The following is a 57,671-nucleotide window of genomic DNA, read 5'->3' on the forward strand; positions in this document are numbered from 1 at the left end:
TAGGTTTTGGATTTTGCTTTTAGTTCTGATTAAGGGAACAGGGAACAGGGAACCCACCCCTAACCCATCCTAGGAGGGGAATAATTGACAATTTATGGAGAATAATTGATTTTCTTTTTAATTTCCACCAGGTGTCTAATTATTCATTTGTAAAAATAGTATTGATATGATAAAGTTGGTCTGGTAATTTCACTTTTACTATGATTGATTTATGACTAAGAAACTGGTAGCAGTATTGGCTGTATTGATTGCCATCCTGGCAATTACAGTGGCCCCGGCTGCTCAGGCTTGCACCCGGGCTGTCTACAAAGCCGGTGACGCCCGGATAGTTACCGGGCGCACCATGGACTGGTTTGAAGACCTTGAGAGCGATTTATGGGCATTTCCCAAGGGGATGAAACGTAATGGTGAGGTTGGACCAGACTCGATCGACTGGGTCTCGAAATATGGCAGTATCACTACTTCGGGCTACGATATCGCTACCACCGACGGCATGAACGAAGAAGGTCTGGTTGCCAATGTCCTTTATTTGGCAGAAGCGGATTACGGCAATCTCGACGGTAAGCCAGCCTTGTCAGTTGGAGCCTGGGGCCAATACGCCTTGGATAATTATGCCAACGTCGCCGAGGCAGTCGAAGGACTGAGTGCCGAACCATTCCGGATTATTGCAGCAGATTTGCCCAATGGCGGCAGCACCAGCGTGCATCTGTCCCTGTCTGACGCGACTGGGGACTCAGCAATCTTTGAATACATTGATGGCAAGCTAGTTATCCATCATGGGGCGGAATACGACGTGATGACCAACTCGCCTATATATGACGATCAGATTCCGCTCAATGCTTATTGGAAGCAGATCGGAGGTCTGACTTTCCTGCCTGGCACCAACCGCGCTTCGGATCGGTTTGCCCGCGCTAGCTATTACTTAGGTGCCGTGCCGGAATTTAACGATCCGCGCGAGGCTGTTGCCGCAGCGTTCAGCGTCATCCGCAACGCTTCTGTGCCACTGGGTATTACCGACGAGTCTCAGCCAAACATATCCAGTACCATTTGGCGGACGGTCTCGGATCAGAAGAGCCTCACTTACTATTTTGAATCCAGTATCAGCCCAAATGTTTTCTGGGTAGAGATGGATAAGCTAAACCTTCAGGAGGACGCAGAAACGATGAAGTTGGAATTGAAAGGTCATCCGATCCTCGTCGGGGAAGTTTCGGCGATGTTTGAGCCAGCCGATCCCTTCCCCTGGCTTGCACCATAGACCTCTTCATTAATGGATAATTGATAATTACCTCGGGTTTTAACCGTTACGGAATTGAATATCAGGAGATATTATTTCTTTTTTTTCCCCTTACAGCGTTTTTCATCTGGGTAGACCACAGTAGGGACGTTCCATGGAACGTCCCTACAAGGTTTAATGTGTGAAGATGTGGTTCATCAATTTGAAAAGCGCTGTAATATCAAATCCGTTGGCTTCGGAGTAATATAATTCTGTTGATCGTCATACAATGTGTAAGGGCGAATGGCCATTCGCCCCTACAGTTCTTTCAATACTGAATAACACCGATGCTACCGGATTTGATATAAAAGGGGAGGCTTTAAACCAGCATTATTTAATTATTAATTATTAATTATTAATAATTCGGTAATAGTGAGACTTTAGTGCAAAATTAAGATTTTGATACTCCCTGCCGTAAAGTGCGGGGATTATTAAGCAGTTCAAAACTGAACTCTTAAAAGCACTATTTTTGTTGTAACGATGTGGTTCAGAAATCGGCAAAAGCGCTATAATAAATTTTATTCACATATTTGCTTCAGTAAATCATAAAATGGCTGCCAATTATCCTCTACTGTAATGGATTCCCATACTGATTCAATAATAGGTCTAATTAAACTTTGTTGAGGATTATATTGTTTCAACCTTTCCGCCATTGCTTTTAACTCATCATTAGAATAAGTCTGTAATAAATGATAATAATATTGTCGCCATGGCTCAATTAATTCTGATTGTTCAAAATCAGCAAAAATTTGATTAACATCATCACGCCAATGTAGAGAAAATTCTTTTCTCAATCCTAAAAAGAAATCGTGATAGCCAACCTGAGAATCTTCCAACAGTTTAATAGTTAGTTGAAGTAACTTTTCTGCATCTGTTTCTGGCAACTCCTCAAACCCTAACCTATTAATCATTAATTTCCGATATTCAAGCAGATAAACATCATCAAACTCATCTAAGCTTGCCCTCATATTTTCTCGGTCAATAACTGCAGCTAATGCGTCTTGAAGTAAGTGTAAATTTGACTTACAAACTAATGGTTGATGACTGTAACGGTAAAGACCAGAATAATCAAAATAAGCTGCTGTAAATTTGGGGTCATAAGTGGGAATAAAAGCATAAGGACCATAATCAAAACTTTCCCCAGTAATTGACATATTATCAGTGTTTAATACACCATGACAAAATCCCGCAGCCATCCATTGAGCTACTAATTTCGCAACTCTTTTTACTAATTCTGAGTAGAATAAAGAATAGTGATCACTCTGTTCTTTAAATTCAGAATAATAATAATCAATTACATGATCTAATAGCTTTTTAGTTAAGTCGGGACGTTTGAAAAAATACAACCTTTCAAAAGTACCAAACCGGATATGAGAACTACTAAAACGTACCATCACCGACGAGCGAGTAGGAGAAGGTTCATCTCCACGCCATAACCCTTCCCCAGTTTCAATCAAACTAAAACATCGAGAAGTACGAACCCCATGACGATGTAACATTTCGGCAGCTAATACCTCTCTGACCCCCCCCTTGAGAGTCAGTCTACCATCAGCACTGCGAGAATAAGGTGTTCTACCAGAACCCTTTGTGCCAAAATCATATAATTCACCATTTACCCCACGCACTTGACCATAAAGAAAACCCCTACCATCTCCTAAATAAGGATTATATTCACCAAATTGATAACCGTGATAACGTAGAGCTAAAAAAGGTCCGACACAATGAAATTTACCAAAAGCTTCAATAAAATGCTCATCCTTAACATCTTCAGAAGTTAGTCCTATTTTAGGCAGCAATTTATCATTACGAAACCGCAAAATATGTTGGGGAAATTCAGCAGCAAGTACTTCATCATAATAGTCACCACCTAAAGCTTGGATGGCAGGTTCATAGTTGAGCGAAAGGAGAGGATTAGACATTAGTTTTCCAAGTTATAAATCAAAAGTCGTAGGGGCGAATGGCATTCGCCCTCTTTTTTTCGAGTCGTAGGGGCGAATGGCATTCGCCCTCTTTTTTTCGAGTCGTAGGGGCGAATGGCATTCGCCCTCTTTTTTTCGAGTCGTAGGGGCGAATGGCATTCGCCCTCTTTTTTTCGTCCGAAGCAACCGACATGGTTTGCACAGCATTACGGAACAGAAAGCAATCTCAAATTCTAGTTTTTCGTACCTCATTTGTAAGTCCTGTATTTTGTTTATTGCTTTTCAATACATTAACTTCTGCTCAAATTTATAATCTACTTCTTATAGTTAAAGTTTTACAAATTATGATTATATTATTGTGAAAGAAATGACAAAATTGGAAGAAGGCTATCTTCTCAGGAATTTTAATCTCTATATTTTTGAAGATACTGCAATAGTTGATAATTTGCTAGAAATTATTACCTAATTATGTTAGCTGTTATTACCTCAGCTCCAATTAAAAGAAAGAGGATGTATTTCGTTTTCTTTCCTATTCACAGCTCTCCCCATCTCCCTATCTCCCCATCTCCCTTCTTCCTAATTCCCTTCTTCCTAATTCCCTGTTCAGAATTTCTTAGCTGTTTGTGCAACTGGGTCAAACTCAAACCTTTCAGAAGATTTTGTTTCACCATAAATATTAAAAGTAAATGTAGGTTCATCTCCGATTACTTCTATATTATGAATAGCATTAGAAGTGAAACTAATTAAGTCTCCTGGTTGTAATATTTTTTCTCCTACTCTTTCAATTTTATATTTATTTTCTGGGTCAGGATTACGTTTCCAAAAAGTATTTTTTTCCTGGCCTTTTAATACTGCTACTATTCCCCAGGTACCATGATTATGAATTGTTGAAATTGTGCCTGGCATGAATTTTACTGTTTGTACTGTTAAGGGAAATCCTAACTCATCATATAATAAAATAACGGAAGTTCCTGTTTTTTCGCAAGGTTCTGGCTCCTGGCTTTGCAGCCAATATGAATTAGTAATAAATTGTCGAACTAAAAGTCGAATTTTCTGTAGAGAACTCGCTTCATCTGTGGCATCTTTTAAGGTATCTTCTAGTTCTGTTAAGAATCTATACAACCGATAATTTTCTCTTAATAATTTCCATTCATTTACAGTTTCACAAGGTTGACATTGACCGTCTTCAGTCAAAAACCAATCTCGATTTTTCATCTTGTTTCTCCTCTGGTATTACTGATGCTTTAGTTAACTATAAGCTGTAAGAATTTACTAAAAATACTTATATATTATATAGCTACAGTTAATACTAGAATTGTAAGAAAATATGAAATTTTCTCTAGTGGGTTGAATTGTAGGTTTTTACAAGAAAAATTGATATTTTACTGTGATATATTTTACAAACTTTCTGAATAAATTGTTTAAATTTATAACTGGCGATCGCTAACCATTACGGAATAATGAATAATGAATAATGAATAATTAATAATTAAGAGTTGATAGTTAATAATTATTCATTCAACGCTAAAAATTTTTGAGTGAGGAGAATTTTAATGCAATTTTAATTCACCTATATCTTGTTTATCTTCATAAATATATTGGCGAGCCCATACTATTAGATTCGCATTGCAATGGGGGCAAATAAGTGTTTGACTACTGTCTACCCACTCATAATCTTTATCTGTTGGTGGCAACATGAAAGGAAAAGATAGAGGTGGTAGTTGAAATTTATTTTTGCAGTTTGGGCATTTTCTCGTAGTCACCTTATTTCTTTTAGCTATTTTATTTTTTTTAGCCATTTTATTTTTTTTCGTGTTTCTACTTGACAAAAAAAAGTAGGGATATTGTATGCAACATCCCTACTTTAAACTAACTAAAAGTAATTGTTTGAAACCAAGCTAAAAGCTAATTGGCGATCGCTATATTATTTGAAGACACCGGAAATTGACAATACTTCAGACTCAGGCATCTTGGGGAATAATGGTCCTTTTGCAAAGAGTTGAGGATTAGCTTTAGCAAAAGTGTATGATTGACGAACCTGACTATTTACTGCCACTGTTTTCGCATCGTACATCCGAGTTGCCATTTTAGGATATAAACCAATACCAATAATCAAAACCAAGAAACAAGCAGCGATCGCTACTTCTCGTGGTCTGGCATCAGTATAGACAGCATTGGCAGGTAACACACAATTAGTACCGTAGCAAACTGCTTCATCTAAAATTTCATTTTCATAAGGAGTATCTTTGAGGATACAAGTAGGTGCTTGACCAGTACTGTAGAACATTTGACGCAACATGGAAAGCAGATAAATAGGTGTCAAAATCAAACCAACTGCTGCGAGGAAAACTGTTACAGTCCGGAAAGTCGAACTATAAACATCACTGCTAGTTACTCCGACAAATACCATTAGCTCGCTAGCAAACCCACTCATTCCAGGAAGTGCTAAAGATGCCATGGCACTAATAGTAAATAGAGCAAATACTTTTGGCATAACTTGTCCAAGACCACCCATTTCTTCCAACTTCAGAGTGTGGAGGCGATCGTAAGTTATACCCGCGAGGAAGAATAACACCGCAGCAATTAAACCGTGGGAAATCATCTGTAGTAAAGCGCCACTCACACCCAAGTCAGTGAAGGAAGCAATACCTAACAAAACAAACCCCATGTGAGCAACAGATGAATAAGCCAAACGGCGCTTCATATTAGACTGACCGAAAGAGTTCAACCCGCCATAGACAATATTAACGACACCAAGTATTGCTAGTACCGGAGCAAAGTAAACATGAGCATCAGAGAGCATTTCTAAGTTGAGGCGAATTAATCCATATCCACCCATTTTGAGCAATACACCTGCCAGAACCATTGATACAGGTGAAGAAGCTTCGCCGTGAGCATCAGGTAGCCATGTATGTAGAGGGAAAATGGCCAATTTGACTCCAAAAGCGATTAATAATCCTGCGTAAAGTAGAAGCTCTAGGGTCAGTGGATAATCTCTCAGACCTAGTTCCACCATGTCGAAGGTAATATTGCCGCCACCGTATAGGGCCATTCCCAAGGCTGCCACTAGAATAAATATAGAAGCGGCTGCTGTATAGAGCAAGAATTTTGTTGCAGCGTAGCGACGCTTTTGGCCACCCCAGATGGAAATTAGCAGGTAGACAGGAACTAGCTCTAGTTCCCACATAATAAACAGTAGCATCATGTCTTGGGCTACAAATACTCCTATCTGGGCGGAGTATAGCAGCAGCATTAGAAAATAAAAAAGACGTGGCTTGTAGTCTACTTGCCACGCTGAGAATATTGAAAGTGTTGTTACCAGGCCAGCTAAAAGTACCAGTGGCATGGATAAACCGTCTACTGATACTGCCCAACTTAGACCTATCTGAGGGAGCCAGGCATATTTTTCTACGAGTTGAAAAGCTGAGTCGCTGGCATTGTAGTTATTCCAGAAGGCGTAGCACATCAGTGCAAAATCTATAATTCCTACACCGAGGGCGTACCATCTCATGGTTTTTCCGTTTTTATCGGGGATGACGGGGATGAGTAGGGCAGCCAGAAGTGGCAGTAGGACTATGGTGGTCAGCCAGGGAAATTGAGTTGCCATAACAGTGAGAACAAATACTTACCTTTGGTCAATTCTATATTACTAAACTTTGTAAACCTTTGTAAATAAATATTGAAAAAAATATTAATATTTATATCTAATCATAACATAAGTTTAAATTATCAGTCAGGAGTCAGGAGTCAGGAGTCAGGAGTCAGAATTTTAGGAGTAGTTAGAAGCAGAAATAAATAGGACTTACGCAGATACGCTATATATAGCGCTCAAAACTATTGTCCAATAGTAGTTGGACTCTATAAATAGTGCCTTTGCGTAAGTCCTGATAAATTAAGGTATAAGAAGGGGAAGGAAGAGAAAGTTTTTTGTTTGCCTCAGCACGGGCGGAGTTTGCTCGTGTTATTGAACGGATATAATATAAATAGGACTTACGCAGATACGCTATATATAGTACTCATAACTATTGTCCAATAGTTACTGGACTCTATACACAGTGTCTTTGCGTAAGTCCTGATAAAGTTTTGCTAGTGATATAGAACACTTACTCAGGTAATACAATCTGAATAATAGACATCTCCAAAAATCCAAAATAAAATCAATTACCGTACAGAAATTATCAGTTATTTCCCCCTATCCCCTGTTCCCTGTTCCCTCCTATTAATAATTTTAATGTCAGGATTTTCTACTAAAAAAATATTATCGATCGCATTATTTGTGAATTTTGTGGCGATCGCTGCTGTTATCTTCCGGGCAATACTATTGGATAAAGGACCATATCGATATTTTGATGAGGGGTCTTTGATTAATTGGTTATCGGGTATTCAGTTATTAATTATTGCTGGAATTAACTGGAAAATTTATCGTTTAAGAATTGGTAGAAAAGAGGTATCTCAGTCTGAACATAATTATCAAAGACTTTGGCAGTTTTTGACTTTTGGTTTTGTGTTTTTCACTTTGGATGAACTAATTCAAATCCATGAAAGGTTAGATAAATTTATTCATTGGATATTTCAAATTCAGGAAACCGCTTTGACTGATAGTATTGACGATGTAATTATTGTGATTTATGGGATTATTGGTTTGTTGGTAATTTATTATTTTCGTCAGGAGTTTTATCAGTATCGAGAGGCTTTTAGTTATTTTAAAATTGCTTTGATTTTAGCTTGTTTTTCTATTGCTCTAGATTTTTTCACCCAAGGTCAAGAAACGTCTAATTTTTTGAATGAAACTCAAGAAATGCAAAGGGAATGGCTCAGGAGTATTGAGGAAATATTTAAAATTTTTGCTGAAGTATTCTTAATTGCTACTTTTTATAAATGTTTGAGAATTGCTAAAAGAATAAATCTTAATTTTTAATAGTAGATAAAGTCGGGTATGTAACAGCTAGATTTATTATCCCACATTCCCCACGTCAAGAGCGTAACATTAAAAGTATAGCGCTGTGCGCAGGCAACAGCTCCGGAAAGCAACAGCTCATCTAGAGGAATAAAAAACCGATATTGTAAGACTTTTAGCTATTGGACAGTTCTTGTAATTTGTAAATATGCCAGTGCACATTGCTATAGTATAAAAATCTGTAGCTTAGTAAGTATTTATACTTTGCATTTCATCTCAATTACTTTTTTCGTTCATTAAATTCCGAGTAAATAATTAAGCATCAATACTTACTTAATTGTTGGCTTGATCGCGATAGCTATGATTTTCTTCTAAAATTCTGTCTCCTGTTTCCTGTCTCCTGTCTCCTTCTTTAAGGCTACATTTTGAAGTGCGGAATGTAGGTTATTATGTCTTTGGAAAATTTATCAAGATGGGCAAATATCACGGTTATTTTTTATTGATTATGAATAATTGTATTTGCCCACCCTATTACTACTAGAAAGGCTATAACCTAAAGACAAAATTATCAGCACTAAGTTCAGGTTGACCTTCAAGATTAACGAATAAACCTCCACTGCCTAAACCTGGCTCACTACCATTCTGGTTATAGAATAAATTGCCATTATTTGTATTGTAAACAATCACAGCGTCGGCAGTCTCAGCAGCACCATCATCCGTGACAGTAGCAAATACATTATCAAAACTCGCTCCACTCTCAATAGCATCGAAAGTCCCCACATCTAAGAGTATAATATCTCGCTCTGAATCAAAATCAGCGATCGCATCTACTCCTAAATCATTTGAATCAAATGCCTGATTTGTATTAAAAATATAGCGGTCAATACTCGCGCCACCTATGAGAGTATCGTTTCCCGGACCACCATTCAGGCGATCGCGACCTTGACCACCATTCAATACATCATCACCACTACCGCCAAGTAAAATATCGAAGCCACGACGACCTTCTAAAGTGTCATTACCGTCATTACCCCAAATTTTATCTTCGCCCCGTTCTCCTATCAATAAATCGTTACCAGCATTACCACTAATACGGTCGTTGCCAGCTCCACCATAGACAATATCGTTACCACCAGCAGCACTCTGGTGTTGGTCGCCACGAAGAATATCATTTCCTTCGTTGCCAAAAATAACATCATCACCCATTTCCCCGATAACTATATCATTACCTTCTAGAGCGGTAATTAAGTCGTTATTATCTGTACCAACCAATGTTTCACCTTGGTTAGTTCCATTGATGACACTATCAATATCTGGCAATTGTATTGCACCAATATTTTGCCTTTCGACGAGAGCAGAGGAAAGTTCAACTTCTCCATCTTCGTCAACTTCCTCCTCCAGCACTTGACCTACACCAGGAGCATAGTAACTGAATTCAAATTCATCAGGATCTAATTCTGAAAACTCCCGAATTTGCACAACATTATTATAGTTACCAAAATTAGTTGAGACAGAAGCATCAGCACTAACAACCTCCGCTTGCTCTTCTTCCTCACCAATTTGAAACTGCTCGTAATAAGCATCACCGACTTGAGGACTAGCCACCATTACATAGCCTGGTAGATTTTCTTCTTGTCCTGCTTGCCAAGAATCTTCCTCCGTTGAAATTAGTTGACCTTGTTCGTCATATTCATACTCAATTTCATCTTCACCCATTAGCCATACATTACCATCTGTATCTTGGGCGTAGTAAGCTAATTCCTCCTCACTCAGCAAACCATTCTCAAATACCTTTTCCTCAACTACCCGAGTAGTGACACCAAGAATTTCTTTTGTTTGATTTGTGACAAAGAAAATCTCTTGCTCAACCTCCAACTCACCAGTATCTGAGTCAGTTTCTTCGCCCTCATAAATATAAATACTTCCAGGTTTCAAGGGAAAGTAGGGGTTGTTAATTTCGGCACTAGACTCAAAATTGGCTGTTGGTAAAGCTGGAAGTGTGGCTTGTGCCAGAGTTGAAATTCCTACCAATTCTGGAGAAAGTTCTGGCTCTCCTCCCTCTTCTGTAATTCCTTCTTCCGCCAGAATTTGCCCAACACCAGGAGCATAATATTTGAACTCAAAAGCATCAGGTTCGAGTTCGGTGAATTCGAGAGTTTTCAAAACGTTTTCGTAGTCGTCTAAATCTATTTCAATTGATTCATTCAGACTGACCACTTCAGCTTGGTCTATAGCAATATCGGGGGCAAATTCTTGATAGTAGTTGTCGCCAATTTCAGGATTAGCTTCCATCAGGAAACCAGCTAATGCTCCATCAACTCCTGCTTCCCAAGACCCATCATTATTGGTTCCAATTAGATTGCCATTATCATCATATTCATAGTTAGTGGCAATTTCACCCATATACCAAACGTTACCTTCAGTGTCTTGAGCATACCAGTCAAAGGTATCTTCGACTAAGACTCCTTCATCCCAAGCAACGTCACGAACAACTACAGTTTCTACTCCCTCAATTTCCTTCGTATCATAGGTAACAATGACTTGATTACTCTCTAAGAAATCATCATCATCCTCGTCATCATCGTCCTCATCATCATCGTCCTCATCATCATCGTCCTCATCATCATCCTCATCATCATCCATTTCATCATCATCCATTTCATCATCCTCAACCTCTGCTCCATAGGCCAAAATTGTTCCTGGAGTTAAGGGAAAGTAAGAATTATCAATAGCAGCACCAGGCTGAAATTCTGCTTGGTCGAAATCTGGAAGAAAAAGTTCTGACATTTTTTTATCTCCAATATTTATATAAGAATGTGGCTTTGTTGCCCGGCCAATGGTAAAAGCTATGGCACTTGTGTGTTTTTAAAGCTGAACTTTTAGCCTGACAAGATATTTATAGTTGGAGAATGTCAAGAACTGGAAAAGATTTACTAGCCTTTACTTTTAATCATCTCAACAATATTAGATCGGCAAAAATTCCTATTGCGACATACGCAATAAAAGCAATGACTGTTTCGACTGAGCAAAAATTCCTATTGCGACATACGCAATAAAAGCAATGACTGTTTCGACTGAGCAAAAATTCCTATTGCGACATACGCAATAAAAGCAATGACTGTTTTGAATGAGCAAAAATTCCTATTGCGACATACGCAATAAAAGCAATGACTGTTTTGAATGAGCAAAAATTCCTATTGCGACATACGCAATAAAAGCAATGACTGTTTTGAATGAGCAAAAATTCCTATTGCGACATACGCAATAAAAGCAATGACTGTTTTGAATGAGCAAAAATTCCTATTGCTGAAATTCTTCAATCAATAAGACGATAGCCTCCAGTACCATAAACAGTTTCCAACCATTTTTTTGACATTCCGGCTGCTTTAAGTTTATGTCGTAAATTATTAACATGAGTTTTGACAGTTCTCTCTTCCACTTCAATCATTTTGTCAAATTCCCACAGTTTTTCTAGTATTGCAGAACGAGTTAAAATTTGATGGGGCTTTCTTAAAAATAGTTCTAATATCATATATTCTTTATGGGTTAAAGAAATAATTTTTCCCTCATAAGTAACTTCACAAATACTAGGATCGAGTTGTAATTTACCATAACTAAGAATTGATGGTTTAGTTTCTCTAGTCCGGCGAGATAAAGCTCTAATTCGTGCGGCTAATTCTTCAATTTCAAAAGGTTTAACTAAATAATCATCAGCTCCTGCATCAAGTCCGATTATTTTATCAGTGGTTGTATCTTTTGCGGTTAGCATCAAAATTAGAGCGTTACAACTAGCAGAGCGTACACGTTTACAGAGAGTAATTCCATCTAATTTAGGTAGCATTAAATCCAATAAAACAATGTCATAATTAGTAGATTGAATGTAATTCCAACCTTCTATACCATCAAAGGCTATATCTACAGCATGACACTGATGTCTTAAATCTTCTGCTAAAGGTTTAGCAATTCGGTCATCATCTTCAACCAGCAAAATTTTCATTTTTTTCTTATATTATTGGTAATTTTAATAAGCTGTACGATCAGCTTTGTTTAACACTATTATCCGTAATTTTCAAAGTTTAATGATTGTCTTAATACAAAATTTAACTATAATAAAAAGGTGTTGCTGAGTTAATGTATGATATTAGTCTTATTAAGTAAGTCACAAATAGTTTCGCTCCTTTAAATATTAAATAACTTCCGTAAATTACTGTAGCATCAAAGTTTTGAGCTGATAAAATCTTAATACATGACTTTTGATTTTTGTAGGGGCGAATGGCCATTCGCCCCTACGACTTATAACTTCTGTGAAATGATCTAACCAATTATGTTTCAGAAAATTCGCTATCAATTATTACTTTCTAATTTAATCGTACTAACAATTATTTTAACTGCCTTTGCCATTACTGTTCGTATCACTTTTGCCTACAGTATAAATCAACAACTTATTGATAGACTCAATACTCTAGCAAGAGCAGCAGCAACTGGAATTGATATTGAGGATGGAGAGGTAGAAACTGATGATGACGAAGTTATAGCGGGACAAAATCAAGGAGTACAATGGTTTGATGTAGAAGGCGAACTGCTAGCTCAACAAGGAGAATATCCCTTAACTTTACCCCTAGATATCAACCAGTCTCTTCAGAAACAAACTTCTCCCTACCCTGCTCAAGGGTTGACTACACCTGTGAATGATGATGCAAGTGGCAAATTTGTCGGTTACGTTCGAGTTAGTGAATCATTAACGGAGGTGCAAAGCATTACTCGCAGGTTAGATTTGGGGTTAGGTGGCGGGGTTTTAGTAGCTCTGGTTTTAAGTGGTTTTGGTGGTATCTGGTTAACTCGTCAGGCGATGCAACCTATTGAAGAAAATTTTCAAAGACTACAACAATTTACTTCTGATGCTTCCCACGAACTTCGTAGTCCTCTAATGGCAATTAAAACTAATGCTGCAGTTGCACTGAAATATTCAGAAGGGATACGTTCTAAAGATGTGGAAAAGTTTCAAATGATTGGCAGTGCTGCTAATCAAATGACTTGGCTTACAGAAAGATTACTAATTTTAGCCCGTACTGATAAAGTAACTCAACCTGATTGGGAACCGATCAATTTAAGTTCTATTTTGTCAAAATTAGTTCTATTCTACAAGCCTTACGCTCTCCAAAAAAAAATTGATTTTACATCTCAAATTGCTGGAAACTTGTACTTACGAGGGGACAAAGTCCTCTTAATACAGCTTTTTACTAATCTAATTAAGAATGCTATTTACTATACACCTTCACGGGGCATGGTTGAAATTACAGCTAAAATTGCGGGTTCTAATTTAATTATTAAAGTACAAGATAATGGTATCGGTATTGCTCCAGAATATCTCGAAAAGATTTTTGAGCGATTTTGGCGGGCTGAAAAATCTCGTTCTTATAAAGCGAAGAAATTTGGATTAGGGTTAGCGATCGCCCAAACAATTGCTCAAAAGCATGACGGTTTAATTACTGTAAATAGTCAGTTAGGAAAAGGTAGTTGTTTTACTACACGTTTACCAGGATTGGAAAAGCTAAAAAATCAGTCTATAGCAGGGAATAGGGAACAAACAGGAAACAGGGAATATAGGAATAAATAGTCTTATAACTGTACCTTACAGAAAAAATGTGGTCAAAAGCTTCCCCTTTTAAGAGGATAAAAAAAAGAATATTCCTGATGTCAAGCTTCCTTATTGTAAAGGTACTGATAACTGAAATAACCATCTTAAAAAGTGCTGTAATCTCATGTCTGGATAAGAGCGATCTGGAAAAAACTTATCCTGTTGCTTAAACAGTAAATCTTTCTATTTTCCCTACTCCCCTACTCCGCCGCTCACCTACTATCTTAATAATAAGTATTCAACCAGACATGATATAAGTAGTAAGTCAAGGTTAGTCAAAAGGAATCAATAATAAACTTCCCTTTATGGGAAAATTCTGGGAATTTTTGTTACTAAACCGCCAATATTGCTGATAATTGTTCAAAAAGTTTTGCCCTAAAATTCCATCAACTTCTAATAATTTCAATACAGGGGAAGACAAAATTACTGTTTCTAAATTTGTGAGTTGATAATTTCCCATTTTTACTTTAGTTAAAGAGGCATATTCTGCCATTTCTATACCACAAAAACCTTGCACTCGAATTTCCTGTCTCTCAGCAGCAGAAATATTTAACTGATTAGCTAATTTTTGAGAAATAAAAATACTTTCTGCCCCCGTATCTAACATAAAAATAAACGGACCTTTGCCATTAATTTCTACCTCAGCTAACATCACTCCTAATTTAGTTTTAAGTGGAATAGCATCATCAATATTTTCAGTAGGTATTGGAGTCGGAGGCAATAATTTTAATTCTTGAGTTTGAGGATGAATTTCTACATCAAAATTACTCAAAATATCCATTCCTAAAACTCCCGATAATCTCTCTGGCATGACAGTAGTAGTAAACTCTAAAACTGTTAATCCTTCTACTTTGACATTATCAATTTTTAACACAGGTAAACTATGCAAATTAGCTTTCATTTCTAGGCATTCATCTCCTGCTACGGCATAAGTTAAAAGCTCTTCCGGTACTGGTTTTCCTATTAAACCTAATTCTTTTACAGTTTCTGTGGCAATAATAGAAGTAGAAGCACCAGTATCTAATAAGAAATTACCGGATTTTTTTCCCAGAGTTGCTGTTACAGTAAAGGCTTTTCCTCCTGCTAAAAATTGTAAAGGGATAGTTGCTTTACCTGTTACTTTTGGGCGGGGTAAATTTAGACCTTCTAATTCTACAATAGCTCCAATTTTTCTGTATTTATGAATAGTATTTTCTACAATTTCATAACTTATACAAAATTCTCTATTGTCTCCTATATTTTGTTTAGCTGCGTTGCAGTTAAACCCACTGTTTTTCTGACTAGCTCTAGCTAAATTTTGCGAAAAAATAATAGGTTTTGGTGCAACTAAATTATGGATAAAAATTTGACAACTAATAGAGCTAAAAATAATAGCTATAATACTCCAAAATTTGTTCATAGTTGTTAATTAGTATGCTGATATTCTGTTTAGGAGATGTTTATTATACATCTCTAATAATAAAAAATTAAATCAATTATTTTTCTGTATTTGCGACATCCAAGCCCCCGCGCATCCCCCAAAATTGGAGGACTTTTAGAAGCAAATTGACTCTTGTTGACTCTTGTTCCCCCCAAAGTTGGGGGGCTAGGGGGGCAAAATTCAGTTATCAGTTATCAATACTTTTAACTTTTAATTTCCGCGTAGCGGCACTATTCCTACAAATTTCATCAATTCTAACAAATGATTTATATTAACAAAAATATCTTCTAAACGATGGTTTTGTGAAAGAAGTTCATGGAAGGAAAAACCGAGGGGATTTTCTCCTAATAAATAGTAATATTCTAAACCGACTAAGTTAGAGATTAACCAATAACAAGAATATATATAGTTAGGGGAAAATATTTCGATTACTTTGGTTCCGGGATGACAAAATACTAAGTTTGTTAAACCACCGCCATGAGGAGAAATTACTACCTTGGCATTAGCTAATAATGATGCTTGTGCTGTAACAGACATTGATTCTAAAGTTATACTTTGAAACCCGAATTTGGTCAATAAATTAATAATTTCATTTTCGTTAATAATTCGGCGATTATTTGCTTGTTTACGACTGATATATATCCGGTCTATTTTTTCAGCGCTTTCTGAAGGTGGCAAAAATTCTTTTCTGAGAAAATTACAAGCCCATTTTGGCATCCAAGCAACAGAACCAGGAAAAGAAGGAACGATTAATTTTGTGGCTTGAATATGTTGATTTTTTTCAGTATCGATGATTTTTGCTTCAGGAATATCTAGCATTTTTAAGGTTTCTTGCTGGAATGGAAGTTGATAGTTAATTAAAAATTTATCTATGTCGTTAAAATTTATTCGACTCTGACGCAATAATTTAATTCTGGGCAAAATATCAAACATCCAGTGAAAGTAGTTATTATTAAATATTCCGGATAAAACTGCTACTGTGCCTTCAATATTTTGAATCGGAGGTAAAGTTTTCAAGGAAAAAATAGAATGTTTACTGGGATGATTTTCTGGGGAGTCTGGGCTGAGAATAGGAAATTTTGGCGAGACATCTCCTAATATTTTACTTTCTTGGTTTTCTGGATTTTTTGATGTAATAATGGCAGTTTTAAAATTCGTTTCATCTATCCAAAATCTGCCCTCTGGAATAATTGCTACAAATGTTGCAGGTAATTTAATTTGATTGCCAAATCTAAAACTAAAATGTACTGAGTTATCTGGTGTAATGGGTGGTTTAAGTTGTAGGAAATTTTCAGGATAAATATTGATATAGTTACTTGTTTCTAAATCTTGAGTAACTGCCCATTCCCAAGTTGATTCGTAAAATCCTGTAGGGGGTTTTACTTGAGAAATTTTTTGCTGAAGATTAGCTGTAGGTTGTTGTTTTTGATTGAGAATACTATCAATTTTTACCCCTAATTCTGGTTTGATTTGCCTAGCTTTTTGCAGACATAAATAACCGATATCTAATATTTGGTCTTTCACTACTAATTGAAAACCTTTCTTGGCAACTAAAATTTTACCTAACTCCAAATAAATTTCAGCATCCTGGCGATCTTGTAAAGCATTGAATAAGTTGGCATGAGAGGTAATTTTTCCATCGAAATTTAGATAAGCTTGAATAAAACTTGGTTGTGTTTCAACAGCCATTTTTAATCGATCGATCGCTTCTTCCAGTTTCCCCTGTTTTAACAGAATAATTCCCCAATTTCCCCAAGCAGGTGAATAGTCTGTTTGAATTTTTAGACATAACTCGAAACAATTTTTTGCTTCTTCTAATTGATTCATTGCAGAAAAACACAACCCCAAATTTTCATAAATTTCGAGACTTTTGGGCTGAATTTCCAGCATCTTTAAATAATAAGAGATAGCTTTCTGAAATTCTCTGAGTCTCTGAAATAAACTTGCCAAATTTTGATAAGCAGCTAAAAAATCTGGTCGCAGCTCGACTGCTTTTTGCCAACATTCTATTGCCTCTTCTTCTCTGCCTTGATAAGCAATAGCATTGCCCAAATTATAATAAGTTTCTGCTTCAGTATTATTAACTTCAATAATTTGCCAATAAATTTTTTCTGCCAGTTGTAACTTTCCCGAATTAAGGTATTGAATTGCTGTAGTTTCTAAGATTTCAATTAACTCCCTAATCCAGACATCAAATTCATCTGGAGTTGCCTCCGTCATTGCCGATAACCAAACAGTTTGAGCAGCAACTTCTTCACCTTGCAAAAGTAAAGCTAATCCCAAATACCAATAATTTGACTTAATAGTTGGATTAATTTGGATGCAAGTTTCATATAAATTTATTGCCTGACTATAGTCATCTTTTGCTAAATATTCAAATGCTTGTTTTGGGGAATTATTAATATTCATAGCTTTAGTCAATAATATCAAATCCGGTTAAACAGCCATAGAATGGTTAAGTCTTTAGAATTCAGCAATTCTGCAATTCAGAATTCAGGAGAAGAAAGATAAGACAAGATGAGCGTAGTTATGATAATTGGATAATTTTTTTTATGTCCAATTAAGCGGATTTGATATAAATATTTTTTTATATCTATATATATATTATCCTAATAATTATTGAAATATGCTGACATATAATAGTAGTTAAATTCAGCAATAAACATTGAACTATTTTATAGATAAATGGATGAAATTATTATCGTCGAATATAATCCAGACTGGAAATTTATGTTTCAGCAAGAAGCTACACACATTCGTGAACTTCTAGGAGAATCTCTTATTCATCGTATCGAACATTTTGGCAGCACATCAGTACCAGGTTTAGCTGCAAAACCTATTATTGATTTATTGATTGAAGTTTCTTCACTTGAAGAAGCAAAACAAATAGCTATTCCTCAGTTAAAACTCTTGCGGTATGAATATTGGTTTGATAATCCCGATCCAGGGCGGATGTTTTTTGTCAAAGGTCTGCCAGCTAACGGTCCACGCACTCATCATGTTCATATCGTCGAAGCAGACAGCATATTATGGGAATGTTTAATATTTCGAGACTATCTTTGTCAGCATCCAGATGAAGCAGCACGCTATGCAAAATTAAAACGTAATCTTGCTCAACGCTTTTCAAGCGATCGAGAAGCATACACAACAGGAAAAACGGATTATATTAAGTCTGTCATGGAAAAAGCACAACTTCAGCAATAACAATTCCCACATATTAGACATCTGGTAAAAATCAAAAATAAAATCAATTATTATCCATAAATTATCAATTATTCCCCTCTTGGGAGGGGTTAGGGGTGGGTTCCCTGTTACCTGTTCCCTGTTCCCTCTTTTCTGGAGATGTCTATTAATAAAGATATGGAAATTCAACAAGCTGAAGTGGAAGTAAGTTTTAATTTTGAGGGAGAAAGTAATCTATATATTACTAAAGCAAAAGCTGGTGGAAATTTAAAAGTAAAATTAGTCTTGAAACCTAAACAATCAGAAAATGAGTAGACAGCTAGATCTAGAAAAATCTATTGTTTTAATTACCAGTACTAATGAGAGAAAAGCAAATGTTATTGGTACTGGATTTCCTTTTTATAAAGAACAAAGTTCAACTTATTTGTTAACCTGCGCTCATGTTGTTAATGATGTGGGTGGTAAAGAAAGTGTATTGGTGAATAATATTCAGGCAAAAGTTGTGGCAATAGGAAATATTACGGGTTTTGATTTGGCAGTTTTGCGAGTTGAAAATCTCAATAATATCTCACCATTTCAGCTGATAAATTTATCCCAGGGAAAAAATAGAAAATTTCAGATAGCAGGTCACTATCTCTATGGTGCAGAGAAAAAAAGAAGTCTCCAAATTCTTGATGGAGTTTTGGGCAAAAAAAGTTTCCTAACCCAAAATAATCAAAAGGTTATAGCTTGGCAGTTGTTAATAAATCAAAGCGATCGCCTCCGTCAAGGTTATAGTGGAGCACCTGTAGTTGATGTGGAAACTGGTTATGTATTGGGTATAGCTACCAATATGGAGAAAGATGGAGCGGAAGGACTTGCTATTTCCATAGAAGCTTTAAAACATATTTGGCCGAAAATGCCTCTTGCTATTTCTCAACAACTTCAAACAGAAGCTTATACATCTACAGATTCAAAGGAAAATGATACTCCTGTTCAAGGTCAAGATGAGGCTGTTGAATCAACTCCAAATTCTATTCCTACGCTCCCCAAAGAACTTTCCCAGGAAGACTACATTTACTTGAAAAATTTGCTGGCATCAGGAAGATGGCGACAGGCAAATGAGATAACTAGAAAAATTGTTCTCAAGGCAGTCAAAGGAGAAAAAGAAAGCTTCCTTACCGACAAGCAAATTCAAAACTTTCCTTGCCAAGTTATAGAAATTATAGATCGCCTGTGGGTAGAGTACAGCGATGGACATTTTGGGTTTAGTGTCCAGAAAAGAATCTTCAATGAATGTCAAAAAGAGCCACAAATATTTGGCGATCGCGTTGGTTGGCGCGTCCAGAAGGTTTGGATTTCTACTAGCCAGGTTGTTTATACTCCTGCCAATACACCAGAGGGTCATCTTCCTTGGGGAATTATGCCAGTTGTAGTAATGGATAATGCAGCTTTAGATGCCTTTGTTGGAGGTATACGAGCCATAAGCAAAACAACGATAAAACACGATTGGCAAAAGCAACTTCTGGCAGATTTTATGGCATTTGGCGATTCTTTACTCGGTAATAACTTTGATAAAGAGGAATTTAAGAGAAATCTGGAATACGAACTTTCTCACGATGAGGCTTGGTGGGAGAAACAGAGATTAGAAGAGTTAAAAGTCTTTAAGCTTTTTTCCCTACTGGCAGCTTGTCTTAAGCTATAGCCACCAAAGGTAGCTTCTGGCTTTGACCTCACTCTAGCAATAGAATAGACTCATCAAAAAAACTCCAACGTTGTAGTTTTTGAGCTATTTTATCTATTGTGCAAGAGTTGAGAGATTTCTGAAGGAGCCATAATATCATGTCCGGTTGAACAGTTATAAATAAATGACGGAGGAGTCAGGAGTCAACCCACCCCTAGCCCCTCCCAGGAGGGGCAGTCAGGAGTCAGGAGGGAAGAAAGGAGAAGAGAAGGAGAAAGTTTTTTGATCACGCTATTATCCGGACATGATATAAAAGCTACATTCTGCACAACAAAATGTAGCACATAGAAAGGGGAAAATTTGAGTAAGTATTTAGAGTTATAGTATGCGGTAGGAGGCGATATAGCTACCGCTAGGCTCCGCCAACGCAAATCAATAAGTTATATCATGTTCGGATAATCAGTTATAAAAAACCTTCTGCCTTCTAACCTTGCTCTTTCCCTCTCTTGGTCGGCGTTCCGCAAGCGAGCTGGCGTCGTCGCGGGGTCGCACCGCTTCTGCCCTCTGCCTCCTGCCTTCGGTCCACAGATATTATAAGTATTCAACCGTTAGCGTAGCTCCCCCTCCGGGGGAACATGATATTAATGACCCATTCCCACCCTAATTTGTTATTGAGGGATGTTAGCTCAAAAGCTTATCCCACTCATGTTTTCAATGCAAAGCATCCAATACTATGAAAATGTGCCTAAACATTGCGAAATCCTAATGCTACATCCTGTAGACATAGGCTAGGGTAGTTTCAACTCACCCATTTAACCTACCTTTTTCTGTTTAACAGTTATGCTACAAGAACTAGCAATTGAAACTCGTGGCCTTACTAAACAATTCGATCGCCATATAGCAGTCAATGACCTCCATTTACAGGTAGCTACCGGGGAAGTTTATGGACTGATTGGACCTAATGGGGCAGGCAAAACCACCCTATTAAGAATGTTAGCTACTGCTGAAGAACCCACAGTAGGGGAAATATATATAAATGGAGAACGTCTCAGGCGTGACCACACCAACCCCACTCTCAAACAACGCCTCGGTTTTCTACCAGATGATTTTCCCGTATATGATGACTTGACCGTGTGGAATTATCTCGACTATTTTGCCAGACTTTACAATTTGCGGGAACCCCACCGTTCGCGCCGACTTTTTGCGGTCTTGGAATTAGTACAACTGTTAAATAAACGGAATAGTATAATTTCTACTCTATCGCGGGGTATGAAACAACGTCTTAGTTTAGGTAGAACTATTATCCACGAACCTCTACTTTTGTTATTGGATGAACCTGTTTCTGGTTTAGACCCCATTGCCAGGATGCAGTTTCGCCAAATTATCAAAGCTTTGCAGGAAGCAGGGATGACAATAGTCATTTCTTCTCATGTTTTGAGTGACTTGGCAGACCTTTGCTCTTCTGTGGGAATAATGGAATTAGGTTATTTGGTAGAAAGTGCTTCTCTCAAAGAACTTTATCAACGTCTTAGCACTCAGCAAATTTTGATTTCTGTGATGAGTGGGTTATCAGAGTTGATTACTGAAATTAAAAATTTTCCCTTTGCTGAAGGGTGGGAAGTTTTGCCGGAAACTCAGCAATTACAAGTTCAGTTTTCGGGAACTCCTGAAGATTCTGCTACTTTGTTGCGAACGCTCATTCTTGCTAATATCCCAGTCACAGATTTCCATTGTACTCAAGAAGACCTGGAAGCAATTTTTCTCAAGCTCGGACATCAGCAAGCTAGTTAACTCAAAAAGTAATACCATTTCACAGTCGTAGGGGCGAATGGTATTCGCCCTCACTATATGTAGAGTTCCTGCATAAGTCCTGCTTTATTTCATTGGAGTAATTAATTATGCCATCTAAACCATTAGCCAATTTATTGAATTGGAACCCGCAATTATTCAGAGAAATTAAAGGTCGCCTCAAAGTTAGAAATGTAGCGATCGCCATCTCTGCATCTCTCATATCTCAATTCATAGTAATGATGGTTTTTCGAGAAATGCTTCCACCAATGTTCGTACAATATTGTATTGAAGAAAGCCCATATTGTACGGATATTGATTGGTCTCATTGGTGGGCAGGTATCTTCATAACTTTGAGTTCGATTTTGCTTACTTTAATGTTAATTGGAGGTGTCTATATGTTAGTAGCAGACCTAGCAAAAGAACAACGTCTTGGTACTCTTAATTTTATTCGTCTTAGTCCTCAATCAAGTCAGAAAATTTTGCTCGGCAAACTATTAGGAGTACCAATTTTAATTTACCTAGCAGGAGCTATTTCTTTGCCCCTACATTTGTGGGCAAATATATCATCTGATTTGCCTTTAGATTGGTTGTTTGGATTCTATGGAGCTTTAGTAGCAGCTTGTTTTTTTTTCTACAATGCCTCAGTATTTTTTGTGTTTCTAGGAGTTACTCAAGCTTGGTTAGCTGCTGCCATAACAGGCATATTCTTGTTCCCTTTTATCCTTATTATGCAACTGTACACTGATGATATTCCCAATATTATTGCTACTTATCAAATGAATCTTCTACTAATAGGTGGTGCGATAATTATTTCAGGTGTAATTTTGGCAAACTACTGGATTTGGCAAGCTGTAAATCGTCGTTACAGAAATCCTAATGCTACAGTTATTAGCAAAAAACAAAGCTATTGGTTAATAGGATGTTTCCAAGTCTATCTACTGCTGTTTTTTTTAGTGGCAAATATTCGCAACTTAGCTTACGTTGCAGAAGAATACCTAATTGTTTTCTGTACTGTGAATTTGTTTTGGTTTTTGTTAGTGATTGCCATGTTGTCACCTCAACGACAAAGCATACAAGATTGGGCAAGATATAGACATCAACAAGTTAATAATGATGAAACTACAATTGTCAAAGGAGCAGCTATTAGTTTAAAACAAGATTTAATTTGGAGTGAAAAAAGTCCCGCTTTAGTAGCAATAGGAATTAATCTAGTTATTACAGCAGTAATGGGGATTTCCTGGATTTTACTTTGGCAAGATAACACGATTAAACTATCAGCTATTTTGACCTTAATTTTGAGCTTTAACTTAATTTTAATTTATGCAGCGACCGCTCAATTTATCTTGCTAATAAAAGTCAAAAAACCTGCTATTTGGGCAATAGGAATACTAGGTAGTTTGATTTTTCTCCAACCTTTGGTACTAATAATATTTATAGCTCACCCCGTTCAGTCTCCTAATTTGTGGTTATTATCTACTTTTCCTTGGCTTTCTATTGGCCAAGATTCTTTAGCTATTAAACCAATGTTAATAGCAATTATTGGTCAGTGGAGTGTCTTGATATCAGCTACTTTCCTACTAACTAGAAAAATTCAAAAATTAGGTGCATCTGATTCTCAGAAATTATTGACAGGTCAAAAAAATTGAATAATTCACCATAGAAAATTTCTTATTGGAGTTATAAATTATGTTATCTAAACCATTAGACAATTTATTTAACTGGAATCCTCAATTATTCCGAGAAATTAAAGGTCGCCTTAAAACTAGAAATGTAGCGATCGCCATTTCTGCATCTCTCCTGTGCCAATTCATAGTAATGATGGTTTTTCTAGCAAACCTTCCTGAAAAACATGGCGAAAATGTTCTTAGCTATAACAAATATTGTATAACAATAGGAGGAAATTATTATAATTGTATTGCTATTGACTGGTCAACTTGGTGGCTAGATGTATCTAAAACTTTTAGTTGGATTTTGTTGGCTTTAATGTTACTTGGCGGTATCTATATGTTAGTAGCTGATTTAGGGAAAGAAAAACGTCTTGGGACCCTCAATTTTATTTGTCTCACCCCCAAACCTAGTCATAATATTTTGCTCGGTAAACTATTAGGAGTACCAATTTTAATTTACCTAGCAGTAGCTATTTCTCTACCTTTACATTTGTGGGCTATTATTTCATCAGGCTTATCTTTATCTTGGTTTTTTGGCTTTTATGGAGTTGTAATTACAGCTTGTTGTTTTTTCTACAATGCCTCACTCATTTTTGTTTTTTTAGGAGGTACTCAAGCTTGGCTAGCTACTACGATTGTCGGGATATTTGGGTTTATTGTTATAGCTATTAGTGATGACTATATAGATAACTTTTTTTTGATAACTAACATTAAGTATCAAAGAATTATCAGTCTAATAGTTTTCGGCTTTATTTTGGGGATTTACTGGACTTGGAAAGCTGTAAATCGTCTTTACAAAAATCCTAGTGCTACAGTTATTAGTAAAAAACAAAGTTATTGGTTAATGGGATGTTTCCAGATTTATTTGCTACTGTTTTTTCTAGAATATCCAGGTAAAGAATCAAGTGATTTTGTTGATTTAGAAAAATCAATGTTTTTATTGTTTACTATTAACTTGATATGGTTTTTGTTGGTCATTACTTTTTTATCACCTCAGCGACAAAATATTCAAGATTGGGCAAGATACAGACATCAAAAAGTTAATAATGATGAAACTGCAATTGTCAAAGGATTATCTATTAGTTTAAAGCAAGATTTAATTTTGGGTGAAAAAAGTCCGGCTTTAGTAGCGATAGGAATCAACCTAGTTATTACTGGTTTAATTTGGAGTTCATGGATTTTACTTTGGCATGACAATGAAATTAAATTACGAGCTATTTTAACTTTAATTCTGAGCCTAAATTTAATTTTAATTTATGCAGCGATCGCTCAATTTGTATTGTTGATGAAAGTCAAAAAGCCAGTCATTTGGGCAGTAGGAATATTAGGCAGCTTAATTTCTTTGCCACCTATTGCTTTATTATTACTGTCAATTACACCTCATAGTAATTCAAATTTATGGCTATTTTCAACTTTTCCTTGGTCTTCCATTTCATATAATTCTACATCTATTGCATCAATGTTAATTGCAATTATTGGTCAGTGGAGTGTCTTGACATTAGTAACTTTACAACTGACCAGAAAAATCAGAAAATTAGGTAGTTCTAATTCTCAAAAATTACTGACCTAATTATTTAGTTTTGCGGAAGTCAACAGTTCAAAAAATAGTAGTAGCTTGTCTAGATTAAAAATGTAGGTTAAACAATCTACCCTTGCCCTTAGTAAGGGGTTTAATAATGGATAATGGATAATTGATAATTACCTCTGGTTAAAACTGAGAGGATTAAATATAAGGAAATATTATTTCTTCTCTTGGTCGATTGGATATGGCGAGGAGACCCGCTCTTGACAGAGCCACTCCGCTTTATATGTTGCAGAGCAAAACGCCATCCCATCCTAACGGACTGCTCCGCAAACGACCGCTTTTTTCCCCTTAAAAGGCGAGGCTTTAAACCAGAATAATTATTCATTATTCATTATTCATTATTCGGTAAGGGCTAAAGCCCAACTACAAACAAAAACTTTTTCAAGAATGTTAATATTTGGTCAAAATTAATTATTTTGCAAATAAATTGTTAGCTTGTTCTTGAACTTTATCTTCAAACTCAGGCTGAGTAATTACACCATTTTTCAAGTCTTCAAAAAGAGTTAATAAAATTTGGTCTTGCTCCTGTAATTTTAGTTGAAATTTAGCTTCAAGATCGGCTTCAGTAATTGTACCTTCCTTCACATCTTGACTCATATCTCTCAGAAAAGACCTTTGTTTTTTCTTCAGAGAACGAAATACCCAAGGTGGAATAAATTCTGCCTGAGATTCTTGCCATATTCCACGTTTATTTATCTGAGCATCCGCTTCTGCTAATAACAACATTATTGCAGTGTCTCTTGGACATTCGCTAATATAATCATAATAAATTCGACTCAAGCCTTCCTGCACTAAAATATACTGTACAAAAGTACCATCTAATAAATAAACTTCACCAAAACAACGTGGCGATCGCCCTGGTCGTTTTTCTTCTCCAGTAACTTTAACTTTGACTTTATTGCCACTTGTTTCAACTAATTCTTGGAGTCTATCTTTGCCTTTTTCTCCCCATTCAAATTGACTACGATATAGTGGATTTTCATTTTTACTATTCATTTTTTCCACCTGTGAATCTCCCCAACCTTTACGAGTTTCTGGAGTATCAATATAAACAAAACGCACAGTCATTTCCTGGTTATCTTCATCAGAAATAACATCAAAAGTGTCGGCATCTGATACTTTTGTGACAGTGTAAGTTTTGAGGTTATCAAAATATGACGGACTCGGTAATTTTACTTCACCCAGGTGAGTTAAAATATTGTTGATTATTTCTTTCATCAATAATTAAAAATTGCTAGCTTTCTACTAATAATACTAGAAAAAATTATGTAATTGGCATTGAACCGATATTTCGGATATATAAATGTATGGCAAACAAGGGCAAAAAGATTACTCCCCCTGCTGCCCTACTCCTCCACTCCCTGGTAATTATCAATTATCCATTATCAATTATCCATTAATGAAGAGTCCTAATATAATTTGACCACAGGTAAACCTGTTTTGGGAATACTGGTCAGAAAACCCTGTCTTATGGAGTCTAATTTATAAGAGCAAATTAAACTCAATATACTCAGTAATACTGGTACCAAAATAATTTTTACTGACAGATTAATTGCGATTAAAAATAAAGCTAAAATTGCTAAAACTGCTGTAAAATTTTGACAAAAGTCTTTGATTTTGTCTATCAAAATTAGAGATTGCCGACAACTAGGGCAATACTTTGTATGTCTGTGCCAACGATCATATAATTGTTCATCATTTAATTCTAGAAAAGGTGTTTCTGTCATTCCTTGCCATTCAGGTTTTCCCCCCGCAAATTCATCTAACCATTTGCGAAAAGTAACTATACCAACATCAGCTAATGAAGGCATGAAATAGGATTTTTGCCAAGTTTTATTCTCTGTTGATTCGCTGATAGGCCGAAAGTCTAACATTGATATATCTTGGTCACTTAACTTATAGCTAGATAAGTGTTTTAATCCTGTTTGTAAATACTTTGGTAGGAGTTCAAACCACAAGTTACGTTTTTGGGGAGCGGCATCAAAAATAAACGTACCAATATGTTTACAATAACCTGGTTTTGTTGGTACAAAATATAATATAAACAAAGCAGATTTGCCATGAGTAAATTCATATATTGTTGTATTAGAACAGGGAGGAATGAATTTACGCGTAGCATCCATATCTTTGTTAAAAACATTATAACCAGAATGTTTTAAGGTAAAACCATCTTCAGCAGAAATTTCTCCGAATACTTTAAAACGTTGGATAGGAATAGCTTTTTCTGGAGAAAAACCTGCAATTCCTTCATGCAAAAATTGGGCGTGAGAAGGGTCTAAACTACTTTCAATAGAGACAGTATAGCTATAGGGAACTTCTGACATAAACCAATCTATTGAAGAGTTATCAACTTTATCTTCTGGCATCACAGCAGGTTGTTTTAAAATAGAATCTTCAATAGCAGTAGAACTATTATCTGGCCATACCCAAAGTAATCCTTGTAACACTTGAGTAGGATATATAGTTACTTGCGATCGCGTCAGCGGAACGGAGTTCTATCGCTTACTATTACAAGCTGTTTCTAGAGCTTTTTCTTCACTCAACATTGGAATATTTGTACATTTACCTGTTCCATCAAAACACCAACCATGATGCCGACATATTAGGTCTCCATTCTTATCAATACTTCCTAAAGATAACTGTGCTAATTTATGGGGGCAAGTATCATCCATTGCTATCCATTTTTCCTGTTTATCCTGCCAAATTACTAATCTTTTACCAAGTAAAGTTATTGGAGTTGGATTAGAGGTTTCTAGATAATCTATGGGAGTTACTGGATACCATTGTTTAGTCCAAGAAAATTTAGTCATAATGAAATTAATTAATGTATTAACTAGCTATTAGCTTTTGGATAACTGTTTGGTTTTCACGAATTATTTCAGTAGATAATTTATGCAGAAAATCAATTCTTGTATCTTTCAGTTTACCATGTTTGCGTAGCATTCCGTAGGAAAACTTAGCCACTTTAGCCTCTGCTTTTTCATATCTTTTAGACCCTTTAGTTTTATTAGATAATAACTTACTTAACTTTCGTTAGCGTTTGCGTAGTATTCCGATAGGAAAGCTCCTCTGAAAGAGGCTACTTCTTAATTCGTTTTTTGAGTGTTTTAGGAGTATCAACCTTTGTACCATTGCTAGATTTAGCAATGCTAGAAATGCCTAAATATATACCTACTGAATTATCAGTTTGAGGTAAGGTTTCTGGTTGTATTTCTACTACAAAACTCAAGAAATATCTAGTAGGGGCGATTCGCGTTTGCGCAGCATTCCGCAGGAAATCGCCCCCTACAATCTTTGATTACTGTTACTGATGATGGAACAGTAGTTTGTGTTGACCAATTTTAAAGCCTCATGCATGTAAATCTAGCAGTTTGGTTGGACTTTCTAATGCATGAATTTAGGAGGTTTAACAGATTTACCTTTTTTCTGGTCTTTTGTCGAACTGAAAAAGTTTGTAGGGGCGTTAACGATAGTTATGCGCAAGCTTTCGGCCGTTCGCCCCTACGGTTTAAATCATTTAAAGATTGCTGCAATGGTATAGCAGAAACTTCTGATAACCATTCTCTGTCTTCAGTCTTTTTCGATTGAGTGATCAACTGTTTTTGTAGTTGATAATTATTAGGTTTCTTTTCTCCTAATTTATACTTTTCACAGGCAGGAAGCTAGACTATCATTCCAAACCACACGGACACAACCAAATAGCTTTGCGCTCTCGGTATTTTTGTCCCGGTGTTGGATAGATACGATACTTAAATCTAGCTTTCATAACCTGACTTTTAAACTAACAATATGATAACATATTTATCAAAGAAAAACAAATTTAAAAGTTTCCCTAAAAGGGGTAGGCTTTAAACCCAATTTTCTGGTCATCATATTTTACCATTTAATGACAGTCAAAATATTACTTTTGACTTTTGACTTGAGATAAAATGACAATCAAAATATTACTTTTGACTTCTAACTTTTAACTTTTGACTTGAGAATTAATGTTTACCAATTTTTTCATCAAAAAACCAGTATTTGCCTCGGTCTGTTCCCTACTAATTATCCTGATTGGATTAGTAGGTTACACTCGTCTACCAGTGCAAGAATTTCCGACTATTGAGCCTCCAGTAGTTAGCGTGCAAACTAGCTACCCAGGAGCTAACCCAGAAGTAGTAGAAACAGAAGTAACAGAAATTCTCGAAGCAGAAATTAACGGTGTCGAAGGAGTCAAAACTTTGACCTCCAGCACCAGAGAAGGTTCAAGTTCCATAAATGTTGAATTTGAACTAGACCGCGACCTAGAAGCAGCAGCTCAAGATGTTCGTAGTCGAGTTTCCCGTGCTATGAGAAGACTTCCCGATGAAGTTGATGCGCCAGTAGTTTCTAAACGAAGTAGCGATGATGAACGAATTATTTGGATTGCTTTAACTGGGGAAAAATACACCTCCTTAGAGTTAAGCAACTACGCCGATAAATTCATCAAAAATGTCTTAGAAACTGTCAACGGAGTGGGTAGTATTTTGATCGGTGGCGAACGTCGCTACGCTATGCGACTATGGTTAGACCCCAAAAAAATGGCTGCCCGAAATATTACGGCATTAGATGTAGAGCAAGCACTTAGACGACAAAACGTAGAAATTCCCAGTGGGAGAATAGAAGGGAAATTAACCGAATACCCAATTCGGACTTTTGGTCGTCTGCAAACTACAGAAGAATATAAAAATCTAATCATCAGACGAAATGATGATAATTCTCTCACCAGACTCAGGGACATTGGTAGAGCAGAAATTGGAGCACAGAACGACCGCACCCTTGCCCGTTATAATGGTAAACCTGCAGTAGGTCTTGGTATCAGTAAACTATCCGGGGCAAATATCATAGAAGTTGCCAACGGCGTTAAAACCAGGATGAAAGAATTATCCAAAGACTTCCCAGAAGGAATGGAATACTACATCAGCGTTGACTACTCAACATTTGTGGAAGTTGCCATCAAAGAAGTTTGGAAAAGCTTATTTTTAGCAATTTGTTTAGTTGTCTTAGTTATCTATGCGTTTTTGAGAGATTGGCGAGCAACTCTCATTCCTACTATTACCATTCCCGTTTCTCTCATTGGTGCCTTTGGGGTAATGTTTTTCATGGGATTTTCCATCAACACCCTCACCCTATTTGCTCTCACACTATCAACAGGTTTAGTAGTAGATGACACCATTGTTGTCTTAGAAAATATAGTTCGATATATTCAAGAAGAAGGCAAAACTCCCATGCAAGCAGCCATGTTAGGAGTGAGCGAAGTAGTATTTGCCGTCATTGCCACCACCGTTGTATTAATTGCCGTCTTCTTACCAGTCGGATTTTCTGGAGGTTCTGCGGGGCAAATATTTAATGAATTTGCTCTAACTATTGCAGTCTCAGTCGTATTATCCACCTTCGTCGCTTTGACTTTAGCACCAACCTTATCAGGGCGAATCTTAAAAAGACACGAGCCAAAAGAACATAAAAAATTCCTTTCCCGCGTGGTTGCTATTCCCCTAGATTTATTTGATTATGCTCTAAGTCGCATCTCAGCAATATACGATCGCTCATTGCGTCTATTGATGAGAATGAAACCATTAATAATTTTAGGATTTGTCCTTTCTTTCTGGTTAATCTTTTGGCTATTTCAACAATTGCCCCAAGGATTTTTGCCCACAGAAGACCGGGGGCGAGTATTTGTATCTGTTTCTGCACCAGAAGGTGTAAGTGTTCAATATACCGATAATGTCATGCGTCAAGTAGAAGATAAACTCTCTCAAGTCCCTGAAATGAGAGGTTATTTCAGTATTGTGGGATTTGGTCGTTCTGCCCAAGCTAACCGAGCTTTTGCTTTCACCAACCTCAAACCATGGTCAGAACGCAAGAAACCAGAGTCAGCACAGCAAGAAATTGTTAAACGGTTGTTTGGAGCATTTGCTCCCATTACTGATGGACGAGTATTTCCCATTAACCCTGGTTCTTTGCCTGGTAGAGGTCGTAGTCAACCAGTAGAATTTGTGTTGCAGGGAAATGATTTAGAAGAATTAGCGCGAGTATCTGAAGAATTTACCACTGAAGCGCAACAGTTACCCCAGTTGAATAATATTGATACAGATTTGAAAATTAATAAACCGGAGATATCGGTAGAAATTGACCGCGCTCAGGCATCTAATTTAGGCGTGTCGGTAGAGGATATTGCGCGAACATTGCAAATAATGATGGGAGGGGAAGATATTACTAACTTTACCCAAGGAAATCAACGTTATGATGTAATTGTGCGAGCTGAGAAACAGTTTCGTAATAGTTTACAAAATATTGATGATTTGTATGTGCGGACTGAGTCAGGAGTAATGATACCTTTGAGTAATGTGGTGAAGGTAAGTACAACAACCACTCCTCCTCAGATTAATCATTTTAATAGATTTCGTTCGGCAACTATTCAAGGAAGTCCTGCTCCAGGGGTGAGTCTGGGTGAGGCGTTACAAGCGTTGGACGACTTGGCAGACCGGATTTTACCTGCTGATATGCGAACTGATTTAAAAGGTGATTCAGCGCAGTTTAGAGATGCTGGTGAAGCGACGGCGTTTATTTTTGGCTTGGCAATGATCTTTATTTTCTTGACTTTGGCAGCTCAATTTGAGAGTTATATTGACCCGGTAGTGATTTTGTTGGCAGTACCGTTATCTTTGTTGGGTGCTTTTGGAGCGTTATGGTTAGCGCAGTTGGAGATTAATGTTTATAGTCGAATTGGGTTGATTATGTTGATTGGTTTGGCAACGAAAAACTCAATTTTGATTGTGGAATTTGCTAATCAGTTGTTGGCAGATGGTATGTCTATTACTAAGGCGGCAGTTGAAGCATCCCGTTTGCGATTTCGTCCAATTTTAATGACAGCGTTTTCTACCATTTTCGGGGTAATGCCATTAGCTTTTGCTTCTGGTGCAGGTGCTGCGAGTAGGGTTTCAATTGGAATGTCGGTTATGGGTGGTATGTTGCTTTCTACAATCTTGAGTTTGTATGTAGTGCCGATATTTTATGTGATGGCGAAAGGTTTGCAGTCACGTTTATTTCATAAATCTGTTGAAGAATTGGCAGGGGGTTATGAGATGAATGGTTTTTCTAATGGTAATGGCAATGGCAATGGTTATACTAACGGAAATGGAAATGGTAATGGTAATGGTAAGGCAAGTTATGTTAAGGATGGTGTGAAAGAGGTTAAAAAATAGGCGTTTAGTTATTTATAGAGGGAGCGTGGAGACCCACCCCTAACCCCTCCCAGGAGGGGAATTTGGGGAGATCGGGAATCTGGAGGCAAATTTTCACCTTATTTCCTCTATTATTTTTTTCGGTAGTTGGTGCATTGTAATGGTATTAGTATCTAATTATTTTTTTCATGGTATAGCCAGTGGGAGCATCTTGCTCCCGTTCTAAGTCTTCCAGGACTGCACGGAAACTAAATCTAGTGAGGGCGAATGCCATTTCCTAAGGTCATGCTCCGCAAACGCCCCTACATATGGCATTTTTAAAGTTAATTTGCGTAAGTCCTGTCTTCCTTATCTCTACCTACCATTACTATGCAGGACTACCTTTTTTTCTAGCTCCTGACTTCCCCTCCCCTCCTGGGAGGGGTTAGGGGTGGGTTGGGAGGGGCGAGGGGTGGGTTGACTCCCTACTCCCTACTTTCAAGCTACCGAGCAGCAAACAATCTACTCGCATGAGGTTCCCCAGGCAAATCTTCAACAATTGCACCTTGCTGTTTCAGCTCTCTCTTCATCTGTGCAGATAGTCCAACACCAAGAGAAAATCGAGTATCCTTCACATTAACCCCATTTATCTGGGTATTCTTGAGGTCAGCACCACTTAAATTAGCATGACTCAAATTTGTATCAATTAAAATTGCTTTCTGTAAATTAGCGCGACTCATATCAGCATAACTGAGATTAGCATAACTCAAAATTGCCCCACTCAAGTCAGCAGCACTCAAATCTGCCCCACTCAAATCTGCCCCACTCAAATCTGCACGAGTCAGGTTCGCCCCACTCAGATTTGCCCCACTCAGATTTGCACAATACAAATTAGCACCAATCAAAGTAGCATTGTACAGATTAGCGCCAATTAAATTTGCTCTAAATAAATTAGCCCGGAATAAATTAGCACGAAACAAACTCACACCAGCTAAATTCACATTACTAAGCTCGGATCTAAATAAATCAATATCCCGAAAATTTCTTTCTCCAGAGGCATAACGCGCCAAAAATTCTTCAATTTTCATAATTTTCTCTTAAAATTTTCTTGATGTTTTCATCTAAAACTTTAGATGTGTTTCTCTTGTCTGTAAGTTTTAAACACATAAAGACAAGAAACCTATACTAATTATTTTGGACTGTTTTAAAAATGTTAGATGATTTCTATAACAATATTTTACAAAAGTTATATTTGCTTGATATATGCCAATAAAAGTTAAAATTTTATCAAAAAAGTCGATGGATACAAATATAAAAATTTATATACATTTAAGTTGCACTTTTTATAATTTTAAATCAACCTCTATATAGCAATCCTATATCATTAATAAAAAATCAAAAAATAGATCAAAAATTTGAAACTATCAGACCTTTTCCCCTTACGGGGTGACAAGCGCCTCAAAAGAATTGTGGAGTAAAAGATATGACTCCCTTGAAAAAATGGAATGTTTTTCTCATAATAATAATTCTTCTTATTAAGGGTGTGGGTGAGCGATATAGCTGCCGCACTTGCTCCGCCAACGCTCACCCACACCTCCTTTTTTAGTTGGTTTTTATGTCAATATTGATGGTAGCCATCAACCATATTTGATGCTCAAAAAAGTCGGTCTACTAACGCAAATAGACCGACCCCAATGGATTTTTTTTCATTATATGAGTCATATTTTAAACAATCTTTGACCGATACTCAAGTCCAAACTTTGAAAATTTGAGTATGGCTAATTACTGTCCAGAAAACTGTTTACTTATTCAAGACTCACATTTTAGCATATCACGTGTGAAACCGCAACATTGATTGGTTTTCCCATCTCTGTGCTCCCCTGCGGGAGAGCGCGGGTCTTCAACCAACGTTGAGATAAACTATTTTTGTGACGGGCCAACTAATCCAAAAAACGGAAAGACATGGGTAAAACAAAAAAAAGGAAACAAACACCAAAAAACATAAAATTATCTCTACCCAAACAATCAACACCACAATCAGCCAATTTCTATGTACAAGAAGACTTTGAACCAGATCGATCTGGTTTCTGTCTGGCGAAACAGCAACGTTTTTCCCAATCTTTGCTCTGGGAATTACAGCGAGATTACTTTAACCGACGAGGTATAGACGCTTGGCGAACAGGGGAAGTTCCCCACTACATCACCAGTAACCCGACTATAGCTAACAGCTACGCCGAAATTGTCTTAGCCTGTTGGCAGGATCAAAATCATCTGGTCTCCAGCAAACAACCCTTTTTCATCTGCGAATTAGGGGCAGGTTCAGGTCGTTTTGCTTTCCATTTCCTGACTCGCCTCACTCACCTTTGCCAACAAGCTCGTATTCCTCTCAGCAACTTCCGCTATATCTTAACCGACTTTGCCCCAAGTAATCTCCAGCAATGGTCTCAACACCCCCGCTTTCAAGCCTGGTTTAAACAGGGTGTCTTAGACATAGCTCTGTTTGACATCAATCATTCCGACCAACTCACTTTGCAATATAGTGGTGATATTCTCTCTGCCCAAACTCTCCAACGCCCTCTTGTGGCGATCGCTAATTATTTCTTCGACAGCATTCCCCAAGACCTGTACTATATCAATGGTAACAAAATCCAAGAATGTCTTGTCTCCCTATACTCTGATGTAGATCCTCAAAGCTTGAATGCTTCTGAGCTACTCCAACATTTACATCTGTACTACGACTACCAAACCACTGCTCCCTCCGAACTCGCGCCTCAATTTAGATCTCTGTTCACTCACTACCAAAACACCCTTACCAATACCCACCTAATCTTTCCCTCCGCCGGACTAATGTGCCTGCAAAGGTTGCAAAACTTATCACAACAGGGACTATTACTCCTCTCTGCTGACAAAGGCTACGCCGATCTCGGCCACCTCCAAGGCAATGCTCCTCCTCAACCTATACAACACCACGGTTGCTTTTCCCTCAGCGTTAACTATCCCATTTTACAAGACTTCTGTGAGCAAAATGGGGGTATCGCCCTGATGCCTGCCGTTAAGCATAACAGTATATGTGTCGTTTGTCTAATTATGTGCGATGGAGCCAGTCGTTATTTAGAAACCCAGGGTGCTTATAATCGCCATGTCCAAACTTTTGGCCCGGATGACTTTTTCACCATTACCAAACACGCCCGACAAACCATCGATCAGATGAACTTAGAAGCAATCCTGGCCTATTTGCGTTTGAGCTATTATGATAGTCACCAATTTGCCCGCTATATCCCCCGCTTGATGGAACTAGCTCCCAGTTTCACTGCTCAGGAAAAAGTAGCGATCGCAGAGGCTATTGAGCAAGTGTGGCATCTCTATTTTCCATTGGGCGAGGATCGAGATTTGGCTAACTTAATTGCTAAACTATGCTATAAAATAAAAGAATATGCTCAGGCTTTGACTTACTTTCAATATTCTACTGATATGTACGGCGAAGACAGTGAGACCTCCAACTATATAGCTCTTTGTAAACAATTTCTAGATTAAGTCAAATTCAAAATTCAAAATTCAAAATTCAAAATGAATAAAGTACAATAAGCGTAGGTTGGGTTGAGGAACCGAAACCCAACAACAACTTTTCCCGAATTATTAATTATTAATAATTAATTAATTCGCGCCTTGAAGCCTCCCCTTGGATAGGGGAAAAAAAGTGCTCTTGAATTTCCCAATATTCAATTCCGTAACGGTTTTAACCTTCTTGTAATTATCAATTACCCATTATCAATTATCAATTCTTATAGTTTATAGGACTTAAGCTGACGCTGACTAAAGGGCGATCGCTCTATTAATTGGGATTCAAAGACTTGGGTAGGTTGGGTTGAGCGCCAGGGATACCCAACAATAAGGTAGGTATTAGTTTTAACGGTGTTGGGTTTCATCCTTCAACCCAACCTACTTTCCTCGAGGGCGATCGCTCTATTAATTGGGATTCAAAGACTTGGGTAGGTTGGGTTGAGCGCCAGGGATACCCAACAATAAGGTAGGTATTAGTTTTAACGGTGTTGGGTTTAATCCTTCAACCCAACCTACTTTCCTCGAGGGCGATCGCTCTGAAAATTGGGATTGAATGACAATGCTAATTCAAAATTATGAGTTGGAAATTCAAAATTGCTCTGATTTTTTTTGAATTTCTAATTTTGAATTTTGAATTGACTTGGATGATGGATAAGGTGACTCGGCAATACGCGCAGGGTGCGGAATATGTTCGCATTGAGTCTTACCTTACCCATTGGTTGCGTTGGGTTATAAGTGGGTTGGGTGGGTTGTTGTCTTCTTTGTCGGTTGGGGTTTTGATAGATGATGCGGTGCGTTGCGGCGGGGCCTAACGCACCCTACCAGGCTTAACCCGAGTTGGCCGGACAACTGATTCATCACCTGTATTCAATATCATTCATTATGCTGTACAGTCTCCTGCTCGTTTCCGGATCAATTATACTCGGCATGATGATCACGTGCCTCACGTTCGCATCAGAACCGTTTGTCTCAATCCCTGCACCTCTAGGCTTGAATAACATTTCCACACCCGCATTATCCCTTTCTTCTCTCACTTTTGCGTCCATTGCTGGGTCCTGATTTACACCTACCAACTGATTTCGCAACGATAATTTTGCACTGTGGATCGCATGAGTGGCTTCGGCGGTATCATGTAAATGTTCTTCTCCGGTGAACATTACCATCATTTTGACCTCCTGTTCGTTATCCATTCGATCCACCAGTTGACCCGCTAAGTCTAAATTTCTTTGGACTAACATAAGTGAGTACTCTGACCTTAGTACCACCGGATCAGGCTGATCATTACTCGGTTTAACCGTCTGCCGGAAATGATCAGACCATTTCAGAGTACTCGATTCAACTGGGGATAATCCTTGAATGTGTGTCACATTTTCCACATACCCCCTTACCTCTTTATTATCGTTTGTTTCTGAAAAATTCAGCCCAACGGCATCCTGATCTCCTCTTTGCAGCAGATAAATAGCCTTTGACATCTTCTCAAACAGTTTTGTTTGCGCATCGCCGATCGCCGTCCATTGTTCTTCTGTCACGCTTCCCCGTAGCCAACTAAACAATTCCGACCCCATCTTACCAAAGATCGCAACCTCCTTCTCAACCATAGTTTGTGGGAGAGCTTGATCCAACTCTTCCGCCCTTCGGAGGGGATCAAAGCTGCCATCTCTCAATAAGCTGAGCATCTCCAATATCATACTATCCCAGAATAAGTCCGCGCTGATCCTTGTCTCTAAATCATCATTCTCCGTATATTCCCATGGGTATACAGTGTCATCCAACCCTCCCGATGCCTCCTCAAGATCATCTTTCTCTTTGTCTTCCTTCTCTCCCGATTCCTCCTCAAGATCACCTTTTAAAGTGTCTATTATTGTTTTCTTTATCTTTTCATAAGCTTTCTTCTCAATTTCACTCAGCCCCTTGACTGCCACTGAGTAGTGGGCTCGCAACGTCTCAACACGACTATGTGCTTCTCCCATGATTAACATCACCTTTTTTCCGGCTTTCTTCAACTCTTTTACTTGCTGAAGCGCCTCCCTGTTATTTTTAAATGTATTTTCAGACGTCATCCGCTGAGCTAATACAGGTAGTGGCCTAACTTTAGGTCCCCATTCCTGGAAAGCACGTGCATGCGGGAACCCTCGATTTATTTCAGGTGAAAAATTATCATACTCACGGTGATGCGTCCTGAGCGCTTGGGGAATTTCTTGTCCTCGTCTTAGCAAATCCACTAATGGTCTTACCCTTTTTTCGATTTCTTCTATCAAATCTCGGTCTCCTGCAAGTTCGCTTTCTTTCTCATCATTGTTTGAGTCTTGCACCGTCGCCTGATTTCCATTCAATGCCTCGTCCAGCAACTGCTCGAGGGCAAAAACTTTCAAACGATCCCATTCGGCTACAGCCATTACGTTCAACACCCGGTACCAAGCATCTTCAGCATTACCCGAATTGACAATCTCAACTCGATATTCATTTATCCGTGCTTTATCCAAGTCAGTCAAATTGTCCATGACAAGGTTGAGGTTGTCAGCGGGAACCGACGATGACTTTTGTGTTGCTTGTAGGTTGGGATCGGTTGTTATTGCCGTATCATCTCCTGTCGGCAATATTCCAGAATTTCGTCTTTTTCTTTTTCTAGAGCTTCCATTGTCTTTGGATAAATCCGAGCCCGATATCTGGCTCTCTTCGTCGTTTGAGACCTCATCACCCGAGGATTTCTGATCTGTGTCTATTGATTGACTCATATCTTCTACCAAAGAGTCAGGACTTGAATTATTTGGGTCTTGAGTCTGCTGGCTGCTCTTTTGCATCGACGAGGTTCTCGGACGGTTCATGTCATTAGATTGCTGAGTAAAAGACATCTTCTTATTATTATTACTTCGGGGCGAGTCCATTTCGGTTAAACCTCCATATAATTAAATGTTCTTATTTTCATGGAATTGTAATTTGATCTTGTTCCGGTAGCATCGGTGCGTGGATTAGGAAAACTTACCCATGGGTCCGAAACCATTCCACATTTGTACAAACCGCCACCCTGCCTTCCTTACGCCATTGTGTAGGGATTCGAGCATATAAGATGTGTGTACTAGAATCAACTTACACCTAACTAAACTGCTGCTGCAACTCAGGAGTATCCCGAGCCACATCACTCACAAACTGAGCCGATCGCAACACTAATTGGGGAGCTTCTTCAAAGGCTCTTTTAATATCCGCCTCGGCATAAGCTAGCACCTCGCCCTCCTCCGTCTCAAACTTTTGGGGTGCGATATCATCAATAATATCATCCCGCTCCAAAAACTGTTCCAAAGGTTCCAAGGGAACAAAGGCTGCATAAAAACCCCGTACCCTCTCTTGTGGACTTGCATCCCGTGCCAGGGGCAGATAGGCTATTTTACCATTCGCCATTTCCGTCGGATAGAGCATCCGTCCTTTCCCCAAGTCATATCTGGGACGCAGTTTCGACAAAGTTTCCCGTTGTTTATCTCGACTCACCTCCGGGAGACTAAAACCATCCCAGAGTTCCGTCCCATCCTTAGCTTCACGCACCGGTCTCGGAGGCGTATCAATATTGCTCCGGGTTACCCCACCAGCAAGTTTCTGGGCTCGTTGGGCACGACGTAAAGCCAGGTCAGCAGAGTCGTCCTTCATGGCAGTGCGACGGCGTTTCCGTTCGTGGTCTTCCACCACCTTATCGGGAATAAAATACCCACTGAGCTTTTCGCGATCGCTAGCCTCACTTTCCATAGGCAGATAACGAGTTTTACCATCAGGAGTAATTACCCCATAAAGTTTACGCCTCTTACCAAGATCAATTCTTGGGGCCTTATTACTCATGGCATTAGCTGCACCGAGGGGAGCTTTGCTACTGATGGCATCATCATCTACATATAAACCAGCAGCCAGTTCCTCAGCAGTCGCATCACCCTTTTTCGGAACATATTTTCTCCCATCGGCAGTTTCCACCGCAAACAGATTCCGCCCTCTCCCAAAGTGATACGAGGGAGGTATGTCCAAAACCTTTTTGGCGATCGAATCTTTCTCCACCGCCTCATTCTGAACATATTTCCCCTGACTCAACTCCTGGGCAGTAGCTTCATCTCGTTTTGGCAGATATTCTACCACAGTTTTCCCGTCTTTATCCACAGTAGTCGTGGCAAATAGAGTTCGTCCCCTAGCAATATCTCTGGTGGTTTGGAACCTAGCCTCCCCTGGTTTTGCCAGTTTATTCACTGGTGCCTTGCTAATGTCATCATCCTTAATAAATGCTCCAGAGTCTTTTTCAGCATCGCTGGCATCTCTTTCAATGGGAAAATATTTAGTTTCTCCCCCTTGGGTTACCGGATAAAGCATACGACCTTTGCCCAGGTGATATGTAGGTTTACCATCCTGATCCGGTTTGAGTTGAGTCCGGCTCACATCCCGACTGGCATCTTTTCCCCGTAACCCAGGGGGTTTACCCACCGTCGGAGAGGAAGAATCCCGACTTACCAAGGTATTTGCCCGTTTTTGTCGGCCTTCGACATTGGCATTACCTCCATCCGATGAGCGACGTTTCTGGGAGCGACTATTCGGAGGATTTCTACCTGGACTCTTGATGGCATTTTGCCTATCTATCTGCTTTTTGCTTGGTGACATAATCTTATCCTAAATTCTAAAATCCGAATAATTACCGAAGAATTAATAATTCAGGACTTACGCAGGGACTCTACATATAGCGAGGGCGAATGCCATTCGCCCCTACAGATGGTGCTTTAAAGGTCAATTTGCGTAAGTCCTGTAATTAATATGATGTCAGGTTGAATAGTTATAAATAACGAGAGAGGACTCAGGAGCACCCCCCTAACCCCCCTTTTCAAGGGGGGAACTGGAAGTCCCCCTTTTTAAGGGGGATTTAGGGGGATCATTGATGTACTGCACGCCTTATGAAAACTATTATATTCAGGAGGAACAAGTTTTTTTATCACTAATTACCCGGACATGATATAAATAATTAAATAATTTAGGTTTAAAGCCTCCCCTTGAAAGGGGAAATAAGAAAAAATTTTCCTTTTATTCAATCCTCTTCCTTTTAGGGAGAGGTAATTATCAATTATTGAACATACGTCATTGCGACTTACACTCCGTGGAAGGTTTGCGCAGCATTCCGGAACGGATAGCAATCTCAAGGGTTTAGGAGATTGCTTCCTATCGTCGCAATGACGACTGTTTAACCAGATTCTATATCAACCCATCACCCTAGCAAGGGATTGAGAGAATACAGCTATCAGCTTTTAGCTATCTTGATAACTGTTCACTGATAACTGTTCACTCTCCTAAACCTTAGCCTTATAAACCAAGATCATCTCCGCATTCTTCAAGGTACTACGATCGCCCTTCAGAGCAAACCTCCAAGTAGTCCCTTTCTGCCCCACACTCAAGATATTAGGTTGCAGATAAGTATTATTTGGCACTTGCAGATTGTCGTTGATAGTAAAGATAGCCCCACTGCTACCCCCTTCATACTCATAACGTATGAACAACCCAATAATCTTACTACTCATCATATTAGGGAACATACTGCGGGTAAAATCAATCTCGACCTGATCAACATCACCAGCAGTGAGCGCCTCCCATTGATCCGGGAAATTATAAGCCAAATCAAAGAAGCTAGTAGCATGATAAGGCTTGAGAACCCCTTTCACCTCATTGGCAAAACGACTACCCCCTTGCTTCGCAGTATAGCGCAGCTTAATAGTAACATCCAGGAGATCCGCAGGATTGTAAGACCCTTTCATGCCATTGAGTTCCAAGCGCCAGTTAGACACAGCTCCCGTCCCCTCAAAAGGAAGGTAACGCTCATCCCCAAAATTCAACTGGAACATACCATTATTTTCCGTGTACTGATCCACATGGGATAGCGCCACCTGTTGATTAGCCCGCCAGTTAGCCCGCACATTCGTGGTAGCTTCATTGGAAGGGTTAATCAAGTGTTTCACCGCCTTGATATCCGTATCCATCACCAGCTTGTGACCCAGTTGAGTTAAGGTTGCATTAACACTTTGACCTTCCCCGATATCAAAAGCAAGGGAGATAGTTTTAATCTGGCGCCTGTAATGACCAGGGAAATCATAATCAAACAACTCCTCGCTCAAGCGGAAAGTACAGACACCCTTAGTTTTGAGAGCCAATAAAGCCATCGGGTCAGTTTCCAGCAGCGAAATATTCTTAGTGATTTCCAGAGGACGGCTATTCATTTCCATGTAAGCCTTTTCCATGCGGTCTAGATCCAGCTCAAGCTGCGCCCCAGACAGCAATCCTTTCTTCATGCTATCCCAATACATTCCGCCGATATAGTTCACCTCACCCGCCTTGATTCCATGCTCAAAAATAAACGCTTGTTCCGCTTTTTTGGCATAATCATGGGCAAGTTTATAAGTTTGGTAAAACAGACCCGAAATCTTACCACTCATCCAATTATATAGTTCCAAATTCGAGAACTTACTATTCATAAACTTAGCGATCGCTTCCAGATTTTCGATCTCCTTCTGGTGAACCAGCAACTCCTGTTCTGCCACAGTGATGCTATGTTTTTGAGCCTCAATTTGATGTTTAATTTGTTCTATTTCGCTACTAGCCATTTTCTTTTGCAGTATCCAGTCTTCCTCAGAACGCTTGAACTGAGCCTTTATGCCAGCAACTTCACCACCCATACTAAATCCTTCAGCGACCGATTCAGTGGATTCCCCAAACTTGCCTAACATATCACCTATGTTTCCACCACCGTAAGTAAACCCTAAGCTGAAAACACCTATAGTGTTTTGTCCAAGCAGATAGGACAGACCACTGGTAATCTTGCCTAAAACCACCGAACCGTGAACTGAAGCAGCAGTCAACATCATGCCAATTTGAGTCTCCTCCTCAGGTAAATAACCCGTCTTAATCAGATCTTTATAGTGACTCTTTTGTTCCTCTGCACTGGTTAGACTTTCCTCTAGGTTACTCAGGGAATCTTTTGCTTCCAAAATGTGCTCTTCTTTGATATAGGTCATCATGCCATGGATAACGGACTCCTGTTTGTTTTGCAGCAAACTAAGTTCTTCTGTATCTTTCTTCTCCAAAGCAGACAGGAGAGCATCACCCAAACCTTTCAGCTTGCCCACTAAATCACGAGCTTTTGCCATCATGGAACTAAAACGGTAATCCGGCACATTAGCTGCCCCCATTGCCATGGCAGCAGCTCCAGCAATACTACCTCCTCCGGCAACTGCATTCACCAATGCCATAGGATCAATAGGCGGCTGGAATAAAGGTAATGGTTGGGCAACCCCATCAATATTTAGGCAAGCGCGAATCTTAGCGAGTCGGTCTTCTACCCGCGTCCAATATTCTGTAAACAGTTCATTTTCCTTGAGGTAGAAGTAGGGGTTGGTGATGGTATCAAACTGAGTGGCTGCAAAGCTGAGACCCTCTGGTTCCACGATATCACCGTTGGCGTTTGTATTTTCTAGCTCATAGAGGAAGTCGTAATCGTCGCTGTTGAAGTAGCCTCCATTCTCAGCCAAGCCGTCATAGGTTGTGGTATCCTCCAGCACTACCCGACCAATACTCTCTGGTTTTTCACCCAAGATGTCGTAGGCAAGGATATAGAGCATTCGCGCCTCATTGATACTCTCGCGGGTGTACTGACGGAAGAGCATATCTCCCCAATCAAGGAGATTATCGATATAGCGCATAACGATCGCTTTCCGGTAGGCAATGGGACGCAGAGCAGCAATGGCATGAGGATCGAAGGGATCGTCCAGGTATATTGCTAGCTGGGCACTGTAATTGCTCATCAGGGTTAGGCGATATTCGAGTTTTTTGATGATTTCCACCACTTCCTGCATTTCGCTCTGCCAGGTTTCCAGGAGAGTATCGCTGCTGGTATCAAGTCCATCAATAGCTCCTTTTAGAGCCTCGTAGCTGGTCCAGGCTTCAATATTAGCCAATACAGACTCATCCTCAGAATAAGCTTCATTAATAGTATTCACTACGATATCAAGGGAAGCCTCAAACTCGTCATCAAGGTTGGTTTTACCAAGGAAGACATTTTGATAATCAGCAAGATCGGTTGCCAGAGCTTCTAGGGCATTACGAGCTGCTGATACCGTGGCTGCGTCTGTGAGAGACTCAAAGGCATCTAGGTCCTTCTCCAGGCTTGCTATTAGAGCATCAGGATCGACTGCGAGGAAAGGCAAGAATTTCCAGTAATCTGACACTTCTGTGGGGTCGAAAATATATTCGTACCACTTTTTCGCCTCTTCAAACTTCTGGTCAGCGTTGAGGGTTTGTGCAATCAGGAAGGGTGCATGGAAGAAGAGTTCCCAGTAGTACAGACCATTTGCACTGTTGAAGTCGAGATGGGTGTTGATTGGCTCCGACTTAAAGCGATTACCATTCATCTGAATGTTACTTGGACTGGAAGCCTCAGTGCTGATAGTGGGAGATTCATTAATCTCCTGGGTAGACATCTGTAGAAAGTCGCTAATCTCTCCAGCAAACAGGATTTGGTTGAGTTGTTCTGCGGTACTAGAGGTTAAACGGATGACCTCATAACTTACATTTTCGAGTTCATAAGGTTCAGCTTGATCTTGTTCTAGGGTATAGCCTAGATAGGTATCATCTTTAATCAAACAAAGCTTCTTGTTATCGCTACTATCAGTATAGTTTAAAGCAGCAGTTATGCCATAATGCCGAATCTCCCATGGCATATTACCCCAATTGTCTACTATCGGTAATGGGCTGCCTAGATCGGTGTAATTCTTTTGATTCGCTTCAATGTCATCAGCTTCAATGCGATAGTAGTTTTTGCCCGAGAATAGGTAGATATAATTATTGAGAACAAAAACCGCATCAACCTCAACCAAACTAGCCTTTGGTCTGCCAAAAGAAACTTCAGGAACACTATAAAAAGTCTTGGGATAGTCGGGCTCGACAAAATTTTGAATGGTGCTTGATTCAACATTCAACAAGTACCTGTAATATTCACTCCCGTTAATCAAATAGAGAGATTCACCTGCCACAAAAGCAGCATCTACTCGCTGTTCGCTCTGCAAGGTGGTGAAGTTAGTAGCCCCCCACACACCAACAGTTGTGAGTATATCACCCGTATCACTCCGATAATACTGCTGGTTCGCGTTGTTAAACAGATAAGTAGTCGAAGTAGTGATGTTGTCATTCTCATCCTTTTCTGAGAATGTAAAGGCTGCATCAATTTTTTCCCATTCAGAAGGCAGCCCCTCATTATTGTTGAGTATGGTTTGAGGGTAGTTTGCATCAGGAGTAGAATTAAACTCACCAGTAGTCCCATTTAGGGAATAACGGAAATAGTTTGCACCACAGAATAGGTAGAGTTTGTCCGCTGTGCCCACTTCTCCAGTTCCAATCAAGGCAGCATCAACGGCCTCAATCTCATTTAAACTGGCAGAGTCACGAAGATAGTCAGACAGTTTGAGATCCGTTACATTACCACTTGTTCCAATTGTTCCACTTGTTCCACCTGCCAGCGCATCAAGAATATCCTGGGGGCTTTTGTCATTCGTAAAACGATGATAGGTATTGGAATCAGTGATGATTATAATGTATTTCTCTCCAGTGTTGTCATACGCAGTAGTGAAAGCTGCTGTAACATTGACATTGGTGTTATAGATATAAGTCCCACTACCAAAATCCACCCCTAATTCCGGAAGATAAACAGTCTCTGAGGAAGACTTGCTCCAAGCTTGGGCGGTGCTGGAGTTTTGACCACTAAAGAAGAGAAGGCTATAAGTAGTCGTTCCTGTGCTGTCAGTGTAATCAAATCCAGCCACTAAACTGCTCAAGTCGTCATCATCATTAAAGATGCCACCAAATACACCAGGAATTTTTTGCCCTGTAAAGTTTTCCGGGAAATCTTTTACATAGAAGCTGCCTCCTTGAGCGTCAATCATCCACAGGCCATCATCTATTTTGATGAGCGCGACGGGTTTGATTTCTGTTTCATCGTCACGATCAAATATAGATTTGATTAATGACTTCGCTGTGATTCCCTCTACTAAAGTTCTGGTGCCATTACTGCTGTAAATTCTGTAAGTATCATCAGTGTTGTCAAGGATAAATAAGGTATTGTCAAAAACCACAGCAGCGAAGATACTACTGACAAGTCCAATAGAGGAGCCAGATAGGCCAAAAACCTCATTCATGGTTTTTATTGTCTCAGAATCGCGACGCAAGATAGTACCGGTTTCATTATTGAACCAGAAGGTAACACCATTATTATCAGTAAATGCAGCATCAACACTGCTCCAGCTAAGGCCCAAGTTATTAAGCTCTTCTAATAAGTCCTCCTTTGCGCTCGTCAAAGTTAAAAAAGACGAACCATTGTACTTGTAAACCTCCCCATCCAGGGTCAGATAGGTAACGCCGTCACTGTCCACATGGGCCGAATCAACATTTCCCTGAAGTTGCATCGGATTGGAAGTGCTTTCATCTATACCCCAGCGACTACTGATCGTCTGGGCATTTTGAACAACAATACCATCAACAGAAACAATCAGATAGGTTTCATTGTCTAGGAAGTAGTAGATGTCGCCATCTTCAAATACCTGAACTGCAGCAGTGATCTGAGTACCTGAAGGAATTTGTTGGAATGGGGTGTCATCACGTAGGTCTTTCAAGTCGGTTTCAACTATTGCATCTGGAGAGGGCTTAACCAGAAAACTACAGCCCTTATGGTTATAGGCAAACCAAGGTCCATCCACAGAGTTATCACTGTTGTTCAGCATCACCACATTATCTGCTTCAATACTCCCCTCCTCAAACAAATCTTCAAAGAGTGTTTGACCAGTATTAGCGACCTCCAGCGGTGCTTCTTCTTGGGAATACAGTTCTGGCGTCAGCTTATAGCCTCGATTGTAGGGACCTTGAGGGGCATCGGCATCATAGGTATCACTCACGGAGTATTGCACGCGGATGAAGATATTTTCGTAGTCGTAACCCTCTAACTTGCTGGAATTTTCAACAAAAATCTCCACATTGGAAATGTACAGAGATGTCTTGAGATCGGTCATATAATAGGTTGTGCTCTCATTATCGTCATCAGTGAATTTGGCCTCATACGTCTCCATAGTCTCTTCAAAGCTGGTTTGCAGTAGTTGTGGCTGGCTCCAGCGCTTGTTGAGGTTGTAGAAGGAGTAGTAAACTTTGATTTCCTGTTCGCTATTGCCCGAAGATGACACCTCTTGATTGCCGTCTTCGTCTTGGCTACTGGTGGTGATAATAGCCGAGGCGGGATCTTCCGAACTTTCTGTCACCACAGCCCAGAAAACAAATACGCGATTAAAAGCAAACACTGGCTCGACACGAGTGGCCTCTATTGTAATGTCTAGTTCTTTCCAAGGTTCCCAGATAGCAGCGGCGCTATCACCACCCACAAACCTGCCAAAGCGATAGTAGTAGCGCCTGGGTTCACGGGTTTTGCCAAAGAGGACTACAACCTTATCGCTAGAGTCGTCGTAAACATAGCCCCCAGCAATGGTTAGCTGAGAGACTTCTGTATAAGAATCAAGGTAGTTGAAATAGGCTTCTTCGATGAATTCTTCCGTAAGTTCTCCCTGGTTGAGACTAGCCTCTAGGGCTTTAAAGGCAGCAGATTTATAATCTGTATCTCGCAACTCTGGACGAATGTAGTTCTCTGGGTAGAGGAATACTTTACGATTCGCTTCCCAGACGCGGTAATTTTGCAGCCATTCCCACCGTTCCTTGAGAATTTTGCGCATTTCCTGTTGGTCGCTGGCATCCAGGTCAATATCCTCAAGGTTCATAAAGTACCGATGCATATAAAGTTGAACAGCAGCCGTTGCTTCTTTAATCCGAGAAGTTTCGGCAACGCTATCCATCTGGATATCAATCAGTAGTTTTTGGTAAAGCTGGCGAGTATTAGTCACCTTACTATCATTAGCGATGACATAGGGAACCAGAGCATCCCGCTTGATTGTATTCACCTCATTGGTAATCTGCTTAACCAGGGTTTCATAATTGTTATTACAGTCTACAGAAACTAACAGATCGTAAGCGCCCGTAACCGCAGTAGCAACGTCAGGCATATTTTCGACCATCGCACTGGGGTCATAGAGGGGAACCCAAACATCGTCATAGAATGCGGACACATCTACCCGTAGCCGTTGGGTAGTAGCAAGGATATCGTAGAGACGCAGTACCAGTTCCAGCTCAAAATCCTCTTCAACCACATTCACCTGAGTTGCCAGAAAAGCATTGCGCTGTTTTACCCAGCGAACCTCTTCCTTCTCGAAGCTAAAGATAGCAGCAAAGTGCATATAAGGTTCCCGAACCTCACCATTTGCCCCAGTCACCAATTCTGTCAGGGTGAGGTCTCCTCCAGTAAAGCGTTGATTTAGGTCTTTGAAGCGACTAATAGCATGGATATCGCTCAAAAGATAATCAGACCATTCTCCCCAACGATAAGCCAGAACTTTCACCGGCTTCTCCTCATCATGGTCGGTCATATCCAGGTTGTAGGTAACGAAATTGTCCCCAGTATGGAAATAAATTTCATCTTCAAATTTGAACACAGTATCAACGCCATCCGTAGCAAGGCTATCCGGATCCAGGATTTTAGGGTCCAGTTGAGGCCAAATTTCAATGATGTCGCGGGGGAACTCTTCATCTACATAGCGAGGATCGTTATAGCGATTGAGGGCAAAGAGTTCAGCAGTGTCGCTGTAACGGACAAACTGTTTACCCTTGAAAACCAGTAATCCCCCTTCTTTATCCACATAAGCTCCATCAATACTCTTATCCTCTCCACCGATAAAGGTATTGTCGAGATAGCCCCAAACTTCGTTGATATTTCTTGGATCATGACTGATTTCAGTGGTAACATGGAGATAAGTTTTCTCATTGAAGAACACCAAACCCAGGTCACTGGAATAAAAGGTCGCATCAATACCGTTGCGAAAATCTTCTGGCAACTGCGATTCTGGTAAGTTGAGATTCAGTAGTGATCCTTCTACAGCATAGAAACTTTCCCCAAGAATTTTGGGATACCCCTCGTCGATATAGCGGTAATAGTCTCCCTGATATTGATCGGCTGTATCTTGCTCGACAGTATAGCGAATATATTGTTCGCCCGAAAACAGGTATGTTACATACGAGTCTACCCCTTGTGCATCTTGCGCTTTTACCACAAAAGCACTATCCACATAGCCCCCCTGGGTAAAGTTATTTTCCACTTGACCCAAACCATCAATGTCATAGACCACATATTTGTTTGGGCTACCAGTAAAGAGGGTACTGTTGGTAAAGAAGTAGAGACAGCGCCCATTGTCTAGCAAACCCTTAAAGAACGGGGTTGGGTTTTCAGGGTTGTAGCCTGCTTCTAAATCGTCCAAATGCTGTTGAAATTCCTTGGTCATAAAGGCAAAAGCTGGCTCATCCCGCAGATAAGTAGCAATTTTCTTGGGATAGCTTTCGTCCACATAACGATAGTCGCTACCGCTATAGCGCACATAAGAATCTCCGGCAAACAGATAGGTGCTACGATCGCTAGGGTTCACCCAGGCAGCATCTACTTTAGTCGCCAAAATATTCTGTTGCTTGCCCCAATCATCTTTGATATCAACAATTTCCCACTGGTCATTCTCGTTCTTAGCTGCATAACGTTCCTGGCTAAAGAGATAGACCTTGTTTCCATTACCCACAAACCCAGATTTCAAGGTTTTGAAATCGGTTTTGTTAAAGGGAACGTCTGGATAAAGCAGCTCTAGGAGCTGTGGAGCGCTCCAGTTATTGGTATTGAGATTAAAGCTGATAAAGTGGCGATCGCTGATAAAGATCAGATTATCTTCATGGACAAAAATAGCATCAATCTCCCCATTTGCCGGGTCAAAGCCTTCCCGCTTATAGGCAGTAGGAATATCCCACAGACTGTCATCTCCTTGGTATAATCGACCTGGTTTCTCATAACTATCTTTGGTGTAGTGCAGATAACGGAAGTTACCGTTGGCATCGGGACGCTCAAACAAGTAGGTATCTTCCTTCCAGACATAAGCAAGGGCAACATTATTGAGCCCAGGCCATTTCTCACTAATTCGTCGGGGAGGATAGGTCACGGTACTGTCGGTATAGGTCTCCGTGTTATACTCCACAAACCATTTCCCAGAAAATACATAGGTGATGCCATCCCGACCCACAAAAGCTGCATCAATGGTTTCCTGGTCATAAATCGGATTGCGCGATCGCCCCCAAACATCGGCAATATTAAAGCTTTGTTCTAGCTCCACATCGTAGTATTTCTCCCCGGCAAACACATAACTCTTGCCATTAGTGCCATGGAGAACTGCATCAACATCAGTCATCTCTGTGCTATCTGCCTCAGGGAGTTCCTCGCTATCTGCCTCAAGGAGTTCCTCGCTATCTGCCTCAGGGAGTTCCTCGCTATCTGCCGCAAGGAGTTCCTCGCTATCTGCCTCAGGGAGTTCCTCGCTATCTGCCGCCAAAAATCCCTCAGCTCGTTGCACCGTGCGGGGAGTCTGTCGTTCCTTAGTTATCTTTCGGTCTTCCAGATGGCTAACTTTGTACCAGGTGTCGTTCCCTGTATCAGATACCAGCAGATAATTAACTCCCCCTTCCTGAGCCACTGCTTTCACGTCCTCAAAATTCACCTCGCCCTGGTTGGTAGCATCATCGTACTCCTTGTAGTTATCCTCATCTCCAATGACGACATGGAAGCTATCTCCCTTAAACAGATAGACCTGGCGTTGGTCGGCAAAGGCAGCATCAATTCCTTCAGGGAAAGTTGTTTGTAACCCTCGGAAGCGGGGTTCATCTTTGAGACGACTAAGAGAACGGGGATAACCCTGTTCAACAGTATCGTATATGTCGTTACCATCCTCATCCTCTTGATGGACATACCGGAAGAACTGATCCCCAGAAAACAGGTAGGTATGCTTGGCGGTTATGTCCACCAGTTGACCATTTTTGTCCTGTTCTTCCCAACGAGATTCCACAATCAGGGCTGCATCTACCTTACCCGTCCGTTCAATGTTGTTCCGTACCTTGCCCCAGAACTTACGAATCAAACGGGGATAGCCATAGTCCACGTTGCGCAGTTCAGCATCAGAAAAGCGTAGATATTTAGAGTCATTCGATATCTCTTCAGAATCATTCGATATCTCTTCAGAATCCGTCTCTTTTTGGTAGAACAGATAGGTTTTGCCATCTTTGCCCATAAAGGCGGCGGCGAATTTTTGATTCTCCAGACCCGTCACCGTCCGATCCCACTGTTCCGAGAGGACTTTGGGTTCTGACCACCAGCGATTGGCATGGTCATGCTCGATATAATAGAATTTACCATCAGAACCAGTGTAGAACAGATATACTTTCCCGTCTGGGCCATTCATCACTGCGTCAATCTCGAAATTCGCATTCCCATTGGTGACACTGTTGGGTAGACTCCAGAAGTCGTCGTCCACAGTTGCAGGGAAAACTTCGATTTCATCAACATCTGGTCGGTTTGCCAGCACTGTTTCAATGACACGAGCATTCGGATCTTCTTCATCTACCTCCAGATAATCGTCCTCATCTTTATGCAGGGTAGAATAGCGGACATAAACATTGTCAGTCGTTATTGTTGTCCCTCCTTGATCTACAATGGTCTGAGTACCAAAGAGATAGGTTTTGTTTCCGAGTACAAAAGCACCTGTGACGGTAGTTAACCCCTCCCAATCTTCGGTGATTTTCCGGGGGAACCCATCATCCACCTGAGAGTAATCACTGCCAGAGTAGCGCACATATTGTTCGCCTGAGAATAGATAGGTATAGCCATCTAAACCTACAAAGGCAGCATCAACCTTGCCAAGATAGGCAATATCATTAGCAACCTTGCCCCACGTTTTGCGGGTTTCCCGGTCTATTTGGTCTTCAGGCACTATTTGGCGAGTTCCATCTTCCTGAACGGTGATCTTCACAAACTCATCATCCCGGAACAGATAGATACTACCATCCCAGCTACCAAGTGCTGCATCAATGCCAGAAACAAATTCATCAGGCAAACCAGTAAATTCCTGGTGTATCCCCTTGGGATAACCATTCTCCGGTTGTAAATTTGCTAGCTCAATGCTGCCAACATATTTCGCTACTTTATTCTCCAGGAACAAGAAGTAGCTGCCCTGACTAGCTAAAGCTGCATCAATGTGGGTAGCATGACCAAAGTTGTATTCCCGGTGTCCCCACTTTTCAGCTACGGAATGCACCTTACCATCCTCTGAAGAGACATAGCGATCGCCCAAGAAGGCATAGCTATAATTATCTACCCCATCAAACATAGGACCGAGGTCGCGAGAAAAACTCTCAGGCAGTTGAATAGGAAGATTTTCATCGTTCCAGTCTTCAGCGATAGATTTGGGATAACCCCGATCTACCTTGAGTTCATCAGAAGAAAGGGGGGGACCTACAGAAGCTAAATCAGAATACCGCACATATTTATCGTTAGCGAACAGGAACAAGCGCCCCTCTGTATCCACATAAGCAGCATCGATCATCTCTAGATTTTCAAAGTCGTTATCGACCTGACCAAACTCGTTATCCCGCTTATCCCAACTATCGCTATCAGCATACCGGACATAGTGGGAACTTTCACTGACAATTACCCAGGTACCGTGGCGATCGATAAAAGCTGCATCCACTTGGGTGAGAGTTTCTTCTTCTTCTTCAAACAACTGACGAATAGGGTCTTCCTTCAGACGCTTCTGCAACTCTTCGTCTTCTTTTTGCAGGTCTATTAAGTCTTGGTCATCTTCATTATTATTTGGATCGACCACTTTTTTATCAATTAGGATGTAGTCTTTGGCGAGGTATATCCAATAATAATCACCCTTGAAGATATAGATAAACTCTTCCGTTTCTAAGAGAGCATCCACACTGGCAATGGGATCGCCACTGCTATCATCATCAGGCAGAATCATGTCTTCAGGGAATTTAGCTACTAGAGCCTGATCTTCCAGAGCTAGGTCGATCTCGTTAATATCCAACTGTTGTTGTTTAATCAACAATGCTAACTGGCGAATCCGCTTCACTGCCTGGGTGTAGTGCATATTCTCCGGCAGTTCATCCAGATGTCCTAAAGCATTGGCATCTTCTAATAACGGTCGCAACCAAGCGAAATGTAAATTATCTTCGGTCTTAAATATGGCTTTAGACAAGGCTGTGACCGTATCTGCATCAAGTCCCAGTACCCCTTGTAACTGTTCAACAATCGCGTTCTGCTGAGACTCACTGTTATCTTTTAACGCTTTGTCAACCGCTTTGACTGTGCTGTCAATAGCTTGCGCCACATCGTACAAGATGAAGAAAACTTCTATGCTGTAATCTTCAAAACCAGGGATATTGAATGTCGCTGCATTTTCAGGTATCAAGAAGAATGGAACTTGCTCAGAGTTCAAGAGACCCCTATCGTCCAGTACGCCAATTACAGTTAAGTTTTGCTTTAAAGCCTCGCTTTCCTCAGCATCAAAGTCTAAAGCCGTTAGCTTCTGTTCTGGGATGCGATATTGGTCAGCATAATTGACAATACCTGCGAGATGATCGAACACGATCGCCGTCTGACTCTGACCAAAGTAGGAGCCTAACTTGAAACTGTCGCGGTTGCTCTCCTCTTTAAAAAATGCAATGGCTTCAGGATTCAATTCATGATCATTGAGATACGGTTTCTGGATATCTTCATAAACCCAATAGGATACTGCTTTCCCTGCAATTTTACCCAATTCTGCACGATCTATCTGTAACCAAGTCTCTTTATCAGCCGCAATGGCATCCTTCAATACTTTGCAAATTGCCTCGCGATGGGGATAAAACTTGAGAGCTAGCTCCATCGTCTGGGGTGTTTCAGCCACAATGCGCATCTTGTCAATCACAAACATCTGCTTGTCAATGTAGCGGTTCATCTGGAGATTATGGAGCAAATCTTGGAGCGCTACCGGCTTTAAATCCAGTTCCGCAAACATCTGTTCGCTGATTTTGACCTTGCTGGCTGCAAATTTATCAAGTTGTATTTTAAGAACTTGGTAAACTCGATCTGTTAGCTGCCCAAGTCCAGTATAGAGGCTTAGGTCTCTGGCATTGCTCCGATCGCTGAACATTTCTACATCCGTAGCAAAGCCTTCCTCATCAATGTAACCATTGTAAATCAGAGTATCGTATAGTTCTCGCACCTCTGCTGCCGAAAGACCAAGTTTCTCAAAATCCGATTTAAACACCTGTATTTCAATGGTGTCGCCTTCCTCAAGTTGGGCAGCCACCTCTTGTTGGTAAACGCGGTGAAAGATATCAAACACACCCTGCTGAATCTCGCTGAAATCATACTCCAACATGAAGTCATGTAGAGGTGGCAACTCGTTATTCTCCAGGTTGGCAAGCAGAATTTTTCCACTGCCATCGATCACTTGATGATTAACCAGGTTCTTGAAAATTTTCTCTTCTAACTTTGTCTCAAGCTGCAAATCAACAAATTCGTAATCGTAAACCCGCACCAGTTGCTCAATAAATTCCTGTGTTAATGCCTTAATTTCACGGGGTTTATAGGCCATCAGGATATGATGACGTTCCTTGGGAGCCATGGGCATACGCTTGTGGTACATTTTCTGCATTTTCTGCATTTTGTATTTGTATGCACCATACTTTTTATGATTTTTATGCTTTTTATACTTTTTATACTTTTTATGATAACTCGGCTTACAATTCCATCGAGGTTTGCCTGGTTCCATCTCCTCTAAGCGCTCTTTAATCAAATTAAAGGCAAAGTGAGAAGCTCGCCGATCGCCGAGGGCTTCTGTAAGACTCTGGGGGGTGATTTCTCCTGCTTTAAAACTTTGTAATAGGGTATTATATAGAGCAATATCCTGAGCTTCTTGTTCCTCTTCTGCCTTGTCAGTCATGGGGGCACCATTAGCGATCGCCCACAACATTTCTGCCGAATACCCAAACTCCTTCATCCATTTGGTCAGAGCTATAAGAGACTCAAAAAGCCAGAGCTTGTCGCCAATATTAGAGGTAGGACCAGTAACTATGATAGAGGAAGTCTTATCGTTGAAGTCTCCTTTGACTTTGCTGTCTCCAGTGTAGGTTTGAGATTTGCCATTGAAGTCTTTGTCTTCATATAGAATCACAGTCCAGCCATTTGGCACCTCCAACCAACCGATGTTCAATTCTAAATTGTATTTGCCTGGAAGCAGTTGCGCCAATATCGTCTGAGAACTACCACTTTGATGAACGATCACACTTGAGGTTGTGGTGTCACCAGCACTGGTGTCATAGCCATCCATTAAAATTTCAAAGCACTTTTGTGTACTCGGTGGGTTGTACACAAAGTAATTATGGGGGTCATATCGACCAATAAAGGGATCTTGTTCCAACAAGTCAAAAAGGATGAACAATTCCAAGAAATGGACATCCAGGGCATCAGATAAAGCTCGAATGCGGTAGAGAACATTCAGCAGTTGCCATTCGTTGTTTGTGTTTTCCCAGAGCGCACTGGTAGTAACTTCTTCAAACTCCAGGCGTTCTGTAATATTAATTAGATCCGTTTCAGTAAAGCCCAAAGCATGACGCAAACGTTGGCGATAGGTATCATTCTCATCGCTGAACAAGTCGTTGTAATACTCTATTTTGGTATAAGTATTATAAGTTTTGTCATCATACTGTTTTGGGATGTCCCCCATTTTAGGATCAATGTGGAAATATTTTTCATCAATGGATACGCAGGGCAGGTTAAAAATACGGTTAAATTTATCCTGGGGTAGATCGTTGTTGGTTCGCCCCATATACGAAATTTCGCTCAGGATCGCTACAACGGTATCGATTGGCTTTTCCAGGGTTTTGTGGATATAAACAACCTGGGCAATATAGACCAAGGTATCCTCATTTATAGTAGGTATACCTGTGTCATCCTCACAGCAATGGCGCAGAATATGATCTAACTCGGTAAAGCTCAAACCTATTTTTTTAGCTAACCGCACAAAGCGACTGGTACGCTCAAACCAGGCGATCGGTATATCATCAAGTGGAGTGGGAGGGTCACTGTCAAGGTACCACTTCAACTGAGTCTCATCATCGTCACTTAGACGGACGTAACCACTTCCCTCCGTCATGCCAGTATTAATGTAAAAAGTCTCACGACCCGCTTCAACAGTAGAATGGTCAGATGGCTCAATGTAGAGATTTTGGTACAGTAGTTCCAGCATCTCCTCAGCTTCTAAATCTGTGGTCTCCATAAAGGTGGAGACTGTGGACATATCGCTGACTAAACAACTGGATATAATATCTTCTAGGACAGATGAGTCAGTTGACTCATTGTTTAATTGCTGGGTAAGCTCTGTATCTGGGGAAAAGTCATCGCTGCCTTTGTCAAGGACAATATTCCCCTCACTATCGAAAACACGCACAGAATAGGCATTTTCGATCTTCACCACCACTACTGAGCTTGTTTTATTGTCAGGAAACAAATCACTATATTCGAGGACATACTCAGTAAAAGCGCTGTCTAAATAGCCATAGGCATCTACGGAGGATGCTGTTACCGATGTATTTGGGTCTTCCTTGATGTATGCAAACTCAGCTGTGGACAATCCCAGATATTCCCGTGCCACAGTAATGTAATCCGTACCGGTAGCAAAGAGGCGACGTAACTCATGGGCAGAAATTCCCAAATGATGCAGATGATTCTTGATTTTTTCGTTGTCCAAGGAAAACGGCATATTGAAGGGGTACTTCGCATTTTCCAGCTCTGTATAAACCTTAGCAGTATCATCACTGTCAGAAGTCTCCTGAGCAGAATTTTCTCCAGAAGTATCATCACTGCCAGAAGTCTCTTGAGCGGTACCATCCAGCATTTTGAGAACTCGCTCTTCCAATACTTCGTTAACAATATCAAGATAGGGAATTAGAGTTGTCGTATTTTCTGCGTCGAGATCGATGTCGTAGATATCACCCCGGCGTTCTTTAAAGTCACTTTCAATAGTGCTGGAGTCAAACTCATCATCCAATAGTTGCAGTAAGTCAACTAAATAAGCTGCTGGAGAATAAACTGAGCGGAATTCATCACCTTTTTTGAAGTCGATGTTCCCGAACAAACTTGCATAATTGGGGATATTGTTTAGCATTCCCATGTTGGTTACGTCCTACTAAGTTTTTTCGGTAAAAATATGGAACTAGGGGTGTTTATATAAAATCCGGGTAATTAGTTATCGTATTACTGAGGAGTAAGGAGCAACGTCCCTACGGAGTAAGAAAGGAAATGAAAATGCATAAATTTTTAAATTCGTATTCATGCTTCACATATTTTAGTTGAGGAAGTAATGAATACGATTACTGTATAACCGGATTTTATATTAACGCTGAAGACCAGCGGCGCGGGTATGTGGCTCTAACTGCTGCACGCGAGCCATATATTGCAGCGTAACAGCTTTACGCAGGGCAAGAGCCCGGAGGTAGACCTGTTCAGCTAATGTCCTTTCATTATTAAAGAGTTCAAGGTTTTTTTGGATAAAAACTTTTTTCGGTGTGCTAGCAATCTGCAAGGAGGATTGAATACCGTTTTTCAACAGAGCTGTGGCTAGATCGTCTCGACCAGGTGGAACAACCCGCAGCATCCGTTGGTAAGCTTTCAGTTGCTTAATTAACTTCTCTTTCTCATCTTTTGTGAGATTAGGCCATTTATATTTTTCGATATTTGAGGCGTGCAACAAATCTGCTGTGCGCAAGTCTATCTCTTCGTTCTCTTTCAGAAAGGCATTAAGCGTTTCGAGATTGATTTGAGTTAGTTTTGGCTGTGATTCAACACTTTGTTTGGCCATAGTCAAATTGATTAACTTTTAACCTTAGTGATTTGTACT

The 57,671-nt window shown here is 39.8% G+C and carries 33 protein-coding genes; 12 read left to right on the forward strand and 21 right to left on the reverse strand.

Annotation, left to right across the window (positions count from 1 at the left end; genetic code table 11):
• Positions 1 to 211: 211 nt before the first annotated feature.
• The gene (locus F6K15_RS01280) at positions 212 to 1,255 is read left to right on the forward strand and encodes a linear amide C-N hydrolase (RefSeq protein WP_293056137.1); all 1,044 of its coding nucleotides are present in this window, start codon (positions 212 to 214) and stop codon (positions 1,253 to 1,255) included.
• A gap of 536 nt (positions 1,256 to 1,791) precedes the next feature.
• Here the strand turns inward: F6K15_RS01280 and F6K15_RS01285 are convergent.
• From F6K15_RS01285 to F6K15_RS01305, 5 genes are all read right to left on the reverse strand, one after another.
• Positions 1,792 to 3,192, reverse strand: a complete 1,401-nt coding sequence (locus tag F6K15_RS01285) for a YdiU family protein (RefSeq protein WP_293056139.1) — start codon at positions 3,190 to 3,192, stop codon at positions 1,792 to 1,794.
• Between the two features lie 19 nt (positions 3,193 to 3,211).
• Positions 3,212 to 3,385 (reverse strand): hypothetical protein, encoded by a 174-nt coding sequence (locus tag F6K15_RS01290; protein WP_293056140.1) that lies wholly within the window; start codon positions 3,383 to 3,385, stop codon positions 3,212 to 3,214.
• Between the two features lie 410 nt (positions 3,386 to 3,795).
• Complete coding sequence (locus tag F6K15_RS01295) at positions 3,796 to 4,407, reverse strand: cupin (RefSeq protein WP_124147767.1); 612 nt, start codon at positions 4,405 to 4,407, stop codon at positions 3,796 to 3,798.
• A gap of 335 nt (positions 4,408 to 4,742) precedes the next feature.
• Positions 4,743 to 4,991, reverse strand: a complete 249-nt coding sequence (locus F6K15_RS01300; protein WP_293056142.1) for a hypothetical protein — start codon at positions 4,989 to 4,991, stop codon at positions 4,743 to 4,745.
• Positions 4,992 to 5,116: 125 nt separating this feature from the next.
• Positions 5,117 to 6,799: an NAD(P)H-quinone oxidoreductase subunit 4 gene (locus tag F6K15_RS01305; RefSeq protein ID WP_293056143.1), complete on the reverse strand. Its 1,683-nt coding sequence runs from the start codon at positions 6,797 to 6,799 to the stop codon at positions 5,117 to 5,119.
• Between the two features lie 624 nt (positions 6,800 to 7,423).
• Between F6K15_RS01305 and F6K15_RS01310 the strand changes: the two genes are divergently transcribed.
• Positions 7,424 to 8,110, forward strand: a complete 687-nt coding sequence (locus tag F6K15_RS01310; RefSeq protein WP_293056144.1) for a hypothetical protein — start codon at positions 7,424 to 7,426, stop codon at positions 8,108 to 8,110.
• 525 nt (positions 8,111 to 8,635) lie between these two features.
• On the opposite strand, the gene F6K15_RS01315 is transcribed toward F6K15_RS01310, so the two are convergent.
• Together F6K15_RS01315 and F6K15_RS01320 are read right to left on the reverse strand one after the other, a co-directional pair.
• The gene (locus F6K15_RS01315; protein ID WP_293056146.1) at positions 8,636 to 10,876 is read right to left on the reverse strand and encodes a calcium-binding protein; all 2,241 of its coding nucleotides are present in this window, start codon (positions 10,874 to 10,876) and stop codon (positions 8,636 to 8,638) included.
• Between the two features lie 529 nt (positions 10,877 to 11,405).
• A complete protein-coding gene (locus tag F6K15_RS01320) occupies positions 11,406 to 12,086 on the reverse strand; it encodes a response regulator transcription factor (RefSeq protein WP_293056147.1) in 681 nt (226 codons plus the stop codon).
• 327 nt (positions 12,087 to 12,413) lie between these two features.
• Here F6K15_RS01320 and F6K15_RS01325 point away from each other — a divergent pair, with 327 nt between their 5' ends.
• Positions 12,414 to 13,706, forward strand: coding sequence for a cell wall metabolism sensor histidine kinase WalK (locus F6K15_RS01325; protein WP_293056148.1), 1,293 nt, complete (start codon positions 12,414 to 12,416; stop codon positions 13,704 to 13,706).
• Between the two features lie 292 nt (positions 13,707 to 13,998).
• On the opposite strand, the gene F6K15_RS01330 is transcribed toward F6K15_RS01325, so the two are convergent.
• Both F6K15_RS01330 and F6K15_RS01335 read right to left on the reverse strand, forming a co-directional pair.
• Positions 13,999 to 15,126: a retropepsin-like aspartic protease gene (locus F6K15_RS01330; RefSeq protein WP_293056150.1), complete on the reverse strand. Its 1,128-nt coding sequence runs from the start codon at positions 15,124 to 15,126 to the stop codon at positions 13,999 to 14,001.
• A 231-nt stretch (positions 15,127 to 15,357) separates the two neighbouring features.
• Complete coding sequence (locus F6K15_RS01335) at positions 15,358 to 17,556, reverse strand: glycosyltransferase 61 family protein (protein WP_293056151.1); 2,199 nt, start codon at positions 17,554 to 17,556, stop codon at positions 15,358 to 15,360.
• 276 nt (positions 17,557 to 17,832) lie between these two features.
• On the opposite strand from F6K15_RS01335, the gene F6K15_RS01340 reads away from it, so the two are divergent.
• The 6 genes from F6K15_RS01340 to F6K15_RS01365 all read left to right on the forward strand — a co-directional run bounded on the left by F6K15_RS01340 (position 17,833) and on the right by F6K15_RS01365 (position 25,021).
• Positions 17,833 to 18,351 carry a GrpB family protein gene (locus F6K15_RS01340; protein ID WP_293056152.1) on the forward strand — a complete coding sequence of 173 codons (519 nt, stop codon included), beginning with the start codon at positions 17,833 to 17,835 and terminating at the stop codon, positions 18,349 to 18,351.
• A 156-nt stretch (positions 18,352 to 18,507) separates the two neighbouring features.
• Complete coding sequence (locus tag F6K15_RS01345; protein ID WP_293056153.1) at positions 18,508 to 18,645, forward strand: CU044_2847 family protein; 138 nt, start codon at positions 18,508 to 18,510, stop codon at positions 18,643 to 18,645.
• Positions 18,638 to 20,014, forward strand: a complete 1,377-nt coding sequence (locus tag F6K15_RS01350; protein ID WP_293056154.1) for a GUN4 domain-containing protein — start codon at positions 18,638 to 18,640, stop codon at positions 20,012 to 20,014. The genes F6K15_RS01345 and F6K15_RS01350 overlap by 8 nt, the downstream gene beginning before the upstream one ends.
• 819 nt (positions 20,015 to 20,833) lie before the next feature.
• Complete coding sequence (locus tag F6K15_RS01355) at positions 20,834 to 21,784, forward strand: ABC transporter ATP-binding protein (protein WP_293056155.1); 951 nt, start codon at positions 20,834 to 20,836, stop codon at positions 21,782 to 21,784.
• Between the two features lie 107 nt (positions 21,785 to 21,891).
• On the forward strand, positions 21,892 to 23,430 hold the full coding sequence (locus F6K15_RS01360) for a hypothetical protein (RefSeq protein ID WP_293056156.1): 1,539 nt from the start codon (positions 21,892 to 21,894) through the stop codon (positions 23,428 to 23,430).
• A 40-nt stretch (positions 23,431 to 23,470) separates the two neighbouring features.
• Positions 23,471 to 25,021 (forward strand): hypothetical protein, encoded by a 1,551-nt coding sequence (locus F6K15_RS01365; protein WP_293056158.1) that lies wholly within the window; start codon positions 23,471 to 23,473, stop codon positions 25,019 to 25,021.
• A 426-nt stretch (positions 25,022 to 25,447) separates the two neighbouring features.
• On the opposite strand, the gene F6K15_RS01370 is transcribed toward F6K15_RS01365, so the two are convergent.
• From F6K15_RS01370 to F6K15_RS01400, 7 genes are all read right to left on the reverse strand, one after another.
• Positions 25,448 to 26,254, reverse strand: a complete 807-nt coding sequence (locus tag F6K15_RS01370) for a thermonuclease family protein (protein WP_293056159.1) — start codon at positions 26,252 to 26,254, stop codon at positions 25,448 to 25,450.
• Positions 26,255 to 26,445: 191 nt separating this feature from the next.
• Entirely contained in the window at positions 26,446 to 27,483 is a 1,038-nt protein-coding gene (locus F6K15_RS01375) for a hypothetical protein (RefSeq protein ID WP_293056160.1), read from the reverse strand.
• A gap of 48 nt (positions 27,484 to 27,531) precedes the next feature.
• Entirely contained in the window at positions 27,532 to 27,846 is a 315-nt protein-coding gene (locus F6K15_RS01380) for a Rieske 2Fe-2S domain-containing protein (RefSeq protein ID WP_293056161.1), read from the reverse strand.
• Positions 27,847 to 27,865: 19 nt separating this feature from the next.
• Complete coding sequence (locus tag F6K15_RS01385; RefSeq protein ID WP_293056162.1) at positions 27,866 to 28,000, reverse strand: hypothetical protein; 135 nt, start codon at positions 27,998 to 28,000, stop codon at positions 27,866 to 27,868.
• Between the two features lie 115 nt (positions 28,001 to 28,115).
• Positions 28,116 to 28,265, reverse strand: coding sequence for a hypothetical protein (locus F6K15_RS01390; protein ID WP_293056163.1), 150 nt, complete (start codon positions 28,263 to 28,265; stop codon positions 28,116 to 28,118).
• 244 nt (positions 28,266 to 28,509) lie between these two features.
• Positions 28,510 to 28,632, reverse strand: coding sequence for a hypothetical protein (locus tag F6K15_RS01395; protein ID WP_293056165.1), 123 nt, complete (start codon positions 28,630 to 28,632; stop codon positions 28,510 to 28,512).
• Positions 28,633 to 28,706: 74 nt separating this feature from the next.
• Positions 28,707 to 28,802 carry a helix-turn-helix domain-containing protein gene (locus F6K15_RS01400; RefSeq protein WP_293056166.1) on the reverse strand — a complete coding sequence of 32 codons (96 nt, stop codon included), beginning with the start codon at positions 28,800 to 28,802 and terminating at the stop codon, positions 28,707 to 28,709.
• A gap of 220 nt (positions 28,803 to 29,022) precedes the next feature.
• Here F6K15_RS01400 and F6K15_RS01405 point away from each other — a divergent pair, with 220 nt between their 5' ends.
• On the forward strand, positions 29,023 to 32,259 hold the full coding sequence (locus F6K15_RS01405; protein WP_293056167.1) for an efflux RND transporter permease subunit: 3,237 nt from the start codon (positions 29,023 to 29,025) through the stop codon (positions 32,257 to 32,259).
• A 461-nt stretch (positions 32,260 to 32,720) separates the two neighbouring features.
• Here the strand turns inward: F6K15_RS01405 and F6K15_RS01410 are convergent, their stop codons facing one another.
• Positions 32,721 to 33,305 (reverse strand): pentapeptide repeat-containing protein, encoded by a 585-nt coding sequence (locus F6K15_RS01410; protein WP_293056169.1) that lies wholly within the window; start codon positions 33,303 to 33,305, stop codon positions 32,721 to 32,723.
• A gap of 874 nt (positions 33,306 to 34,179) precedes the next feature.
• Here F6K15_RS01410 and F6K15_RS01415 point away from each other — a divergent pair.
• Complete coding sequence (locus F6K15_RS01415) at positions 34,180 to 35,751, forward strand: SAM-dependent methyltransferase (RefSeq protein ID WP_293056172.1); 1,572 nt, start codon at positions 34,180 to 34,182, stop codon at positions 35,749 to 35,751.
• Positions 35,752 to 36,353: 602 nt separating this feature from the next.
• A complete protein-coding gene (locus F6K15_RS01420; protein WP_293056174.1) occupies positions 36,354 to 36,590 on the forward strand; it encodes a hypothetical protein in 237 nt (78 codons plus the stop codon).
• A gap of 45 nt (positions 36,591 to 36,635) precedes the next feature.
• Here the strand turns inward: F6K15_RS01420 and F6K15_RS01425 are convergent, their stop codons facing one another.
• The 4 genes from F6K15_RS01425 to F6K15_RS01440 form a co-directional block, all read right to left on the reverse strand.
• Entirely contained in the window at positions 36,636 to 38,630 is a 1,995-nt protein-coding gene (locus tag F6K15_RS01425; protein ID WP_293056177.1) for a hypothetical protein, read from the reverse strand.
• Between the two features lie 241 nt (positions 38,631 to 38,871).
• Positions 38,872 to 40,404: a hypothetical protein gene (locus F6K15_RS01430; protein WP_293056179.1), complete on the reverse strand. Its 1,533-nt coding sequence runs from the start codon at positions 40,402 to 40,404 to the stop codon at positions 38,872 to 38,874.
• 677 nt (positions 40,405 to 41,081) lie between these two features.
• Entirely contained in the window at positions 41,082 to 56,945 is a 15,864-nt protein-coding gene (locus tag F6K15_RS01435; RefSeq protein WP_293056181.1) for a hemopexin repeat-containing protein, read from the reverse strand.
• Positions 56,946 to 57,167: 222 nt separating this feature from the next.
• A complete protein-coding gene (locus tag F6K15_RS01440; protein WP_293056184.1) occupies positions 57,168 to 57,632 on the reverse strand; it encodes a hypothetical protein in 465 nt (154 codons plus the stop codon).
• Positions 57,633 to 57,671 lie beyond the last annotated feature (39 nt).

It is taken from the genome of Okeania sp. SIO2B3 (assembly GCF_010672525.1).
Lineage (GTDB): Bacteria > Cyanobacteriota > Cyanobacteriia > Cyanobacteriales > Microcoleaceae > Okeania.

What these genes read in the sequence shown, in the direction of transcription:
- F6K15_RS01335 (WP_293056151.1), bottom strand. Translation starts at nt 17,556, where the DNA reads ATGAATATTAATAATTCCCCAAAACAAGCATTTGAATATTTAGCAAAA.
- F6K15_RS01415 (WP_293056172.1), top strand. Translation starts at nt 34,180, where the DNA reads ATGGGTAAAACAAAAAAAAGGAAACAAACACCAAAAAACATAAAATTA.
- F6K15_RS01305 (WP_293056143.1), bottom strand. Translation starts at nt 6,799, where the DNA reads ATGGCAACTCAATTTCCCTGGCTGACCACCATAGTCCTACTGCCACTT.
- F6K15_RS01360 (WP_293056156.1), top strand. Translation starts at nt 21,892, where the DNA reads ATGCCATCTAAACCATTAGCCAATTTATTGAATTGGAACCCGCAATTA.
- F6K15_RS01315 (WP_293056146.1), bottom strand. Translation starts at nt 10,876, where the DNA reads ATGTCAGAACTTTTTCTTCCAGATTTCGACCAAGCAGAATTTCAGCCT.
- F6K15_RS01350 (WP_293056154.1), top strand. Translation starts at nt 18,638, where the DNA reads ATGAGTAGACAGCTAGATCTAGAAAAATCTATTGTTTTAATTACCAGT.
- F6K15_RS01355 (WP_293056155.1), top strand. Translation starts at nt 20,834, where the DNA reads ATGCTACAAGAACTAGCAATTGAAACTCGTGGCCTTACTAAACAATTC.
- F6K15_RS01300 (WP_293056142.1), bottom strand. Translation starts at nt 4,991, where the DNA reads ATGGCTAAAAAAAATAAAATAGCTAAAAGAAATAAGGTGACTACGAGA.
- F6K15_RS01365 (WP_293056158.1), top strand. Translation starts at nt 23,471, where the DNA reads ATGTTATCTAAACCATTAGACAATTTATTTAACTGGAATCCTCAATTA.
- F6K15_RS01440 (WP_293056184.1), bottom strand. Translation starts at nt 57,632, where the DNA reads ATGGCCAAACAAAGTGTTGAATCACAGCCAAAACTAACTCAAATCAAT.
- F6K15_RS01325 (WP_293056148.1), top strand. Translation starts at nt 12,414, where the DNA reads ATGTTTCAGAAAATTCGCTATCAATTATTACTTTCTAATTTAATCGTA.
- F6K15_RS01410 (WP_293056169.1), bottom strand. Translation starts at nt 33,305, where the DNA reads ATGAAAATTGAAGAATTTTTGGCGCGTTATGCCTCTGGAGAAAGAAAT.
- F6K15_RS01320 (WP_293056147.1), bottom strand. Translation starts at nt 12,086, where the DNA reads ATGAAAATTTTGCTGGTTGAAGATGATGACCGAATTGCTAAACCTTTA.
- F6K15_RS01430 (WP_293056179.1), bottom strand. Translation starts at nt 40,404, where the DNA reads ATGTCACCAAGCAAAAAGCAGATAGATAGGCAAAATGCCATCAAGAGT.
- F6K15_RS01425 (WP_293056177.1), bottom strand. Translation starts at nt 38,630, where the DNA reads ATGTCTTTTACTCAGCAATCTAATGACATGAACCGTCCGAGAACCTCG.
- F6K15_RS01420 (WP_293056174.1), top strand. Translation starts at nt 36,354, where the DNA reads ATGAGTTGGAAATTCAAAATTGCTCTGATTTTTTTTGAATTTCTAATT.
- F6K15_RS01400 (WP_293056166.1), bottom strand. Translation starts at nt 28,802, where the DNA reads ATGAAAGCTAGATTTAAGTATCGTATCTATCCAACACCGGGACAAAAA.
- F6K15_RS01295 (WP_124147767.1), bottom strand. Translation starts at nt 4,407, where the DNA reads ATGAAAAATCGAGATTGGTTTTTGACTGAAGACGGTCAATGTCAACCT.
- F6K15_RS01345 (WP_293056153.1), top strand. Translation starts at nt 18,508, where the DNA reads ATGGAAATTCAACAAGCTGAAGTGGAAGTAAGTTTTAATTTTGAGGGA.
- F6K15_RS01290 (WP_293056140.1), bottom strand. Translation starts at nt 3,385, where the DNA reads ATGTCGGTTGCTTCGGACGAAAAAAAGAGGGCGAATGCCATTCGCCCC.
- F6K15_RS01285 (WP_293056139.1), bottom strand. Translation starts at nt 3,192, where the DNA reads ATGTCTAATCCTCTCCTTTCGCTCAACTATGAACCTGCCATCCAAGCT.
- F6K15_RS01310 (WP_293056144.1), top strand. Translation starts at nt 7,424, where the DNA reads ATGTCAGGATTTTCTACTAAAAAAATATTATCGATCGCATTATTTGTG.
- F6K15_RS01435 (WP_293056181.1), bottom strand. Translation starts at nt 56,945, where the DNA reads ATGGGAATGCTAAACAATATCCCCAATTATGCAAGTTTGTTCGGGAAC.
- F6K15_RS01380 (WP_293056161.1), bottom strand. Translation starts at nt 27,846, where the DNA reads ATGACTAAATTTTCTTGGACTAAACAATGGTATCCAGTAACTCCCATA.
- F6K15_RS01370 (WP_293056159.1), bottom strand. Translation starts at nt 26,254, where the DNA reads ATGAAAGAAATAATCAACAATATTTTAACTCACCTGGGTGAAGTAAAA.
- F6K15_RS01330 (WP_293056150.1), bottom strand. Translation starts at nt 15,126, where the DNA reads ATGAACAAATTTTGGAGTATTATAGCTATTATTTTTAGCTCTATTAGT.
- F6K15_RS01280 (WP_293056137.1), top strand. Translation starts at nt 212, where the DNA reads ATGACTAAGAAACTGGTAGCAGTATTGGCTGTATTGATTGCCATCCTG.
- F6K15_RS01405 (WP_293056167.1), top strand. Translation starts at nt 29,023, where the DNA reads ATGTTTACCAATTTTTTCATCAAAAAACCAGTATTTGCCTCGGTCTGT.
- F6K15_RS01340 (WP_293056152.1), top strand. Translation starts at nt 17,833, where the DNA reads ATGGATGAAATTATTATCGTCGAATATAATCCAGACTGGAAATTTATG.